The organism is Halomonas halmophila, assembly GCF_006540005.1.
GTDB lineage: Bacteria > Pseudomonadota > Gammaproteobacteria > Pseudomonadales > Halomonadaceae > Halomonas > Halomonas halmophila.
This window is the reverse complement of record NZ_BJOC01000034.1, coordinates 1-46,550: the sequence shown is the minus strand read 5'-3', so window position 1 is coordinate 46,550 and position 46,550 is coordinate 1. Positions and strand designations below refer to the sequence as shown.

At 64.3% G+C, this 46,550-nt stretch carries 43 protein-coding genes and 3 tRNA genes; 19 read left to right on the top strand and 27 right to left on the bottom strand.

The window, feature by feature from the left end; all coding sequences use genetic code 11:
* Window positions 1-35: 35 nt before the first annotated feature.
* From hisF to hisB, 4 genes are all read right to left on the bottom strand, one after another.
* Window positions 36-809: an imidazole glycerol phosphate synthase subunit HisF gene (gene hisF, locus HHA01_RS12160; RefSeq protein WP_141321052.1), complete on the bottom strand. Its 774-nt coding sequence runs from the start codon at window positions 807-809 to the stop codon at window positions 36-38.
* A gap of 3 nt (window positions 810-812) precedes the next feature.
* Window positions 813-1,565: a 1-(5-phosphoribosyl)-5-[(5-phosphoribosylamino)methylideneamino]imidazole-4-carboxamide isomerase gene (gene hisA / locus HHA01_RS12155; RefSeq protein WP_141321050.1), complete on the bottom strand. Its 753-nt coding sequence runs from the start codon at window positions 1,563-1,565 to the stop codon at window positions 813-815.
* A gap of 26 nt (window positions 1,566-1,591) precedes the next feature.
* Window positions 1,592-2,233, bottom strand: coding sequence for an imidazole glycerol phosphate synthase subunit HisH (hisH, locus tag HHA01_RS12150; protein ID WP_141321048.1), 642 nt, complete (start codon window positions 2,231-2,233; stop codon window positions 1,592-1,594).
* A gap of 107 nt (window positions 2,234-2,340) precedes the next feature.
* The gene (gene hisB, locus HHA01_RS12145; protein WP_141321046.1) at window positions 2,341-2,934 is read right to left on the bottom strand and encodes an imidazoleglycerol-phosphate dehydratase HisB; all 594 of its coding nucleotides are present in this window, start codon (window positions 2,932-2,934) and stop codon (window positions 2,341-2,343) included.
* 179 nt (window positions 2,935-3,113) lie between these two features.
* Between hisB and HHA01_RS12140 the strand changes: the two genes are divergently transcribed.
* The 7 genes from HHA01_RS12140 to HHA01_RS12110 all read left to right on the top strand — a co-directional run bounded on the left by HHA01_RS12140 (window position 3,114) and on the right by HHA01_RS12110 (window position 7,794).
* Window positions 3,114-3,569, top strand: a complete 456-nt coding sequence (locus HHA01_RS12140; RefSeq protein ID WP_141321044.1) for an acetyl-CoA sensor PanZ family protein — start codon at window positions 3,114-3,116, stop codon at window positions 3,567-3,569.
* On the top strand, window positions 3,566-5,878 hold the full coding sequence (locus HHA01_RS12135; protein WP_141321043.1) for an AsmA family protein: 2,313 nt from the start codon (window positions 3,566-3,568) through the stop codon (window positions 5,876-5,878). Before HHA01_RS12140 ends, HHA01_RS12135 begins: the two co-directional genes overlap by 4 nt.
* Before the next feature lie 67 nt (window positions 5,879-5,945).
* On the top strand, window positions 5,946-7,052 hold the full coding sequence (mutY, locus tag HHA01_RS12130; RefSeq protein ID WP_141321041.1) for an A/G-specific adenine glycosylase: 1,107 nt from the start codon (window positions 5,946-5,948) through the stop codon (window positions 7,050-7,052).
* 28 nt (window positions 7,053-7,080) lie between these two features.
* Window positions 7,081-7,353, top strand: coding sequence for an oxidative damage protection protein (locus HHA01_RS12125; RefSeq protein ID WP_141321039.1), 273 nt, complete (start codon window positions 7,081-7,083; stop codon window positions 7,351-7,353).
* Between the two features lie 162 nt (window positions 7,354-7,515).
* Window positions 7,516-7,591: transfer RNA gene (locus tag HHA01_RS12120), tRNA-Phe, on the top strand.
* 7 nt (window positions 7,592-7,598) lie between these two features.
* Window positions 7,599-7,673, top strand: a tRNA-Gln gene (locus HHA01_RS12115).
* A 45-nt stretch (window positions 7,674-7,718) separates the two neighbouring features.
* Window positions 7,719-7,794 (top strand) — tRNA-Thr (locus HHA01_RS12110).
* A 303-nt stretch (window positions 7,795-8,097) separates the two neighbouring features.
* Here HHA01_RS12110 and HHA01_RS12105 read toward each other — a convergent pair.
* The 3 genes from HHA01_RS12105 to HHA01_RS12095 are packed head-to-tail and all read right to left on the bottom strand — an operon-like array spanning window position 8,098 to window position 11,098.
* Complete coding sequence (locus HHA01_RS12105) at window positions 8,098-8,793, bottom strand: polysaccharide deacetylase family protein (RefSeq protein WP_218023809.1); 696 nt, start codon at window positions 8,791-8,793, stop codon at window positions 8,098-8,100.
* On the bottom strand, window positions 8,790-9,923 hold the full coding sequence (locus HHA01_RS12100) for a glycosyltransferase (RefSeq protein WP_141321035.1): 1,134 nt from the start codon (window positions 9,921-9,923) through the stop codon (window positions 8,790-8,792). The genes HHA01_RS12105 and HHA01_RS12100 overlap by 4 nt, the downstream gene beginning before the upstream one ends.
* A complete protein-coding gene (locus HHA01_RS12095) occupies window positions 9,920-11,098 on the bottom strand; it encodes a sulfotransferase (protein ID WP_141321033.1) in 1,179 nt (392 codons plus the stop codon). Before HHA01_RS12095 ends, HHA01_RS12100 begins: the two co-directional genes overlap by 4 nt.
* 462 nt (window positions 11,099-11,560) lie before the next feature.
* Here HHA01_RS12095 and HHA01_RS12090 point away from each other — a divergent pair, with 462 nt between their 5' ends.
* Entirely contained in the window at window positions 11,561-13,207 is a 1,647-nt protein-coding gene (locus tag HHA01_RS12090) for a SulP family inorganic anion transporter (RefSeq protein ID WP_141321031.1), read from the top strand.
* 157 nt (window positions 13,208-13,364) lie between these two features.
* Entirely contained in the window at window positions 13,365-15,005 is a 1,641-nt protein-coding gene (locus HHA01_RS12085) for a BCCT family transporter (protein ID WP_246053898.1), read from the top strand.
* Between the two features lie 115 nt (window positions 15,006-15,120).
* On the opposite strand, the gene betC is transcribed toward HHA01_RS12085, so the two are convergent.
* The 4 genes from betC to HHA01_RS12065 form a co-directional block, all read right to left on the bottom strand.
* Complete coding sequence (betC, locus tag HHA01_RS12080) at window positions 15,121-16,635, bottom strand: choline-sulfatase (protein ID WP_141321029.1); 1,515 nt, start codon at window positions 16,633-16,635, stop codon at window positions 15,121-15,123.
* 164 nt (window positions 16,636-16,799) lie between these two features.
* Window positions 16,800-17,915 (bottom strand): potassium channel family protein, encoded by a 1,116-nt coding sequence (locus HHA01_RS12075; protein ID WP_246053897.1) that lies wholly within the window; start codon window positions 17,913-17,915, stop codon window positions 16,800-16,802.
* 17 nt (window positions 17,916-17,932) lie between these two features.
* Window positions 17,933-18,523 carry a YjaG family protein gene (locus tag HHA01_RS12070; protein WP_141321027.1) on the bottom strand — a complete coding sequence of 197 codons (591 nt, stop codon included), beginning with the start codon at window positions 18,521-18,523 and terminating at the stop codon, window positions 17,933-17,935.
* A 24-nt stretch (window positions 18,524-18,547) separates the two neighbouring features.
* Window positions 18,548-18,841, bottom strand: coding sequence for an MGMT family protein (locus tag HHA01_RS12065; RefSeq protein ID WP_141321025.1), 294 nt, complete (start codon window positions 18,839-18,841; stop codon window positions 18,548-18,550).
* Window positions 18,842-18,889: 48 nt separating this feature from the next.
* On the opposite strand from HHA01_RS12065, the gene HHA01_RS12060 reads away from it, so the two are divergent.
* A complete protein-coding gene (locus HHA01_RS12060) occupies window positions 18,890-19,576 on the top strand; it encodes a type 1 glutamine amidotransferase (RefSeq protein ID WP_141321023.1) in 687 nt (228 codons plus the stop codon).
* A gap of 15 nt (window positions 19,577-19,591) precedes the next feature.
* On the opposite strand, the gene mnmH is transcribed toward HHA01_RS12060, so the two are convergent.
* The 4 genes from mnmH to HHA01_RS12040 are packed head-to-tail and all read right to left on the bottom strand — an operon-like array spanning window position 19,592 to window position 23,436.
* Window positions 19,592-20,689: a tRNA 2-selenouridine(34) synthase MnmH gene (mnmH, locus tag HHA01_RS12055; RefSeq protein ID WP_141321022.1), complete on the bottom strand. Its 1,098-nt coding sequence runs from the start codon at window positions 20,687-20,689 to the stop codon at window positions 19,592-19,594.
* Window positions 20,686-21,723, bottom strand: coding sequence for a selenide, water dikinase SelD (selD, locus tag HHA01_RS12050; protein ID WP_141321020.1), 1,038 nt, complete (start codon window positions 21,721-21,723; stop codon window positions 20,686-20,688). Before selD ends, mnmH begins: the two co-directional genes overlap by 4 nt.
* Window positions 21,724-21,778: 55 nt before the next feature.
* Complete coding sequence (locus HHA01_RS12045; protein ID WP_141321018.1) at window positions 21,779-22,153, bottom strand: translation initiation factor Sui1; 375 nt, start codon at window positions 22,151-22,153, stop codon at window positions 21,779-21,781.
* A gap of 56 nt (window positions 22,154-22,209) precedes the next feature.
* Complete coding sequence (locus HHA01_RS12040; RefSeq protein ID WP_246053896.1) at window positions 22,210-23,436, bottom strand: alpha-hydroxy acid oxidase; 1,227 nt, start codon at window positions 23,434-23,436, stop codon at window positions 22,210-22,212.
* Between the two features lie 109 nt (window positions 23,437-23,545).
* On the opposite strand from HHA01_RS12040, the gene HHA01_RS12035 reads away from it, so the two are divergent.
* The 8 genes from HHA01_RS12035 (at window position 23,546) to uxuA (ending at window position 32,184) form a co-directional block, all read left to right on the top strand.
* Window positions 23,546-24,283, top strand: a complete 738-nt coding sequence (locus HHA01_RS12035) for a GntR family transcriptional regulator (RefSeq protein ID WP_141321016.1) — start codon at window positions 23,546-23,548, stop codon at window positions 24,281-24,283.
* Window positions 24,280-25,491, top strand: a complete 1,212-nt coding sequence (gene manD, locus HHA01_RS12030) for a D-mannonate dehydratase ManD (protein ID WP_141321014.1) — start codon at window positions 24,280-24,282, stop codon at window positions 25,489-25,491. The genes HHA01_RS12035 and manD overlap by 4 nt, the downstream gene beginning before the upstream one ends.
* 12 nt (window positions 25,492-25,503) lie before the next feature.
* On the top strand, window positions 25,504-26,526 hold the full coding sequence (locus HHA01_RS12025) for a Zn-dependent oxidoreductase (RefSeq protein WP_141321012.1): 1,023 nt from the start codon (window positions 25,504-25,506) through the stop codon (window positions 26,524-26,526).
* 69 nt (window positions 26,527-26,595) lie between these two features.
* Complete coding sequence (locus tag HHA01_RS12020) at window positions 26,596-27,564, top strand: TRAP transporter substrate-binding protein (RefSeq protein WP_141321010.1); 969 nt, start codon at window positions 26,596-26,598, stop codon at window positions 27,562-27,564.
* A gap of 72 nt (window positions 27,565-27,636) precedes the next feature.
* Window positions 27,637-28,206: a TRAP transporter small permease gene (locus HHA01_RS12015; protein ID WP_141321008.1), complete on the top strand. Its 570-nt coding sequence runs from the start codon at window positions 27,637-27,639 to the stop codon at window positions 28,204-28,206.
* A complete protein-coding gene (locus tag HHA01_RS12010; protein WP_141321006.1) occupies window positions 28,206-29,486 on the top strand; it encodes a TRAP transporter large permease in 1,281 nt (426 codons plus the stop codon). Before HHA01_RS12015 ends, HHA01_RS12010 begins: the two co-directional genes overlap by 1 nt.
* A 6-nt stretch (window positions 29,487-29,492) precedes the next feature.
* Entirely contained in the window at window positions 29,493-30,980 is a 1,488-nt protein-coding gene (locus HHA01_RS12005; protein WP_141321005.1) for a mannitol dehydrogenase family protein, read from the top strand.
* A gap of 16 nt (window positions 30,981-30,996) precedes the next feature.
* On the top strand, window positions 30,997-32,184 hold the full coding sequence (gene uxuA / locus HHA01_RS12000) for a mannonate dehydratase (RefSeq protein WP_141321003.1): 1,188 nt from the start codon (window positions 30,997-30,999) through the stop codon (window positions 32,182-32,184).
* A gap of 61 nt (window positions 32,185-32,245) precedes the next feature.
* Here uxuA and HHA01_RS11995 read toward each other — a convergent pair whose 3' ends face one another.
* From HHA01_RS11995 to HHA01_RS11940, 12 genes are all read right to left on the bottom strand, one after another.
* Entirely contained in the window at window positions 32,246-32,944 is a 699-nt protein-coding gene (locus tag HHA01_RS11995) for an HAD-IA family hydrolase (protein WP_141321001.1), read from the bottom strand.
* Window positions 32,945-33,017: 73 nt separating this feature from the next.
* On the bottom strand, window positions 33,018-34,325 hold the full coding sequence (locus HHA01_RS11990) for a TRAP transporter large permease (protein ID WP_141320999.1): 1,308 nt from the start codon (window positions 34,323-34,325) through the stop codon (window positions 33,018-33,020).
* Window positions 34,322-34,924 carry a TRAP transporter small permease gene (locus HHA01_RS11985; protein WP_141320997.1) on the bottom strand — a complete coding sequence of 201 codons (603 nt, stop codon included), beginning with the start codon at window positions 34,922-34,924 and terminating at the stop codon, window positions 34,322-34,324. Before HHA01_RS11985 ends, HHA01_RS11990 begins: the two co-directional genes overlap by 4 nt.
* A 68-nt stretch (window positions 34,925-34,992) precedes the next feature.
* Window positions 34,993-35,994, bottom strand: coding sequence for a TRAP transporter substrate-binding protein (locus tag HHA01_RS11980; protein ID WP_141320995.1), 1,002 nt, complete (start codon window positions 35,992-35,994; stop codon window positions 34,993-34,995).
* A gap of 105 nt (window positions 35,995-36,099) precedes the next feature.
* Window positions 36,100-37,068, bottom strand: coding sequence for a 2-hydroxyacid dehydrogenase (locus tag HHA01_RS11975; protein ID WP_141320993.1), 969 nt, complete (start codon window positions 37,066-37,068; stop codon window positions 36,100-36,102).
* The gene (locus HHA01_RS11970) at window positions 37,065-38,060 is read right to left on the bottom strand and encodes a sugar kinase (protein ID WP_141320991.1); all 996 of its coding nucleotides are present in this window, start codon (window positions 38,058-38,060) and stop codon (window positions 37,065-37,067) included. The genes HHA01_RS11975 and HHA01_RS11970 overlap by 4 nt, the downstream gene beginning before the upstream one ends.
* The gene (locus HHA01_RS11965; protein WP_141320989.1) at window positions 38,057-39,109 is read right to left on the bottom strand and encodes a LacI family DNA-binding transcriptional regulator; all 1,053 of its coding nucleotides are present in this window, start codon (window positions 39,107-39,109) and stop codon (window positions 38,057-38,059) included. Before HHA01_RS11965 ends, HHA01_RS11970 begins: the two co-directional genes overlap by 4 nt.
* Window positions 39,110-39,398: 289 nt before the next feature.
* Window positions 39,399-40,430 carry a sodium:calcium antiporter gene (locus tag HHA01_RS11960; RefSeq protein WP_141320987.1) on the bottom strand — a complete coding sequence of 344 codons (1,032 nt, stop codon included), beginning with the start codon at window positions 40,428-40,430 and terminating at the stop codon, window positions 39,399-39,401.
* A gap of 278 nt (window positions 40,431-40,708) precedes the next feature.
* Entirely contained in the window at window positions 40,709-41,383 is a 675-nt protein-coding gene (locus HHA01_RS11955) for an HAD family hydrolase (RefSeq protein ID WP_141321054.1), read from the bottom strand.
* A 273-nt stretch (window positions 41,384-41,656) separates the two neighbouring features.
* Window positions 41,657-42,721 carry a class II fructose-bisphosphate aldolase gene (gene fba / locus HHA01_RS11950; protein ID WP_141320985.1) on the bottom strand — a complete coding sequence of 355 codons (1,065 nt, stop codon included), beginning with the start codon at window positions 42,719-42,721 and terminating at the stop codon, window positions 41,657-41,659.
* A gap of 111 nt (window positions 42,722-42,832) precedes the next feature.
* The gene (locus HHA01_RS11945; RefSeq protein ID WP_141320983.1) at window positions 42,833-43,996 is read right to left on the bottom strand and encodes a phosphoglycerate kinase; all 1,164 of its coding nucleotides are present in this window, start codon (window positions 43,994-43,996) and stop codon (window positions 42,833-42,835) included.
* 49 nt (window positions 43,997-44,045) lie between these two features.
* Window positions 44,046-45,065, bottom strand: coding sequence for a type I glyceraldehyde-3-phosphate dehydrogenase (locus tag HHA01_RS11940; RefSeq protein ID WP_141320981.1), 1,020 nt, complete (start codon window positions 45,063-45,065; stop codon window positions 44,046-44,048).
* 193 nt (window positions 45,066-45,258) lie between these two features.
* Here HHA01_RS11940 and HHA01_RS11935 point away from each other — a divergent pair, with 193 nt between their 5' ends.
* Window positions 45,259-46,311: a class I fructose-bisphosphate aldolase gene (locus HHA01_RS11935; RefSeq protein ID WP_141320979.1), complete on the top strand. Its 1,053-nt coding sequence runs from the start codon at window positions 45,259-45,261 to the stop codon at window positions 46,309-46,311.
* Window positions 46,312-46,550 lie beyond the last annotated feature (239 nt).

Below are 46,550 nucleotides of genomic sequence, written 5' to 3'. Positions count from 1 at the left end.
GTTTGTAAACACCCTCTGAGTCGGCCGGGGCAGGCTCAGCGACGCATCTCGATGCCGTTGTCGGTCATGTGACGCTTGGCTTCGGGGATGCTGTATTCACCGAAGTGAAAGATGCTGGCCGCCAGCACCGCGTCGGCACCGCCATCCTTGATGCCCTCCACCAGGTGGTCGAGGGTGCCGACGCCGCCGGAGGCGATCACCGGCACACTGACCGCGTCGCTGATGGCACGCGTCACACCGATGTCGAAGCCCTGACGGGTGCCGTCGCGGTCCATGCTGGTCAGCAGCAGCTCGCCGGCGCCCAGTTCGACCATCTTCTGTGCCCACTCCACGGCGTCGAGGCCGGTGGGGCGGCGTCCGCCATGGGTGAAGATTTCCCAGCGCGGGGTCTCGCCGTCCGCGGAGACTCGCTTGGCGTCGATGGCGACGACGATGCACTGGCTGCCGAAGCGTTCGGCGGCCTCGTACACGAAGTCGGGGTCGTGCACGGCGGCGGTATTGATCGAGACCTTGTCGGCGCCGGCGTTGAGCATGGTGCGGATGTCATCGCAGGTGCGAATGCCGCCGCCCACGGTCAATGGAATGAAGACCTCTCCGGCGATGCGCTCGACCATTTCCACCGTGGTGGCGCGGTCCTCGTGGCTGGCGGTGATGTCGAGGAAGGTGATCTCATCGGCGCCCTGGTGGTTGTAGCGCTGGGCGACTTCCACCGGGTCGCCGGCATCGCGGATACCCACGAAGTTGACGCCCTTGACCACCCGGCCTGCGTCGACGTCCAGGCAGGGAATGATGCGCTTGGCGAGTCCCATGATTCAGCTCCCGGTTCGGTGGCGGGTGAGTTCGTCGCACAGCCGCTGGCCTGCGGCCACGTCCAGGCTGCCTTCGTAGATGGCGCGGCCGGTGATGGCGCCGAGGATACCCGGCTCCTCGGCCTCGATCAGGGCGCGCAGGTCATCCAGGTTGGTGACGCCGCCGGAGGCGATTACCGGCAGGCCGCCCTGGCGGGCCAGTTCGGCGGTGGCTTCGATGTTGACGCCGCCCATCATGCCGTCCCGGGCGATGTCGGTGTAGACGATGGCCGAGACACCGTCGTCGGCGAAGCGCTTGGCCAGCTCGGTGGCCTTGAGCGTCGATACCTCGGCCCAGCCGTCGGTGGCCACGAAACCATCGCGGGCATCCAGGCCGACAGTGATGTGGCCCGGGAAGGCGCGACACATCTGGGTGACGAAGTCCGGCTCCTTGACCGCCTTGGTGCCGATGATGACCTGGGACACGCCGGCGTCCAGGTAGTGCTCGATGGTGGCTGCACTGCGAATGCCGCCGCCGATCTGAATCGGCAGCTTCGGGTAGGCGCGGGCGATCTCGGTGACGGCGTCGCCGTTGATCGGCCGTCCTTCGAAGGCGCCGTTGAGGTCGACCAGGTGCAGGTGCCGGGCACCGGCCTCGACCCAGCGGGCCGCCATGGCCACGGGGTCGTCACCGTAGGTGGTCGCGTCGTCCATGCGCCCCTGCTTGAGGCGAACGCATTGGCCATCCTTGAGGTCGATGGCGGGAATTACCAGCATGTTGAATCCTCCAGCGCGGGCGCCGTTCAGGGCATCCATTGGACGAAGTTTTCGAGCAGCCTGAGGCCGGCCCGGGAGCTCTTTTCCGGATGGAACTGCACCGCAAAGGTGGCATCGCGCCCGGTGGCCACATGGGCGTTGACGCGGCCGTAATCGGTGGCGCCGAACAGCACGCTGTCGTCATCGACCTCGACGTAGTAGCTGTGCACGAAGTAGAAGTGCTCGTTCTGGTCGATGCCTTCCCAGAGCGGATGCTTCTGATGCTGGTGCACCAGGTTCCAGCCCATGTGGGGAACCTTGCAGCGGTTGCCGCTCTCGTCGCTCATGTCGACCGGGAAGCGGCGCACCTCGCCGGGCATGAAGCCCAGGCAGTCGACGCCGCCATTTTCTTCGCTGTGCTCGTGAAGCATCTGTTGACCGACGCAGATGCCCAGCAAGGGCTTTTTCTGAGCAGCCAGCAACTCGTCGACCATGCCGCGCAGTTCGGTGCGCTCGAGCTCGCCGATGCAGTCGCGAATGGCGCCCTGGCCGGGCAGCACCAGCCGCGTGGCACCATGGATGCGCCGCGCGTCACGGGTGATCACGACGTTTTCATGGGTCACGTGCTCCAATGCCTTGGCGACGGAATGCAGGTTGCCCATTCCGTAGTCGATGACGGCAATGGTCATGGGGTCTTCCTCGTATCAGTCGACGGGTTTAGGAAGCACGGCTTGAAGAGCTGGCCGGATGAACCACTCTGTTGCGCGGTGCTTGGCGTTTGTCGTGCTTGCCGGCGTCACAGGCTACCCTTGGTAGACGGCATGCGGCCTGTCATGCGCGGGTCCTCGGCGGCGGCCATGCGCAGGGCGCGGCCGAAGGCCTTGAAGATGGTTTCCGCCTGGTGGTGGGCATTGAAGCCTTTCAGGTTGTCGATATGCAGCGTCACGCCGGCATGATTGACGAAGCCCTGAAAGAACTCCTGGAACAGTTGAGTGTCCATCTGGCCCAGCACGGCACGCGTGAACTCGACATTCATGAACAGGCCGGAGCGACCCGAGAAGTCTATCACGACTCGCGACAGGGCTTCGTCCAGTGGTACATAGGCGTGGCCGTAGCGGTAGATGCCGCGCTTGTCGCCGATGGCCCCGGCGAAGGCCTGGCCGAGCGTGATGCCCAGATCCTCGACGGTGTGGTGAGCGTCGATGTGCAGGTCGCCGCTAACCTGCATGTCGATGTCGATCAAGCCATGACGTGCCACCTGGTCGAGCATATGATCGAGGAAGTGCACGCCGGACTCGCCGCTGAGCTGCCCCTGCCCATCGAGGTCGATGGCGACCGTGATCCGGGTTTCCTTGGTGTCGCGGGTGACCGTGGCAGTACGCTCGGACATGTTGAATCTCCAGCGCCTTGGCGCTTGTCAGAATAAGACCGGCCGCAGGGGCCCGAGTCGCGCCGATGCCGGGGATGTCGACGCAACCTCGCCATTATAGTGAAACGCGACCCCGATCCGCTACAATGCCAGCTATTCCGCCGTCGCGGTATCCGCTGCCTTTAACGGGAGGACTCTGCATGCCGGTCACGCTTCAGCGAGTCGATCAGGCAACCTGGGAGTCGGATGCCCAGGTGCGTACCGACCTGGTGCGCATTTACGTGGATGCTCCCGCCGAGCGCATGCCGCAGGCGCCGGAGGACTTCGTGAGCGAGCATCTGGCCGAGGCGGCACGCTTTTTCTGCTGCGCGCACTTCAATGACCGGCTGCTCGGGGCGGTGGCCGTGACGCCCCACCCCGAGGCCTGGTGGCTCGGCCACCTGTGCGTGCGCAAGTCGACCCGGCGCCGCGGTGTCGGCTCGCGACTGCTCACCCTGACGCACCAGTCGGCCAGCCAGGAAGGGCGTGAGCTGCGCGTGATAAGCTCGCAGCTGGACATGGCCGACCAGCTGCTGCTGAGACGCCTGGGCTATCGCCTGACACAGACGGGTGATTATTTCGAACTCGACCTGCCGCCCAAAGGAGCCGGGCCATGAAGCGAATCTTGCGTACCCTGTTAGCGACCATCGGCATTCTTGGCCTGGTCGCGGTGGCAGCGGTGGTGTTCGTGACCACCTTCTTCGATCCGGAAGATCTCAAACCGCGTCTCATCGAAGTGGTGCGCGAGCACAGCGGCCTGGAGCTGGAGTTGGAAGGGCCGCTCAGCTGGTCCTTCTACCCGCGCCTGGGGGTCAGTGTGGAGTCGGCCGAAGCGCGGCTGCCGGATCAGCCACCCGAGGAGCGGCCCTTTGCCGCCTTCGAGCATGGCGAGGTCAGCCTGGCGTTCGCGCCACTGCTGGGCGGCGAGATTGCCATCGAGGGTCTGACCATTGATGGCCTGCGCCTCAACCTGGTACGCGATGCCGAAGGTCGCGGCAACTGGCAGGTGCTGATGGAGCGTCTGCGTGAACGCGGTGAGCAGGCCGAGCAGGCCCTGGCGCCGGCCAGCGCCGGGCCCAATCCAGAGGCGGATGGCAGTGCCCTGTCAGTTGCACTCAATATCGCCAGCGTTCAGGTGCGCCAGGGGCAGGTCAATTACCGGGACCTGCAGACAGGCCGCGAAATGACTCTGCAGCAGCTCAACGTAACCGGCAGCAACGTCAACCCGGATCAGGCGTTCCCGCTCAATGCCAGCCTGCGCCTGATTCTCGACGACAACAAGGCCAATGAGGCGCCGCTGCTGATCAGTGATGTCACGCTCAAGACACAGGTCGACCTGGGCCTGGCCGAGGGGCGACATGTGCTTCAGGACTTGGCCCTGCAGGCCGAATCGCGCTTCGCGGGCGATGAGTCGGCGCAGAAGGCCAGCCTGAATGCCGCCGAGGCGATCCTCGACCTGGACCAGCAGCAGCTCCAGCTGACCGATGGGCAGCTGGATGTCAGCCTGCTCGACCCGCGGCTCGGCGAGAAGCGTCTGCCACTGGCCATGGGCTTTCAACTGGATGCCGATCTTGAGGAACATAGTGCTCATCTACGCGAGGTCGAGCTGACCGGTCCCGATGGCCTCGAGCTGACCGGTAACCTCAGGTTCAGCGAGCTGCTCTCGGCGCCTGTCTATCGTGGTCAGGCAAGCCTGGCGACTCTCTCGCTGCGTCCCTGGCTGAGCCGGCTGCAGGCCATGCCGACGACCTCCAGTGACGACGCTTTCGGTGAGATAGGGCTGAGCAGCTCGGTGGAGGGGGATCTCGAGCACATCGCCTTGCAGGACCTGACGCTGAAGCTCGATGGCAGCACCTTCAATGGGCAGTTGGCGGGGCGCTTTGATGCCTCGAGCCTGACTCTCGATCTGCAGGGCGACAGCCTGAACCTGGATGATTATCTGCCGCCCCCCGAGACCCAGGACACCGCCGGCCTGAACCTGGTCGAGCGCGCTCATGCCCAGTCGGCCTCGGGTCTGTTGCCGGCTGACTGGCTGGCGCAACTGGATCTCGATGCCAGCCTCGAACTCGGCGAGCTGCAGCTGCTGCAGCAGAACTTCCGGGATGTGGTGCTGCGCCTGGAGGGTGAGCAGGGTCAGCACCGGCTGACACACTTCGAGGCCGGCTTCCATGAAGGCCAACTGGCGGCGACCGGCAGCCTCGATGCGCGGGACACGCCGCTGGCATGGCAGCTGTCGCCGACGGTCAGCAATGTGCGCCTGGGCAGCCTGATGGAGTCGCTGAACGAACAGCCCTCGGCCATCCAGGGGCGGCTGCAGAGCAGCGGTGCGCTCGAGAGCCGCGGCAACACCCTCAATGAATTGAAGCGTGGCTTGAACGGCCAGCTGGATGCCCGACTCGAGAAGGGGCAGCTCAGCGAGGTCAATATCTCCCGCCAGCTGTGCACCACGGTGGCGCGTATCGAGGGCGAGAGCACCAGCCGCGAATGGCAGCCGGGGACGCCGATTCAGCAGGCCGAGGCCAGCTTCCGGATTCGCGATGGCGTGGCGACCAGCGATGACCTTGAGGCGTCGCTGCCGGGGATCGGTGTCAGTGGCCAGGGTCAGCTCGATGTGGCCAGCGAACGTTTCGATCTCACGGCCAAGGCGCGCTTTACCGAGACGGTGGATGCGGCCTGCGAGGTCAGTCCTCGTCTCCAGGGCGTGCCGTTCCCGGTGCATTGCGAGGGGCAACTGAGTGGTGACAGTGCCGAGTGGTGCCGGTTTGATCGCCAGGCGTTGCAGGCCGCCCTGGGCGAGCTGCTGCGTCAGGAAGTGACCGAGCGCGCCGGTGAAGCGGTCAACGAGCGTCTCGACGATGCCATGGATCAACTCGAAAACAAGGCGGGCAGTGAACTTCGTGGCGCCATCGAGAGTCTATTGAATTGAGCAACCAGTAAGCCAGTCCCTGCGCCGGTCCCCGTGATCGGCGCTTTTTTGCGTGTCGAGCCAGAACATGACCGAGACAACGCCCGCCATCCTGCCGCCCGAGACCTTTCAGCGTCGTCTGCTGGAATGGTTTGATGTCCATGGGCGGCATGACCTGCCATGGCAACAACAGCGAACGCCCTACCGGGTCTGGGTCTCGGAGATCATGCTCCAGCAGACCCAGGTGACCACGGTCATCCCCTATTTCGAGCGCTTCATGGCGCGCTTTCCCGATGTCGCCGCGCTGGCCGGGGCCGAGCAGGACGAGGTGCTGCATCTGTGGACCGGCCTTGGCTATTACGCCCGTGGGCGCAACCTGCACAAGGCGGCACGCGTCGTCATGGACGAGCATGATGGGGAATTTCCGGTACACAGTCTCGATGCCATGGCCGGGCTGCCCGGAATTGGCCGTTCCACGGCCGGGGCCATCATCGCCCAGAGCACCGGCCGACGGGCCGTAATCCTGGATGGCAACGTCAAGCGCGTGCTGACCCGGCTGCATGGAGTGGAAGGCTGGCCGGGCCGTCCCGCCGTGGAGCGCCGCCTGTGGGCGCTGGCCGAGCATTACACGCCACATCAGCGGGTGGTCGATTTCACCCAGGCCATGATGGACCTGGGCGCGACCCTGTGTCGTCGTGGCCAGCCCGAATGTGGCCGCTGTCCCTTCGAAGCGGACTGTGTGGCCAATGCCCGGGGCGAGCAGAAGCGCTTCCCGGAGCCCAAGCCCAGGAAGGCCAGCCCCACGCGCCAGACCCTGATGCTGTTGCTGCAGGACGAGCAGGGGCGTGTGCTGCTTCAGCAGCGTCCGTCCAGCGGTCTCTGGGGCGGGCTCTGGAGTCTGCCACAGTTCGACGACATGGCATCGCTGCAGGCCTGGCTCGACCAGCACGCCGGCACGGCCGAGCTTGCCACCGCCTGGGCCACCTTCACCCATGTATTCAGCCACTTTCGTCTGGAAATCACGCCGCAACCGGCGAGGGTGACGCGGCTCGATAGCGTCGCCGAAGGCTGGCACTGGTACGACCCGGCCGAGCCGGCCAGCATTGGCCTGGCCGCGCCGGTGAAAGGCTTGCTGGAGGCGTTGCAACCCTTCACCCTGTCAGCCCCGGCAGGCCACGCTTCTGCCCCGGATTGAGACCCTGCTTCAGCCAAGGAGCCACCCCATGAGTCAAACCGTATTCTGCCGCAAGTATCAGCAAGAGCTCGAGGCGCTGCCGTTTCCGCCGCTGCCCGGCGAGAAAGGCCGCGAAATCCAGGCCAGTGTCTCCAAGCGTGCCTGGGACGAATGGCAGGCACAGCAGACGCGGCTGATCAATGAAAAGCACCTCAACATGCTCGACGCCACCGACCGCGCCTACCTGATGGAGCAGATGGAGCGCTTCTTCGACAACCAGGAGACCGACCAGGCGGAAGGCTATGTGCCGCCTGAAGAGTGATCCGGCGAGGGGCCGCCGCTGGTGAGCGACCGACGGCCGGGAACCGACCCTGTCGGTGCGGCAGTTCGTATCGCGGGACGCTGTCACCTCACTGAAGAGAGAATTGAACAGAAAAGGTTGACGCAAAACAGGGTTTAGGGTTTAATACGCACCGTTGGCGCGGGCCAGATAGCTCAGTCGGTAGAGCAGTGGATTGAAAATCCTCGTGTCGGCGGTTCGATTCCGTCTCTGGCCACCACAACTGCTGGGGTATCGCCAAGTGGTAAGGCACTGGTTTTTGGTATCAGCATGCGCAGGTTCGAATCCTGCTACCCCAGCCACGTCAACGCTTTTACGTTCTGCTTCCCAAGCTGAGATCGTTCCGAGCCGACATAGCTCAGTTGGTAGAGCAACTGACTTGTAATCAGTAGGTCCCGGGTTCGACTCCTGGTGTCGGCACCATCGGAATTTTCCCAGCAGATTAACAGATTGCAGAACGCAAGAAACCGCCCTCGAAGGCGGTTTTTTTGTGTGTGCGTACAATTCGACGCACAGATTCCTTCCTGATCCCCTCCTTCTCCACTCGGCCTCACGGCCGGCGCGCGCTGACAACGCCATGCGCCTTGCCGTCAGTCTCCTCGACGATGTGTGCGACGTTGCTTTTTCTCGCCATAGAGCGGCAGGGATCAGATGCTTTCGGGTCACCCTCTATCTAGCCAGCAACGGTGTGCATGTATCGGTGCCGGGCGCAGGGACTATGTCGGCCTAGCCACGGTGCTGGTCGTAAAGCAGGGCTTGCCAGGGTTCGGCGATGAGGCGTTGCAGGTCCTGTGCCAGGCGCAGTTCGGGGTCGTAGGGGTGAATGCTGAGGCGTAGCGGGCGTTCGCCGCGTCGTGCCTGGCGGATCTGGAGCCGGTTCCAGGTCCGGAGTGCCTGCTCGCGCCAGCGCGTGTCGGCCTCGAAACCGACCAGCGGGAGCTTGTCGAGCTGCCCACTCTGCAGGTCAATAATGCCGCGTGTGACCTCGATGCGTTGATAGGGCAGGGTCATGAGGCGCGATCGCGGAATTGCGCCGAGTGCCCAGGCGGGTGGCACATAGGTGCTGGGGGATGCCAGGCCGTGTTGCGGAAACCAGTCGGCGGCGGCCTGCATGAGCCGGGCGATGGCGTCGCCGTCGAGCGCCAGGTGTTCCCCCGCGTGACGCGAGAGCAGGGCGGCGTGCAGGCGATGCCGGAGCCCCTTGATCCGCCAGGCATGGTGGTGCCAGCCATGGGCGGCGAGCTCCAGTCCCTCCTGCTGCCAGCGGGCGAGGGTGGCGATGTCGCTGGGCTGCCAGTCCTTGCCGGGCACGACCAGCAGCGTCAGGTTCGCGTGACCCTGCGCTCTCAGCGTGTCGATGATCGAGGCGACGCGCGGCAGGGTGTGCGGCATGACATCGTGGATCGAGAGCAGGGCTTTCATGGTCGGGCGGTGGCCTGTGCGGTCAGTACGCCAAGCCATTGCTCGAGCGTGTCGTCATTGAGCTGCAGGGCAGCTTCCCGCGCGCGGGAGGCCACCTCGGTCAGGAAACCGGGCGGGCTGGCCTGTAGACGGCCGATGGCATCGCTCAGGGTTTCGCCGTGATGGATCTTGCAAAGTCCAGTCGCGAGCTGTGGCCAGTCATGAATGCCGATGTTGTCGGACACCAGTGCCGGGCGGCCGCGTGCCATGGCTTCCAGGGCGATGGAACCGAAGGTCTCCTGGTGAGACGGCAGTACCAGCAGGCTGGAGTCGTCGATCAGTTGGCGTAATGCATCACGCGACAGCCAACCCCGGTAGTCGAGGTTGGGCAGTTCGCTGGCGGCGGCTTCGACCCGGGACTTGAGAGGGCCATCGCCGCCGATCACGAAGCGGATGGACGGCCAGTGGCGCGCGGCCTCGAGGATGGTGTCGATGTTCTTTTCCGCCGCCAGTCGGCCCGCGAAGCAGACCTGCTGCAGGCCTTCCGGCAGCGGGGCGGGTGGCGTTTCCGCAAAGTTGCGGGCCAGGGGGGTGCCCATCACATCGCATTGCCTGGCACCCAGGCCCATGACCGTATCGTCCAGCGCCTGATTGTGGATCAGCACCGTGCTGCTGCGTTGGCAGAGAAAGCGGTTGGCGGAGCTCAGGCAGCCGCTGATCAGTTGCCGCTTGAAGGGGCGCCAGTACAGGTCGGCCAGGCCCTCGAAGTGAGTGTGGTAGGCGGAAATGAAGCCGCATTGATGGCGGCGGGCCATCCAGGGGCCGAGCAGGCCGTAAGGGCCGGGTGTCACGCTGACGATGACATGCGGTCGAATCTGCGCCAGGGTACGGCGAATCCTGACGGGGTTGGGCGCCGCGACATGCTGGGTGGCATCGCCCGGCAGGGGGAAGCGGAAAGGGTGGAAGCCGTTCGACGCTTCAGGCTGCAGGATCTCGACACATTCGACGCGGGATCGCAGTTGATCGATCAGGTCGTGGTAGTAGGAGCCGGTGCCATTGCGTTCGGCCAGGGAGTCGGAGAAGAAGGCAATGCGCAACTGGTGCACGGCGATGCCGGACTCGGGCTGTAAGGGGGTGGCTGTCTCGTTCACGTGCTGATCCTGATTCGCTGAGGCAGGGCGAGGAGGCCCAGGTAAGCCGGCTGCATGACGGCTTCCATGGTGTCACGCGGGATCGCCAGTGACTCGGCCGTATGCTGGTGCCGACTCGCGGTACCGGCGGGCAACTGCTGTACATGGTGCGCCAGCTCCGGGCCCATTGGTTCGCCGATCCATGCCATTGCTCGGGTGATGAGGAGTGACGGCTGCTCACGCAGGTCGTCCATGTCGATGACCGCTCCCTGGGACATTGACCCGTCAGCCAGGGTGTCGTTCAGGTGGTCGAGTGTCTCGCCGAACATGGCGAGGAAGTCGTGTTGAAACCGCGCACTGTCTGCTTTGGTGCCGAACAGCTCGGCTGCGCTGCGAACCGAACTGAGTTGGGAACTCAGCGCCGCGACGGGGTCGCGCACACAGACCATGAAGCGGGCCTCGGGAAACTGCTGCCGGAGCCCGTCCAGCCAGGAGCCGAAGGCGGCATTCTTGGAGAGCAGGCGACGTTGCTGCCCATCGGCATACAAGTGGCGTTGCAGGCTGCGCTCGTAAAAGCGTAACAGGCGCCGGCGCCGTCCGGGACTCATCCGGCGGTCGAAGTGGCCCAGCTCGTAGAGGCCGGGGCTGCCCGGAAATACCAGCATGAGGATGAAGCAGCCACCGGCGGGCAACAGCGTCAGGTAGTCTTCTTCGGCGGCGTGTAGACCGACATCATGGATGGCGGCGAAGTCACCGACCGCGCGCCGGATGATGGCGTCCAGGCCGCGCCGCCCCCATCCTCCCAGGGCGTGGTCCAGCTTGCCGAGCCCGCGTAGCAGCTTGCGTTGCGTGATCGAGGGCGCCAGCAGGGCTTCCCAGGTGGTGAGCGTGGTATAGCCTCGACGGTCCATGGCCAGGGTGCGATGCAGGAAGGTGGTGCCACTGCGCGGCAGGCCGGTAATGAACAGGGCTCGACCGACCCTCACGCCGCGATAACGCGGAAACAGCAGCTCATCCAGCAACAGGCAGAGGGTATGAACGCCCTGGACCAGCAGGAAGAGGGGCATGCCGAGTACCAGCAGCAGGGCACGGCGTGGCCTCATGGGGGCACGGGGGCCGCGCCAGGCAACCAGGGCCCGACACCACCAGCGGCAATGCAGGGCCAGGCCTTCCAGCAATGTGATGAGTGTCGTCATGAGGCAGAGGGTATCAACTTGTCGGTGCAGGAACAGCGGGGCATCGCGGCCGAGCCAGTCAAGAGGGGGTGCATCATGGCCATCCGGCCACGGGATCGGCTCCCGGTCCAGCCGTCAGGGTCAAGCCGGTTACTCTGCGCTGTCGCTCATTACTATTTGATGACAGCGCCGCAGCGCCTGCCCGCCGGCTTCGGCACCGAGGCGGCGGCCGCGCATGACGCGCTAGGCTAACCTCTGCTTGGCCTCAGGGTACAAATAAATCATTGGTATGACAGGCTTTACCCCTTCATTGTGAATGCATCGAAACAACGCCGTTGTGAGCGCCACAATGGCTTACCTCGTAGGGTGATTCCTCATGATGCATGCCGTTGACCGAGCCATGAAGCTCATCCGATCCAGATCTGGTTCCGTCCTGCCCCGCTGCTCGGTACTCCCCCGGCGAGCGCTATCGGGGCAGTCCTGATGCGTGGTGCCAGCGGGGACCGCACGGCATCCACCCGGCTGCGCCGGTATCTGCCGTTTCTCGACTGGATGCCCCGGCAGACGCCGCGCTCGCTACGCACGGACGCCATCGCTGGCCTGACCGGTGCCGTGCTGGTGCTGCCGCAGGGCGTCGCCTATGCACTGCTGGCCGGCCTGCCGCCGGAATACGGGCTGTATGCGGCCATCGTGCCGGTCATCCTGGCGGCGCTGTTCGGCTCATCGCGGCAAATGGTCAGTGGCCCGGTAGCGGCCTTGTCGATCGCGCTGTTTTCCACCCTGCAGCCCTTCGCCGAAGCAGGAACCAGCGAGTTCATCACCCTGGCGATGACCCTGACCTTTCTGGCGGGCGTGTTCCAGATTCTGCTGGGGGTGGCGCGCCTGGGCGCTCTGGTCGAACTGGTCTCGCATTCGGTGATCACGGGGTTCACGGCCGGGGCGGCGCTGATCATTGCCGCCAGCCAGCTGCCCCATGCACTGGGCCTCGAGGCAGTCGAAAACGGCAATTTCCTGTCGTTATGGCCTCAGCTGCTGACCCGTCTCGATGCCATTCAGCCCCTAGCGCTGTTGATCACGGCGGCCACCATTCTCATTTGCCTGGCCTTTCAGCGCTGGTTGCCACGCTGGCCGGGCATGATCGTGGCGATTCTGGCGACGACGCTACTGGCGGCCTGGCTCGATCCGCAGGGCCAGAGCATTCAGCGGGTAACCGAGGTGCAGGCAGGACTGCCGCCGCTCTCGGCGCCGGATCTGTCGCTGGAAAACCTGCGCCTCTTGACGCCCGGCGCCATGGCGCTGGGCCTGCTCGGCCTGGTGCAGGCCGTGGCCATCTCGCGCGCCATTGCGGCCAGCACGGGGCAGCGGCTCGACAACAATCAGGAGTTCATCGGCCAGGGGATCGCCAATCTGGGGGGCGCCTTCTTTTCCGGCTATGTCTCCTCGGGGTCGCTGACCCGCTCGGGGCTCAATGCCAGCGCCGGGGCCTGCTCGCCCATGGCAGCCCTGTTCTCGGCCCTGTTTCTGATACCCATTCTGCTGCTGGCGTCGCCCTTGCTGCAGTTCATTCCCATGCCCGCCATTGCCGGACAGCTGCTGCTGGTCGCCTTCAAGCTGGTCGACCGGCAAAGCATTCGCGAGGCCCTGACCCTGAGTCATTCGGAAGCCACGGTGCTGCTGATCACCTTCTTCAGCACCTTGTTGCTGGCGATGGAGTTCGCGATCTATCTGGGCGTGCTGGCGTCCTTGATCTTTTACCTGCGACGCACCACGCGCCCGCCCGTGGTGGAGAGTGACCTGAACCAGGCGCCGCCGACGCTCCAGCAGACCATCGGTGAGGCGGGCTGTCAGGTTCTGCGTATCGATGGCTCGCTGTTTTTCGGTGCCTGCGACTCGGTGGCCAAACGGCTGGAATATGTCGACCAGCCCAACCTGGTGATCCTGGCCGCGGGCATCAACTTCATCGACCTGAGTGGCATTCATCTGCTGCAGCGCCAGGCGCGCCGCTGCCATGCGCGCGGCGGAAAGCTCTACCTGGCCTGGACCAAACCCAGCGTGGTGGCGCGCCTGCAGCGCGTCGGCCTGGTCACCGAGGATCCTCGCGATGAGCAGCCGGTGGTGATCGTCCTCTAGGACTCCGCCAGAACGGAATATATCGGTTTCCCCGCCCGCCATCGCCATCGCCGTCGGCGCTGGCGGGCTCTGCCCTTGGCAGGTGTGACGTGCCTGCCGTCTCTCGAAACTGCAAAACAACAATCACCATGATAACGACGACAAGGAGAAGCCTAATATGAGCTCCTCGAAAGAACCGCTATCGCCGCCTGGCGCGGACGATATGCACACCGACTATGTGGTCGGACAGGATAATATCGAAGGCAGTATCGGTCCTGTCGGCTTCGACATTCACAACCGGGTCTTCATCGTCTCCGCGCTGGCGTCGGTGGTCTTCATCGTACTGACCCTGATGTTTCCCGAGCGCGCCGGCGAATTCTTCCAGTCCATCGTCAGCTTTTCGACCGGCACCCTGGACTGGTACTTCATGATTCTGGTGGATTTCTTCATCCTGTTCTGCCTGACCCTGGTGGTGCTGCCGCATGGCAAGGTGCGCCTGGGTGGCCCGGATGCCCGGCCGGAATACGGCTATCTGTCCTGGTTCGCGCTGCTGTTCACGGCGGGTATCGGGATCGCCCTGCTGTTCTTCAGCGTGCTGGAGCCGGTGTATCACGCCAATGTGTCGCTGCCGCTGGGCATAACGTCGCCCTTCGGTGAAGAAGGTGGCCTGGATACCTCGGCAATTCCCGAAGCCACGGCCATGGGCCTGGCGGGTACCTTCCTGCATTGGGGACTGCATGGCTGGGCCGTGTATGCGGTGATGGCCCTGGCGCTGGCCATCTTCACCTACAACAAGGGATTGCCGTTTTCCATCCGCTCGGTCTTTTTCCCGATCCTGGGTGATCGTGTCTGGGGCTGGTGGGGCCACGCCATCGATATTCTGGCGGTGTTCTCCACGCTGTTCGGCCTGGCCACGGCACTCGGCCTGGGTGCCCAGCAGGCCAATGCGGGCATGAATTTCGTCTTTGGTATCGAGGTCAACACCACCACTCAGGTGATCGTCATCGCACTGGTCACGGCCGTGGCGCTGGTGTCGGTATGGCGTGGCCTGGACGGTGGCGTGAAGCGACTCTCCGAGCTCAACATGGGCGCGTCGCTATTCTTCTTCATTTTCGTGTTGCTGGCCGGTCCCACCCTGATTGCCGTCAGCGGCATGTGGTCAGGCATTCAGCATTATGTCACGGAGTTCATTCCGCTCTCGGCGCCGTTCGGCCGTGAGGATGATGCCTATCGTCAGGCCTGGTCGGTGTTCTACTGGGCATGGTGGGTCAGCTGGGCGCCCTTCGTCGGCATGTTCGTGGCTCGGGTATCGCGTGGCCGCACCGTGCGTGAATTCGTGCTCTGTGTGCTGCTGGTACCCAGCCTGTTCATTTTCGTCTGGATGGGCGTGTTCGGCAGCACCGCACTGGAGCAGCTGTATGCCGACCCTGCCGCGAGCCTGGTCAAGGACTACGTGATCGACAGCTACCAGCCAGAGCTGGCTCTGTTCGGCATGCTCAATGAGCTGCCGCTGACCGGTGTGATGTCGACACTGGGCATCATCCTGGCGCTGGTCTTCTTCGTGACCTCCTCGGACTCCGGCTCATTGGTGATCGATACCATCACGGCCGGCGGCAAGATCGATGCGCCGCGGCCTCAGCGCATGTTCTGGGCCACGGTGGAAGGGCTGATTGCCATCGTGTTGCTGATCGGTGGTGGCTTGTCGGCGCTGCAGGCCGGTGTCACGGCAACGGCGATTCCGTTTTCCATCGTGATGCTGCTGATGTGTTACTCGATCATCCGCGGCCTGAACGGTGAGCTTCGCCATATCCGCGGCTGACAGCCTCTGCTGCCAACGTCAATAAAAGCGCCCGTACCAGCTGGTACGGGCGCTTTTGTATGCCGGTCTGGCCGACGTTTCAAGGCAGGGCTTGGCACCCTGCCCGGTTCACTGGTTACTCACCCCGCGGGTAGCGCTGGGCTTCCTCGACCTCGTTCAAGTCCATGTGATTGCGCATGTAGCGCTCGGAAGCATCCTGCAGCGGCTGATAGTCCCAGGGATAGTAATGGCCGTTGCGCAGCGCCTCGTAGACGATCAGGCGCTGGGCCTGGGAAGCGCGCACCTCGGCATCGAAGCGGGCCATGTCCCAGCGCTCGTGCACCTTGGCCTGATACTCGGCCAGCACCTCGGCGTAGTCGGGGTCTTCCGCGAGGTTGCGGGTTTCCAATGGGTCGGCTTCCAGGTCGAAGAGCTGCGGCGGATCGATCTCGCAGTGGTTGAACTTCCACTTGCCCTCGCGGATGGTCACGATCGGGGAGTAACTGCCTTCGGCGGCGTATTCCATGTAGACCGGCGCCTCGCGTTTCTCGCCGCGCGCCAGGGGCAGCAGCGACTGGCCGTCGGTGTAGGGCGCGATCGAGGACAGGTCGATCCCGACGAGGTCGGCAATGGTGGTATTGATGTCGACGATCGACACCGGATCCTCGACGTTGCGCGGCTCCAGGCCCGGTGCGGCCAGCATCAACGGCACGCGCGAAGAGCCTTCATAGGGACTCATCTTGAACCACAGGCCCTTCTCGCCAAGCATGTCGCCGTGGTCGGCACACACCACGATGATGGTGTTGTCGAGCATGCGGGTGCGTTCGAGCACATCCAGGACACCGCCGATCTTGTCGTCGATGTAGGAGATGTTGGCGAAATAGCCCTGGCGAGCGTTGCGCACATCCTGCGGCTGGATGTCGAACTTGGTGTAGTCGTTGGCCTCGAAGACGCGCTGGGAATGCGGGTCGAGCTCATCGAACGGCACGGCGCCCTGTTGCGGCTCGAGGTGCTCGCAGTCGTTGTACAGGTCCCAGTACTTGCGGCGCGCCACATAGGGGTCGTGCGGGTGGGTGAAGCTGACGCAGAGGGCCCAGGGGCGGTCGTCATGACCGCGCGACAGGTCGAAGAGCTTCTGCTCGGCGTGGAAGGCGACTTCGTCGTCGTATTCCATCTGGTTGGAAATCTCGGCGACCCCGGCGCCGGTCACCGAGCCCAGATTGTGGTACCACCAGTCGATGCGCTCGCCCGGCCGGGTGTAGTCCGGCGTCCAGCCGAAGTCGGCCGGGTAGACATCGGTGGTCAGGCGTGTCTCGAAGCCGTGGAGCTGATCGGGGCCGACGAAGTGCATCTTGCCCGACAGGCAGGTGGAGTAGCCGGCACGGCGCAGATGGTGGGCCCAGGTCGGAACACTGGAGGGAAACTCCGCCGCATTGTCATAGACGCCGGTGCGGCTCGGCAACTGGCTCGACATGAAGGCGGCACGCCCCGGTGCGCACAGGTAGCTCGGCGTGTAGGCGTTGTTGAAGTTGACCGCGCGCTTGGCCAGTTTCTTGAGATTGGGCGCGTGCAGAAAGTCGGCAGGACCATTCTCGAACAGCGTGCCATTGAGCTGGTCGGCCATCAGGACCAATACGTTGGGTTGCGTCATGGGGCAATCTCCCTGGCGAATATTGTTGGCGTCGGAGCCGGATACGAGGCCGTCTCCGATGTCTCAACAATGACGTCTGCAGGGCTCGTCGACCAACGATTTATTTGCCCCCTGAGGCCAAACTCAATTTGGGCTCGAGTGCCCGCCCTTGAGGGCCTCGTGCATCATGTCCGGGTGCCGTCCAGCGCCCAGTTGAAGTCATTGATGCGTTCATCGGCGATGTAATACAGCACGGCCCCGGGCGCGACCGACATGGCGAGCGAGGGATTGATGGAGATGGGGTCGCGGTGGCTGGCGGCGACGCCGATCAGGGTGGCGTCATAGCGCTCCTTGAAGAGGTGGAAGAGCGTTTTCAGCTCGACGCTGTGCTGGCCGGCATACTCGATGGAATATTGCGTCATGCCCTGATCGACACTCAGCAGTTCGTGCTGCACGCGGCTGGAGCCCGGGTCCATGGCGGCCTTGGCCAGCATTTCGGTGGCCACGGACGGCATGGGCTCGATATTGGGCAGGTGGCGCTTGAGCAGCTGGCCCATGTGCTGGTCGTGGAAGTAGGTGATGACGTGGGCGTCGGGATTGGCGTTGCAGACGAAGAGGGCGGCCGAGGAGGTGGCGTCGTCGTCCTGGCAGTCGATGATGATCCGCGCCGCGCGCTCGACGCCGGTCCGCCGCATGCCTTCTTCGTCGGTGAAGCTCGAGACCCGCACGAAGCCGATACGATCGGGGATGGGGTTCTCCATCTCGGTGCGCACGCACAAGGCCAGCGGGCGCTTGTCGGCATGATACTCGAGCTCGCGCAGCAGCAGCCTCAGCAGTTGCAGCGTATGCTCCTCGTTCCAGCCAATCACCAGGATGTGCTGGTCGTAATCAAGCGTATCCAGACCCATCACGCCTTTTCTCCACAGAAAGGAAATATGTGCCGCCAGGCGGCCGATGAGGATACCGAAGAGCCCGAGCCCCAGCGGAATGACGAACAGGCTGGTCACCCATCTGCCTGCCGAGGTGACCGGGGAGAAGTCGCCATAGCCGACGGTCGATGCCGTGACCACGATCCAGTAAAAGAAGTGATCGGGTGACGCAATCTCGCGCTCGCCGGAAAGCCACATCAGGACCCAGCTCGCCAGGAGGTAGAACAGCAGGGCCAGCAGCAGGTTATACCATTTGAACTCGATGAAATGGCGTACCACCAGCTGTTTGACTTTGTACAGGATATGCATGCTGAGCGGGGTTCCCGTCGTCTTGTCCGTGTTGCCGGGGCTGCCGAATGGCAGGGGCGCCATGCGTTGAATCCTGCGCCTCAGGTGTCGGCACTCAGGCCCAGGTTGCTGACGCCTTCATTGCGCCCGAGCTTTCGCATTGCCTTGATGGCGTCCTTGTCGAGTCTGGCCTGGGCGGCTTCGAGCGCGGCGTCCTGAAAGTCGTTCTCCTCGGCCATCAAGGGGTGTTCCCGCGTCAGTTGGGCGAGCTTGTCATCATCGTCCTCACCCTCGGTCAGTTCGATGAAGGCGCGCACGCCGCCGCGCGAAGTGCGGCTGACCTCGAGGATCGAGCCCGGTGACTCGCCACGCAACGCATCGAGCAGGGCGGAGAGGGCGACCACGGCCTCCAGGGCGCGCCGGGCGCCGAAGCTGTCGTCCTCGGCGGGCGGCTCCAGCTCGGCCAGTTTGTCGGCCTGGCGGTCGAAGTCGATGCGGGCATCCTTGACGCTCAGCTGTTCCCAGACCAATGCCAGGACGGCGCGCAGGGCCTGGGGGTCGCCGTGGCCGGTGGTCTCGGCATACAGCGCGTAGTTGGGTACCAGGCGTTCGCACAGCGTCGCCATGAAGGCCTGCTGGCCGGCGGGTGTGAGGGCCTGCAGCTGATCAAAGAAGCCGGTGGATGACGACATGCATTCTCCTTGGTGAAATGGGGCTCAGGGCCAGAGGCGTTCCGCGGCGACCCGGCCGCGACTGTCGAAGGCCACGCCCTCATCGAGCAGACGGCGCCGCTGTTCGTCGGCACCGCCGTGATCGGCCAGTCGGCGCGACGCGGTGATGACGCGGAACCAGGGCAGGCCGTGGCCCGCCGGCAACTCGCGCAACGCCCTGGCGACCAGGCGTGGGGTGGCGCCCTCGGTCATGGCGGCGATGCGCCCGTAGGTGGTGACCCGGCCGGGCGGGATCTCGGCCAGGATGGTGAGGATCTGTTCCTTGAGTGCTGGCTTCATGTAACCTGCTTTCCCGGTCTGTCACTCATGCCATCGTCGAGGTCTGCCATGCATTTTCATCTGCTGCAGCATAGCCCGCACCAGGGCCCCGCTCGAATCGCCGACTGGCTGGATAGCATGGGGCATAGCCATACCGTTTTCCATCTGCATGACGGCGAGTTGACGCCCCGCCTGGCGGATGCCGACGGGCTTATCGTGCTGGATGGCCCGGACGAAGGGCAAGTCGACCCCCAAGCGACCTGGCCGCACCACGAGAACAAGCTGATTGACCGGGCGCTGGACGGCCGTAAACCCCTGCTGGGAGTCGGCTACGGGGCGCGCCGCATCGCCGAGGCCCTGGGTGCGGTGGTATCGCGCGGCACCCATGCCGCGAGCGGCTGGCACAGCGTCCGGCTGGCGCCGCAGAGCCCCTTCGACCTGCCGGAGACCTTCGAGGCGTTCATGTGGCATCGCGATATCTTTGCGCTGCCCGATGACGCCTTGCCACTGGGCGGCAGCGAGGCCGGCCCCATGCAGGGATTCAGCTGGGATGCGCAGCGCGTGATCGGCCTGCTGTTTCACATCGAAGCCACGCCCGCCAGCGCCGCGGCGATGCTGGACCACCTGCCGGCGCTGGGCAGTGGCCCCTATGTGCAGTCGCGCCGGGCCATGCTGGCGGATACGCGCCGTTTCGATCGCCAGGCGCCGTTGCTGGATCGCCTGCTCGCCCAGTGGCTGGCCAGCGTGCGTCGCTGACGCGATGCGTCGGGGTCACGCGGGCGTGGCGCTGGCCGCCCAGTCCCGTGCCGCGGCCAGGCAGCTGTCCCAGTCGCCGACGTGGAGGAAGTGCTGGTCGCTGTGCTTTTCCAGCTGATAGCGATACATGGGGTCGTAGTACTCGGTCAGCAGGGGCGCCAGCCAGGCCTCGTGGGCCTTGGGGTTGCCACGCTCGTGCTCGCGGAAGGCGAGCTCCTGCAGGCGCTGCAGGCGGGCCAGTCGGGCACTGCCCAGCCGCTTGCGCAGGCGCAGCAGGGCACTGGAAAGCTGCTTGCGCATCAGGCTCCAGCCCAGCCAGTCGCCGAACTGTCCCTGATAGACCGTCCACAGGTCGGCGATGTAGTCCTTGTGGATCTGTTCCAGTCGCCAGTCCAGCGGCATCTCCACGCGTATGCGCGGGGCACGCTGCATGCCGCGCCAGAAGGTCAACGGGATATTGGCGACGCCGATATGGCGGGACTCGTCCTCCAGGGCCAGCGGCCCGGGGAGCTCCAGCAAGCGCCGGCCCATGTCATGCTCGAAGTCGATCTGTGACGGCGCCTCCAGGGGATGTCGACCAAAGGCCGAGCCCTTGTGGCGGGCGCAGGCCTCGAGATCCAGCCCGCACTCGAGGGACTGAATCAGGCTGGTCTTGGCACAGCCGGTGAGGCCGCCGACCACCAGCTGTGGCTGCTCGGCGGCGGCATCGATGCGCGCACACAGGGCCTGGCGCATGGCCTTCCAGCCGCCGCGGATGCGCGGCCGCGGCATACCCGCCTCGGCCAGCCACTGCTGCGCGACCCGGGAGCGAAGCCCGCCGCGAAAGCAGTAGATGATGGCATCCGGGTGGCGTTCGAGCAGTGCCTGCCAGGCGGCGATCCGCTCGCGGCGCACATCGCCCGCTACCAGGCGCTCGCCCAGCTCGATGGCCGCCTGCTGACCGGCCTGCTTGTACTCGATGCCGATCCGGTGACGTTCTTCGTCGTTCATCAGCGGCAGGTTGACGGCACCGGGCAGCGAGCCCTGGCGAAATTCCACCGGGGCCCGCACATCGATCAGCACCTTGCCTGCCTGCAGTAACGCCAGATCGGGCTCGATCAGCTCGTGGCTCATCCACGTACCTCGATACGTGCCTCGCCATGGGCCGTGACGACTTCCCCGAAGGGTTCGAGCTCCAGGCCATATTCCCGCCCGAGGCGTTCGATATCGTCTTCCCAGGACGGGTGCACCGAGAGCAACAGTCCGCCGGAGGTCTGGGGATCGCACAACCACTGCCAGTGCGCCTCGTCCATGGCCGGCAGGGCCTTGCCGAGGGCCTCGCGGTTGCGTCCCGAGCCGCCGGGCACCGCCCCCTGGCGCCGATAGGCCTCGGCCTCGGCCAGGCGCGGCAGACGGCGAAAGTCGATGCGTGCCGCCACGCCACTGGCCTCGCACATCTCGGCCAGGTGGCCGGCCAGGCCGAAGCCGGTGACGTCGGTCATGGCATGCACGCCCTGGATGCGTGCCAGCGCCATGCCGATGCGGTTGGTCTCGAGCATGGTGCGGCGGGCCAGGCCCTGATGACCGGGCTCCAGGCGGCCCTGCTTCTCCGCCGTGGTCAGCATGCCCACGCCGAGCGGCTTGGTCAGATAGAGCAGGTCGCCGGGCTTGGCCCCTTTGTTGAGCTTGAGATGCTCGAGGTCGACCAGGCCGTTGACCGCCAGGCCGAAGATCGGCTCCGGGGCATCGATGGAATGCCCGCCGGCCAGTGCCAGCCCCAGCTCCCGGCACACGGCCTGGGCGCCGCCGACCACGTCCCCGGCGATATCCGCCCCGAGCTTGTCCAGCGGCCAGCCCAGGATACCCAGCGCCATGACCGGCGAGCCGCCCATGGCGAAGACATCACTGATGGCATTGGTCGCGGCGATGCGGCCGAAATCGAAGGGGTCATCGACGATCGGCATGAAAAAATCGGTAGTGGCAATCATGCCGCGGCCGTCACCCAGGTCGTAGACCGCCGCGTCCTCGCGCCCCTGGTTGCCGACGATCAGTTGCGAGCTCGAGGCGCCGGGGCCGGCCTTGGCCAGAATGCCGTCCAGCACGTCGGGGGCGATCTTGCAGCCGCAGCCGGCGCCGTGACTGTATTGGGTCAAGCGGATCGCACTCATTGGGGGTCTCCTTGGCAGATGGGGCGTGATGTATCGCACGTGGAAGCCCGGGGGATTAGCCGCCGGCGCGCTTGACCTTGAAGCCACGCTTCTCGAGCTCTTCCTGCAGGGCATCGCGCTGATCCCCCTGGATCTCGATCACGCCCTCCTTGAGTGCGCCGCCGGTGCCACAGCGCTTCTTGAGGGCCTTGGCCAGGGTCTTGAGCTCCTCGGTCTTGAGCGGCACCCCTTCCACCAGGGTCACGCCCTTGCCCTTGCGGCCCTTGGTTTCACGCCGCAGGCGCACGATGCCATCCAGTGCCGACAAGCGTTCATCCTCGGCGGCGTCGGCACAGCGGCACTCCTCCACCGGCTGCCGACAATCCGGACAGGTATCGCCGTGCTCGGTCGAGTACACCAGCCCGCTCAGTTGGTCGCGGAGAGATGCCATCTCGGGCTCCTGTTAGGGACGAATTTCACAGACCATGATACCCCGGTTTCAGGAGGTCAATCGAGGCTGTGTGCTCGTGGAGTGTGCGCCCTGTGAGCAAGCATATTGGCCTTAAGGTCGGCGATCCGGCTTACCCCCAGTAATCCAATGGCCCGGTCGAGCTCCCTTTCCAGTATTGTCAGGGCGTGCAGGACGCCAGGCTGGCCACCGGCGGCCAACCCGTAAAGGGTTGCTCGCCCAAGCCATACTGCATCCGCACCCAGTGCGAGCGCCTTGACGATATCCGTTCCGCGTCGAAAGCCGCTGTCGATGAAGAGCTGGCAGCGTTTGCCCGTTCGGCGCCTGGCCTCGGGCAACACATCCAGCGGAGAGAGGGCGTGGTCGAGCTGTCGTCCGCCATGGTTGGAGAGCACCACGCCGTCGACGCCGAGCTCGGCGGCATGCTCGGCTTCGGCAGGTGCCAGGATGCCCTTGATGATCAATCGTCCCGGCCAGAGGTCACGCAGCCAGGCGATGTCGTCCCAGTTGAGCGTCGGGTCCAGCTGCTGGCCGATGATGGCCGATGCGCCCTGCACGGATTGTTTTCCAGGCGGTAGAAGATCCCCCAGGTTCTTGAAGGTCGGCATGCCGTCGGGAACCAGCACATCGGCGGTCCAGCGCAGGCGTGACAGGAGGTGGATGAGATTGCGCAGGGTCGGCTGCATGGGTTTACGGAAGTTGCGCAGATCCCACTCACGGTTGCCGTAGATGGCACTGTCGGTGGTGACCACGAGGGTCCCGTAACCGGCATGGCGGCAGCGTTCGACCAGTTTTCGGACGTAGTCACGATCACGGTAGAAGTAGATCTGCATCCAGGCATCGAGCCCCTCAAGGGCGGCGATATCTTCCAGCGAAGTCGTGGCGACATTGCTCAGCACGAAGGGGATATCTTTACGCGAGGCGGCCGTGGCCAGCTTGACGTCGCCGTTGCGGGTCAGCATGCCGTTGTAGCCAGTCGGGCCGATCACCAGGGGCAAGGCATGGAGCGTGCCCTGCAAGGTGGTGGAAAGGTCCCGAGGACCGACCCGGGTCAATGTTCTGGGTTCAAACAAGTAGTCATCGAAGGTGTCGCGATTGTGCCGCAACGTGCGTTCGTCATCGGCGCCGCCCTGCAGATATTCATACACGAGGTGGGGGAGCCGGCGCTGAGCGATCCGCTCCAGGTCGGCGATGTTGAGGGCTCGACGGTAGTCGGTACCGGCATAAGGGCGGCGTTTCAAGGGGGCCTCCGTCTTGGGTGTCATACCAAGGTCTAGGTCGTGAGTCCTTTCGCTTCTTTCACCATACTACCATACTAGTTATATCAGATAGGCGACGACCAGCGTGCGCGCCGACGGAACCGGGATGAAACGCATGAATACGACACTACAAGCTCTATGGCTGGAAACCCGCGATAGCGATTCGGTTCGTCAGCGCCTTCACGAGGTATTGCGTCAGTCGATCATTCGCATGGAGCTGGCTCCGGGTCAGGCGCTGTCGGAAAAGGAACTCGCCGAGACCTTCACGGTAAGCCGCCAACCGGTCCGTGAAGCCTTCATTCGGCTATCGGAGGCTGGGCTCGTCGAGGTGCGACCGCAGCGTGGCACCTTTGTGGTCAAGATCTCTCAGCAGGCGGTGCTCGAGGCACGCTTCGTGCGTGAGGCGGTAGAAGTGGCCGTGGCACGCGAGGCCGCGAACCGCGGGTTGGCGCCCCCGGTACTTGCCGAGTTGCGCGATTTGATCGAGCGGCAGCGTCGCTGCAGCGAGCCGGCCGATCACGATCGTTTCTTCCTGCTCGACGAGAGTTTCCATCGCACCCTTTCGTTGGGCATCGGCCAGCAGGCCGCCTGGAAGGTGACCGAAGAGGTCAAGGCACAGCTTGATCGGGTGCGCTATTTGAGCGTTCCCGAGAGCACGCCACTCGACAAGCTGATCGCTCAGCACGAGGCCATCGTCGACGCCATCGAACGACAGGATACTGAAGCCGCAGTAGAGACGATGCGCATTCATCAGAGAGAGATTCTGGAGTCGCTTCCCGATCTGGTGCGCCGCTTTCCCGAGATGTTCCAGTCCGCCCAGACACCATCGCTCGCCGAGGAGATCCAGGCATGAAGATCGAACGGGCCTATACCATTGTCACTGCGCCGGGACGCAACTTCGTTACCCTCAAGATCGTGACCGACGAAGGCGTCTACGGTATCGGCGATGCCACTCTCAATGGTCGCGAGCAGGCGGTGGTCGCCTATCTCGAGGAACACGTGATTCCTGCCTTGATTGGCCGCGACCCTCAGCGCATCGAGGACATCTGGCACTACCTCTATCGCGGAGCCTACTGGCGGCGGGGGCCGGTGACCATGAGCGCCATCGGCGCCGTGGACATGGCACTGTGGGACATCAAGGCCAAGGTCGCGGGCATGCCGCTGTACCAGTTGCTGGGCGGCAAGAGCCGCGAGCGGGTCATGGCCTATGGTCATGCCACGGGGAAGGATATCGAGGCCTGTCTCGATGAGGTCGCCCGGCATGTCGAGGAAGGCTATCGGGCGGTGCGGGTGCAAGCCGGGGTGCCGGGCATCGCCAGCATCTACGGCGTGGCCAAGACCCCCGGGGAGCGCTATGAACCTGCTGATGCCGACCTGCCGGCCGAACACGTCTGGAACACTGCCAAGTACCTCAACCATGCGCCCAAGTTGTTCGCCGCCGTGCGCGAACGCTTCGGGGACGATCTGCATGTGCTCCACGACGTGCACCACCGGCTGACTCCCATTGAGGCAGCGCGACTGGGCAAGGAAGTCGAGCCATTTAATCTGTTCTGGCTGGAAGACTGCGTGCCGGCAGAAAATCAGGAGAGCTTTGGCTTGATTCGGCAGCATACGACGACGCCACTGGCAGTGGGTGAAGTCTTCAATAGCCTCTATGACGCCAAGGCGCTGATCGAGAACCAGTGGATCGACTACATCCGCGCTACCCTGACCCACGCTGGCGGCATCACCCACATGCGGCGCTTGGCCGACCTGGCCGGGCTCTACCACGTGCGGACCGGTTTTCATGGTCCTACCGACCTGTCTCCGGTGTGCCTGGGGGCGGCGATCCACTTCGATACTTGGGTGCCCAATTTCGGCATTCAGGAGTACATGCCCCACGAAGACGTCACCAATGAAGTCTTCCCCCACGACTACCGCTTCGAGGACGGTCACTTCCTGGTCGGGGAGGCGCCGGGACACGGCGTCGACATCGACGAGCAGGCGGCCGCCAGGTATCCCTATCGTCGTGCCAGCCTGCCGGTCAACCGGCTCGAGGATGGCACCCTGTGGCACTGGTAACGAGGTAAGCCGATGAAAGCCTTTCAGGTAAACGCGCCCCAGGACTATCACCTGGTCGATACCGAGACTCCCGAGGCCGCACCGGGTGAGGTGGTGGTGAAAGTGGGCTTCGCCGGGATCTGTGGCTCCGATATGCACATCATCCACGGTGACAACGCCTTCGTACGCTTTCCACGCATTACCGGCCACGAGTTTGCCGGCCTGGTCGAGGCCGTAGGGGAGGGCATCGAGGATGTGAGCGTCGGTGACCAGGTGTGCATCGACCCGGTGATCAATTGCGGCCACTGCTACCCCTGCCGTATTGGTCGCCCCAACGTCTGCACTTCGCTGGAGGTGATCGGCGTGCACCGCAACGGCGGCTTCGAGGAGCGGGTCAATGTACCGGCCGCCAATGTGCACAGGCTGCCCGAGAGCCTGGGCCTGGATGCTGCGGCCCTGGTCGAACCCTACACCATCGCCGCCAACGTACTGGGACGCATGCAGCCGCATCCCGGCGATCGCCTGTTGATTCTCGGCGCCGGCGTGATCGGGCTGACCATCCTGCAGGTGGCTTGCGCTCAGGGGATCGAAGACATCACCGTCAGCGACGTCATTGATGCCCGTCTGGACACTGCCCGAGAGCTGGGGGCCACCCGCACGCTCAACGGGGCGGAGCAGGACGTCGAGGCCGAGGCCGCGGCGCTGACCGGCGGCGAGGGCATGCCGTTGATCGCCGATGCTGCCTGCGTGCCGGCCCTGCTGCCGCAAATGCTGCGGATGGCTTCCCCGGCGGGACGCATCGGCCTGCTCGGCTTCGACCCCACCCCCAGCGACCTGGTGCAACTGGAAGTGATCAAGAAAGAGTTGACCCTGGTCGGCTCGCGTCTCAACAACCGCAAGTTTCCGGAAGTGATCGACCTGATGGCATCCGGGCGGCTCGATCCGCTGGCGCTGGTCAGTCATCGCCTGCCCTTCGACGACATGCCCGATGCCATCCAGATGATCGATCATCATCCTGAAAGGGTCCGCAAGGTACTGATCCAGATCGGTGCCTGACGGCCCACTAGGCTCTCAAGCCGCACTCCAAGCAACAATCCACAACCGCAAGTGCCAGGAGACAACGCCATGTTCAAGCGACTCGTCACCACCGCCGTCCTCGGCGCCGCCCTGCTTGGCAGCCAGGCCGGTCTGGCTGCCGACTACACCCTCAAATTCGGCCATCTGGCCAACGAGGAACACATCTGGAACAAGGCCGCCGAGCGCTTCCAGCAGATCGTAGAGAAGGAGTCGGATGGCCGCATCGATGTGCAGATCTTTCCCAACGAGCAGTTGGGCAGCGAGATGAACGTCATCAACAGCATCCAGCTCGGCACCGCCGACATGACCATTACCGGCGAGAGCCTGCAGAACTGGGCGCCCAAGGCGGCGATGATGGCCGTGCCCTACGCGTTTCGCGATTCCGAGCACATGCGCAAGGCCGTCGAGGGCGAAATCGGCGATGAGATCGAAGCCCAGATCGAGGCTCAGACCGGCCTGGTGCCGATCGCCTGGTTCGAACGCGGCCCGCGCGAACTGACCTCCAACCGGCCGATCAAGAAGCCTTCAGATCTCAACGGCCTGCGCCTCCGCGTGCCCAACGTGCCGCTGTTCGTCGACACCTGGCAGGCACTCGGCGCCAAGCCGACGCCGATGGCCTTCAGTGAGGTCTTCACGGCGCTGCAGCAGGGTACCATCGATGCTCAAGAGAACCCGTTGTCGCTGATCGAAAGCGCCAGCTTCGACGAGGTCCAGGACTACGTGAACATGACCGACCATGTGCGTAGCTGGATCTACGTGGTGATCGGCAAGGACAAGCTAGAGTCGATGCCAGAAGACCTGCAGAAGATCGTTCTCGACGCTGCCGACAAGATGCAAAGCTACGAAGAGAAGCTTTTCGCCGAGGATCAGAAAAGGCTACGCAAAGCGCTCAAGGATGCCGGTATGAATTTCGTCGAGGTTGATCAGGAAGCCTTCGCCAAGAAGGCCACAGCGGCCGTCAAGGCATCGCTCACCGACGAGCAGCAGAAGCTCTACGAGGCGATTCAGAACCTCTGACGGGATCATAGTCCCCACCGGGCCCGTCTGGTCGGGCCCGGCCTTTCATTGATTCGCCGAGGGAAAGTCCTGATGAGCGATTTCGACTCCGAACCAAGCGATCCGCTGCATGGCATCACCGAGATCCCCCCGCTGGGCGGTGTTTTCGGTCGGCTGGTGAAAGGCCTCGATCGCCTGTTTGCCTTGCTCGCTTCGCTGGCACTGCTAGGCATCGCTGCGGTGGTGCTTCTGCAGGTCGTCGCCCGCGTGGCGCTCCCCTTTGTTCCAGCCTGGACCGAAGAGCTGTCGCGTTACCTTTTCATTTACCTGGTAGCGCTATCATCCGGCCTGGTGTTGCGCCGCAACCGCCACGTCAATGTCGAGCTTTTCCAGCATCTTTTGAGTCGGCGTGGCCAGTTGTTGTATCGGGCGCTATGTTGCTTGGCGGTGGGTCTTTTCGCTGCGTGGATGGTTCCTTATGCCATGCAGTATGCCCAGGTCGGCGCCTTTCAGACCTCGCCGACGCTCAAGGTCCCTATGAACTACATCTTCTTCTCGACCGTCGCGCTGCTCGGGCTCTCCGCCCTGTATGCAGCGATCGGTCTGATCGAAGCCTGCGTGGCGCTCGCTGATGGTGAACAACACGTCCAGGAGACGCCATAATGGAAATCGCCGTCCTGTTCAGCGTATTCATCGTCCTGTTGTTGATCGGCATCCCCATTGCCTTCTCGCTGGGCATCGCCTCGCTGTCCTACCTGCTGCTTGCCGACATCTCGCTGACCATCGTTCCACAGCGCATGTATGCCGGCCTCGATTCCTTCGTACTGCTGTGCATTCCGGGTTTCGTGCTGGCTGGCAACCTTATGAACGTCGGCAACATCACCCATCACATCGTGCGTTTCTCGAATGCCCTGGTCGGCCATATTCGTGGCGGCCTGGGGCTGGCCAACGTGGGTGGCTCGATGATCTTTGGCGGCATTTCCGGCACTGCCGTAGCCGATGCCGCCAGCATCGGCTCTGTGATGATCCCGGGCATGGCCCGCGCCGGCTACGACAAGCCCTTCGCTGCCGCGGTGACAGCCGCCTCGTCGACGGTAGGACCGATCATTCCGCCCAGCGTGCCGATGATCATTGCTGGTTCGTTGTCCGGCGTCTCGGTGGGCAAGATGTTCCTCGCCGGCGCCATTCCGGGTTTGCTGATGGGGCTGGCGATGATGATCACCGTCTACATCTTGGCGGTGAAACGCGGCTATCCTCGGGAGAAACGTTCCACCTTCCGAGAGCTGGTGCAGGAAGGTCGCAGCGCCTTCTGGGCGCTGCTGATGACCTTCATCATCCTCTACGGCATCATCGGCGGTTTTTTCACTCCCACCGAAGCTTCGATCGTCGCCAGTCTCTACGCTCTGGTGATCGGGATGTTTGTCTACAAGGGTATCAACTGGCGCAATCTGCCGCAGATCGTCGTCGACACGGTGCTGACTTCGGGGTCTCTGATGCTGCTCGTGGGGCTGGCCAACCTCTTCGGCTGGATCCTGACCAGCGAGCAGATCCCTCAAATGGTCGCAGGCCTGATCCTGAACATCAGCGAGAACCCGCTGGTGGTGATCCTGATTCTCAACCTGATCCTGCTGTTCGTCGGCACCTTCATGGAGACCATTGCCGCGCTGATCATCCTTTTCCCGGCGCTGATGGGCGTGGCCACTGGAATCGGCATGGACCCGATTCACTTTGGCCTGATGGCGGTGCTCAACCTGATGATCGGCCTGACAACACCGCCGCTCGGGGTCTGTCTGTTCGTGGTCTCGGGTATCGGAAAGTTGCCGATGCTGCAGGTGGCTCGCGCCATCGTGCCCTTCCTGATCTGCAACCTGGTGGTTTTGTTGCTGGTGTCCTATGTCCCGGCTCTCTCGCTATGGTTGCCCAACCTGCTGATGGGGGACTGACCGACCATGGTTCCAATGTACATCCCTGAAGAACGGGCCTGTATCGAGATCGGCATCGTTCATCTGGGCCTCGGTGCCTTTCACCGCGCCCACCAGGCAGTCTACCTGGAGCGTTATCGTCAGCGCACAGGAGACACCGGCTGGGGCGTGAGCAGCGTCAACCTGCGTGCCAATGTGGCATTGGTGGATGCTCTGCACGAGGCGGGTCATCGTTACCATGTGGCCGAGTACGCGGATAGCGAGCATGTCACCGTCCGCGAGGTCGGCGTGATCAAGGAGACGTTGTTCACCGGCAAGAAAGAGGTCGGCGATTGCGACGGCCAGGGCTCCTGGGGACGCGACCGCGAGACGCTGCTGGCGCGTCTCGCCTCGCCCGAGACGCGTATCGTGACGCTGACGGTGACCGAGAAGGGGTATTTCCTGAGCCCGGCCAGTGGCGAGTTACTTGTTGACGACCCGCTGATCGCCGCGGATATCGCCGATCCTGAGTCCCCGTGCACGGCCCCGGGGCTGCTGGTCGAGGGCCTGGAGCGCCGTCGGGCGGCGGGGCTGGCGCCATTCACGGTGCTCAGCTGCGACAACATGCCCGACAACGGCAAGCGCACCCGCAATGCCGTGATTCAGTTGGCTGAGCGACGCGATGCCACGCTGGTGACCTGGATCAAGCGGGAGGTGGCCTTTCCGTGCAGCATGGTCGATCGCATCGTGCCGGCCATGACTGAGGCCGACTTTGCCCGCCTGGCCGAGCTCGGCATCGAGGACGCCAACGCCGTGGTTGGTGAAGCCTTCAGCCAGTGGGTGATCGAGGACGACTTCCCAGAGGGACGGCCGGCCTGGGAGGCGGAGGGTGTGGAGATGGTCGCCGACGTGGCGCCCTTCGAGACCATGAAACTGCGCATGCTCAACGGCAGCCACTCGTTGCTCGCCTATCTGGGCGTTCTGGACGGCATCGAGACGGTGGCCGAGGCGGTCAGCCGCGACGACCTGGTGGCCCTGCTGCGGCGTTACATGCTCGAGGAGGCCGCCCCGACTCTGGCCATGCCCGAGGATACCGATCTCGCCGCCTATGCCGAGCAGTTGCTCGAGCGCTTCGCCAATGACAGCCTGCGTCATCGACTGCAGCAGATCGCCATGGACGGCTCTCAGAAATTACCCCAGCGTTGGCTGCATGGTGCCCAGGCACGCCTGGCGGCTGGTGGCGAAGTGCCCTGCACCGCGCTCGGCGTGGCGGCCTGGATTCGCTACACGGCTGGCGACGACCTGGCCGGCCAATCCCACCCGGTGGACGATCCGCTGGCCAGTCACCTGGCGGGCCTCCACGCGCGCCACGGCGGCGAGGCCAACGTCCTGGTGCCAGCTTTCCTGGCCGTCGAGGATGTCATCCCGCCGACGCTGGCGGCCGAGCCGGGCTTCGCCGAGGCGGTCGTCACTGCCTACACCACCCTGACACGACACGGGCTTGCCGGAGCGCTGGCCGCTCTCGCGCGGGCCTGACCGAGAGGATCCTCCCATGGAACATACCTGGCGCTGGTTCGGCCCCGCCGACCCCATCACCCTCGACGAGATCCGCCAGACCGGGGCCACCGGCATCGTCACCGCGCTGCACGAGATTCCCAATGGCGAGGTCTGGCCGGTCGAGGCCATCGAGGCGCGCAAGCGCATGATCGAGGCGGCCGGACTCTCATGGTCGGTGGTGGAGAGTGTGCCGGTGCACGAGGCCATCAAGCAGGGCCTGCCGGGACGCGACGCTTATATTGCCGCTTACCAGCAGACGCTGCGCAACCTGGCGGCCTGCGGCATCGATACCGTCTGTTACAACTTCATGCCGGTGCTCGACTGGACGCGTACCGACCTGGCCTGGCGCCTGCCAGACGGCGGTCTGGCGCTACGCTTCGAGCAAACAGCCTTCGCCGCCTTCGACCTCTATCTGCTGGCTCGCCCTGGCGCCGAAGGTGAGTACAGCGATGCTGAGAAGGCCAAGGCCAGGGACTATCTTGATGGCCTTGACGAAGTCGGCCGCGAGCGGTTGGTGAATACCGTCATCGCAGGGCTGCCCGGCGCCGAGGAACACTACACCCTGGAGCAGTTCCGCGGAGTGCTGGCTGAATATGCCGAGACCGACGCCGAGCGGCTGCGCGAGCACCTGGGGGATTTCCTGGCCGCTATCGTCCCGGTGGCCGAGGAGGTGGGTGTGCGTCTGGCGATCCATCCCGACGACCCGCCCTGTCCGCTGCTCGGCCTGCCGCGGGTGGTGTCCGGCCCCGAGGATGTCCAGTGGATCCTCGATGCCGCGCCCAGCCCGGCCAACGGCCTGACGCTGTGCACCGGTTCCTACGGTGTTAGTGCCGATATCGATCTGGTGGCGATGGCCGAACGCTTCGGTCCGCATATTTACTTCGCCCATCTGCGTTCGACCCGGCGCGAGGCCTCGGACCCGCGCTCCTTCCACGAGGCCCATCATCTGGACGGTGATGTGGACATGGTCGGTGTCATCCGGGCGCTGGTCGCCGAGGAGTGCCGCCGCGAGCGCGAAGGTGGTCCGCGGTTACCGCTGCGTCCCGACCACGGCCACCACATCCTCGACGACCAGCACCGCAACACCGCACCGGGCTACCCGCTCTACGGCCGTCTCAAGGGCCTGGCCGAGCTGCGCGGCGTGGAGCTGACGGTGCGGTACCTCGATGCGTTGACACGCTGAATTCTGCTCGCCATCTGCCCTTTCATCCACAGTCATGGTGTGCGCCAGGGCTGTGGATGAATCAGGCGGTCGTGGTTTTGACCACGTCCCGTGCCAGTCGCGCGATGATCGCGGGTAACTCCCGGGCATGCTCGATGGCGATGGCACTGTCCGGGGTGGCTTCCTCGTCGGGGAAGTGGTTGAGGTGAATGACCTGCATGCCGGCGGCCAGCCCGGCTTCCACCCCGACCGCGGCATCGTCGATCACCACGCAGCGTTCGGGTGGATACTCCATGGCCTCGGCCGCCTTGAGGTAGAGGCCGGGATCGGGTTTCCAGACTCCCAGGGTATAGGCGCTGAACAGGTGCTCGCCGAAGTGATGTGCCAGACCGGTGCTGGTCATGGCGCAGCGAATCTTGTGATCCGGACCGTTCGAGACCACAGCCTTGGGGTAGTCGGTCAGCGAGTCGAGGGCCTCGGGCATGCCGTCGATGGCGAGCAACTCGGCTTCCATGCGCGCCTGCATGCGAGTGCGCATGACGGCCTCAATGTGAGTCAGGTTGTCCTCGGACAAGGTCCCGTGCAGGCGCTGCTGGGTATCGACAATGTCGTAGAAGCGCATGCCCCGAAACTCCTCCATATACTGACGCGCGGTAAAGGGCAGTCCATATTCGGTCAGGACATCGGCCATGACCTCGGCCAGCAGGATCTCGCTGTCGACCAGGGTGCCATCGGAGTCGAACAGCAGGCAGAGAGGAGCTGGGGATGGTGTCTCGGGCATGTGGGCCTCGTGGGTCGGTCATGAATGGGGGCGCCGCCGTCCAGTGTACCCGGCCGGTCGGCGCGATGCAGGCTCACACGAAATCGGGGGCGATCAGGCGGGGCAGCATCAGAATCAGGTCTGGATAGAAAATCAGCAGCAGGATCACGCCGAGCATGATGGCCAGGTACAGCAGGGTCGTACCGAGCGCCTGGAGCAGCGGAATCCCGCCGATCTTCGCCGAGATCATCAGGCATAGCCCATAAGGTGGAGTGATCAGCCCCAGACCCAGTGCCATGACGCCGATGACGCCGAATTGCACCGGATGGACCCCGGCCTGCATGGCTAGGGGCTGGAAGATCGGCGCCATGATGGCCATGGCCGGCAGGGAATCCATGAAGGTGCCGATGACCAGCATGACAACGGTCATGACCAGCAGGAGCACCACGGGATCGCTGATATCGACGCCGGCCATCAGCTTGGGCGGGATCTGATAGAAGCTGATCAGATATCCGAAAATCGCCGCGCCGACCAGGCTGAACAGCGACAGGGAACAGAGGCGTACGGTGTCGGTAGAGGCATTGAGTACTTTGGAGGGGCTGAGCTCCCTGTAGACAATGGTGCCCAGTGCCAGGGCATAGAGGACGGCGATCACGGCCGCCTCGGTGGGGGTGACCAGCCCCAGGGTGATGCCGCCGATGATGACCACCGGGATGCCGGCGGCCAACAGGCCATCCTTGCTCGAGTGCGCTAGTTCGGACAGCGAAGCCCGGCGACGGACCGGTACTTGGTAGCGTCGCACATAGCCGATGTTGAGGGCCAGCTGGGCCACACCGATCATCACGCCGGGCAGGATACCACCGAGGAACAAGCCGGCGATGGAGGTGTTGGTAAGGGCGCCCCAGACGATCATGTTGATGGAGGGCGGAATGATGATCCCCATGACCGATGAAGCGGCGGTCACGGCCACCGAGAAGTGGCTCGGGTATCCTTCGCGCTGCATGGCCGGTATCAGCACGGTACCGACCCCGGCGCTGTCGGCCGTCGAGGAACCGGAGACCCCGGCGAACAGCATGCTGACCATCACGTTGACGTGTGCCAGGGCACCCTTGAAGTGGCCTACCAGGCGCATGCACAGGGTGATCAGTCGATCGGTGATTCGAGCGGCGTTCATCAGGTTGCCGGCCAGCAGGAACAGCGGCACGGCGAGCAGTACGAACGAGTCCATGCCGTTGTACATGCGCTGGAACATGATCCAATAGGTCAGGCGCGGGTCGAGCAGGATCATGCCGGCGGCGGTGAGTACCAGGGCCATGGCGATCGGTACCCCGGCGATGATCAGCACGCCGAGCAGGCCGAACAGCAGCCAGGGCAGAATGAAGACGGCGTCCATGGGCATCATGGCGTTCTCCCGTCGGTAGAGGTGAGAGATGTATCCAGTTCGCTGCCGTGTTCGCCTTGCGCGTCGAGGGCCTCCTCGACAGCGTCGGGCGTATCGAGATCGGTTTCCATGCGGGACATGCCGTCGAGCAGGGCGTACAGAAGCCGCTGGGCGCTGAACAGGATGATGAGCAGACCGCTGACACTGAAGGCCGAATAGACGTAGATCATCGACAGTCCCGAAGCAGTGGCTTCGCGTCGCAGGCCGGACAGAGCGAAATCCTTGCCGTGGACGACGAAGAGCAGGCCGATGGCCAGACAGGCAAGATCGCGGATCCAACGTGTCACCAGGCTGGCTCGCGAGCCGCGGGGGAATACCTCAAGGACGAAGTGATCGGCATGCAGCACGCCGATGGCGGTGCCGAGCATGATCATCCACTGAAAGGCGAAACGACTGAACTCTTCGGTCCAGTACAGGCGAGGCATCAGGGGCAAGTTGCGGCTGACAATCTGGTAGACAATCAGAGCGATGAAGCCGAACAGCAAGGCCAGCAATAGCCAGTGAAGGCAGCGCTCCAGCCCGCGATTGAGATAAGTCAGGCCTTGCAACAGGCGTCTCATGGTGGCGTCCTCCCGAAGTCGAGATTCGGAGGCCGGGGCGCGTGATGCCCCGGCCGGCAGGCTTTCTGTCACTGAACGTTGGCGATCTTCTGTCGCAGCTCGGCCAGCCCCATTTCCTCGACGACTTCGGCGAGCGGCTCACGGACGATCTCCTGCATGCGCTGGCGGTCCAGTTCATGCAGGGTGGCACCTTCCTCGACGAGCAGGTCCAAAGCCTCGGCGTCCTGTTCCAGCTGGACTTGGCGTGCGTAGCTCGCGGCCTCGCGGGCGGCTTCCATCACGGCCTGCTGCTGGCTCTCGTCGAGGCGATCCCAGGACATCTGCGACATGGTTAGCAGGCGCACGGTGATGTCGTGTTTGGAAAGGCCGATGTGCGGGGCGACTTCGTGGAACCGCATGCGATGGATCCACTCGGCCTCGTTGAGCAACCCGTCTATGGCGCCGAGCTGAAGGCCCGTGTAGATCTCCTTCCAGGCCATGACCGTGGGCTCGGTACCCAGGGCCGACCAGGCGGCAATTAAGGGCTCGGTCGGGTTGGTGCGCAGTTTCATACCCTTCAGGTCGTCGAGGCTCTCGAGCGGACGGCTGCTGACAATCTGCCGCTTGCCGCCACCGAAGAAGGCCAATACCTTGACGCCGGTCTCGTCCGTGATTCGATCTGCAATCTCGCGGCCCACTTCGCCATCGAGCACGGCCTGCCAATGCTCCTGGTCGCGATACAGGAAGGGGATGGAGAAGACATTGGCGGTGGACGAGAAGTCGGTGATCAGGCCAGGGTTGATGATCGACAAGTCCAGCGCTCCAGCCATCTGCTGCTCGAACATTTCGGTTTCATGGCCAAGCACCGAGTTGCCCATGATCTGGACGCTGATATCGCCGCCGCTCTTGTCCTCTACCAGCTCCTTGAAGCGGGTCGCGCCGAGGTGGTAGGCGGTGTCTTCGGTACCACCGTGGCCGAAGCGCAACTCGACTGCCTGGGCGAGGCCTGTCGTGCCGAGAGTGGCGAGCAGAGTGGCACCGGTGATGAGGTGCTTGAGAAAGTGCTTGGGTTTTGTACGTGTCGTGAGCATGTTGCTACCTCTTGATTGTTATGGGGTCTCGCCGGGACGGAGTGGGATATAGAGGCCCTGGTGCCCGGCTCGGCCAGGGCCTCATGCGTCGATGTAACAGGGTCTTCAAGTCGATGCGTTGACCGGGCTGGGCGGTCGTTCGCCGTTAAGAGCGGCAAGGATATTGGCGACCGCGAGGTCCGCCATGGCGGTGCGCGTCTCTTGGGTCGCCGAGCCGATGTGGGGCAGAGCCACAACATTGGTCATGTGCGGCAGCGGCGAGTCCGTCGGCAGTGGTTCGCGCTCGAAGACGTCGAGGCCGGCGGCGTGCGGTATGCCCTTGCGAAGTGCCTCGATCAGCGCTGTTTCATCGACCACCTTGCCGCGAGCGACGTTGATGAAGATCGCCGAGGATTTCATCAGGGCGAACTCGCGGGCGCCAAACAGATGTTGTGTGTCTGGGGTAAGGGGTACGGTGACGCAAACGATGTCGGCCTCGGCAAGCAGGTCATTAAAGTCGCGGCGCTGCGCTCCCAGCTCGTCTTCCAACGCCGGCTTGGGGGATGAATTGGAGTAAAGAATGGACATGCCGAAGCCCAGGGCACCGCGTCGCGCGATGGCGGCGCCGATGCGCCCGAAGCCGACCATGCCGAGTGTCTTGCCGTGCACATCGGTGCCGAACGATTCCCTGCCGATACTCTCGCGCCATTCGCCGCGCTGGACCATCCCGGCCAGTTCCACGGCCCGGCGTGCCGTGGCCATGATCAGCAAAAAACCGGTGTCGGCGGTGGTTTCGGTCAGCACGTCGGGGGTATTGCACAGGAGTATGCAGCGTCGGGTCAGTTCGTCCACCGGATAGTTGTCGTAGCCCACCGAGATGCTGGCGATGGCCTCGAGATGCGGAGCCCGATCGAGCAGCTTCGGGGTGATCGGCAGGCTGGCGCCGACCAGACCATGAGCCTGGGTCAGGGCGTCAAGGAAGGCCGGGTCCTCGGCGCGGCTGACCTCCGGCAGATAGTCGACATGAAAGTCGCGCTCCAGTCGTGCGAGCTGACCCTCGTCGAGGGGGCGGTATACCAGGATGCGTTTGGTCATTGGGCACTCCTCCGAGAGGTGTCGTCGAGGGCGGCCTCGAGACGCTCCAGGGTGTCGCGATGCGGCAGGCCTTCCATGTCGCCGGAGACCTGCACGGCCTCGGCGCCGATCAGGCAGCCGCGCTGCAGGGCCTGATTAGGCGAGCCGCCATCCAGCAGGGCGCTGATCACGCCGACCGCGAAGCCGTCGCCGGCGCCGACGGTATCGACCACCTCGGCTACCGGGACGCCGGGTACGCTGACGGCTCGCTCCTCGCCGTCGAGGCGACCTCGGTAGTAGCCGCCTTCGGGGCCGAGCTTGAGGAAGACCGCTTCGGCACCCTGATCGAGATAGAAACCGGCGATGTCGTGGGGCGTTTCCTGGCCCGTCAGCAACTGGCCCTCGGCGAGCCCCGGCATCACCCAGTCGGTATGGGCGGCCAGGTCGTTGAGGGTCTCGCGCATCTCACGCTCGCTGGACCAGAGGCTGGGGCGCAGATTGGGGTCGAATGACAGGCTGGCGCCATGGTGGCGTGCCTCGCCGAGCAGGCGCCGGGAGAGTTCGCTACAGCCGGGCGAGAGTGCCGGCGGGATGCCGGTGGCGTGCAGGTGGCGCAAGGCCGAGAAGTCGACATCGTCGGCATCGGCAGGAGAAAGCTGGCTGGCGGCGCTGTCCTGTCGGCGATACTCGACATGCGGGTCGGCGCCATGCTGTGCGCGTTCCTTGAAGACCAGTCCCGTCGCGTGGTGGTCATCGGTCTGGAGGTGTCGACAGTCCAGTCCTTCCTGTTCGAGCGTGTGGCGCAGAAAGCGACCGAAGCTGTCGTCACCGACGCGGCTCAGCCAGCCGACATGAAAGCCCAGGCGTGCCAGGCCGATGGCCACATTGGTGTCGGCACCGGCAATGCGGCGTTGAAAGTGAGCCACTTCCGCCAGGTCACCGGGCGTATCGGCCATGAAGAGGTTCATGGCCTCGCCAAAGGCAAGAATTTCCGGAGAGGAGGCGTATGTCATGGGGATGTCTCGTCGGTAGTGGAGGCACTTTGTTCACGGCGGGTCGAGCCGCGCGGGATCAGTTGGGGGGTAAAGCGCAGATGTCGCGGTGCCGGAGCAATGGGCTGTGCCTGACGGTCACGCAGTTGCTCGACGGCAGCCTGGCCGATGGCATCAGTGGGTTGGGCCAGTGTGGTGACGCCGGGGGTGACCAGCTGGCACCAGTCGAGCTCGTCGATTCCCATCAGGCCGGTGTCGCCGAGCGGTATCCGGCGAGCCTGGAGGGCACGGGTTACCGCCAGGGTGACCTGGCCGTTGCCGCACAGAATGGCGGCGGGATGCCCGTCCGGGGTATCGAGAAAGGCGCTCAATTCATGATCGAGGCAGGTCGTGTCGTCGAGGTCGAGGCTCAGTACCTTTCCTGCGAGTTGACGTTCGGGGCATTCCGACTCGAAGCGCGCCACCCGGGTCTGACGTGAGCTGGCGCGCGTTGGAAGTTCGGTCACGAACAATACTCGCCGATATCCCTGTTCGGTCAGGTGGTCGAGCGCCATGTCGATGGCCAGGTTATTGTCCAGCCCGACCTCATCGGCAGCGATGCCCTCCAGCGAGCGGTCCAGTAGTACCAGTGGCAGGCCGTCGCTAGCGAGTTCAGCAAGGGGCTCGCTGTGTCGTCCAGCGGCATTCACGATCAACCCCTCGATACGATAGGAGGTCAGCAAGGCCAGATGTTGGCGCTCCAGAACCGGATCGTTATCCGTATTGCAGACCATCAATGACAGCCCCTGAGCGCGACATGCCTGCTCGACGCCGTGCATCACCGCCACCGAAAAAGGGTTGCGGATATCGGCGACCAACATGCCGACCAGTCCCGAGGGTCCGCCCTTGAGGCCGCGTGCCATGGGGTTGGGCTGATATCCGAGTCGTTCTGCGGCCTCGGCAATGCGTTGCTGCATATGCTGGGATAGCCGATCTCGCTCGCCGCTGTAGAAACGGGAAACACTGGTTTTTGAGACACCAGCATCGCGAGCGACTTCCAGAATAGTGGCAGGTCGAGGTGTGGCTGACATGGAGGCTCGATATCAAATGGGAACGTTCCCATAGTAGGCAGCGGGCTGACCGTGCAGCAAGGCTGTCGACACTAGACATAGGTCGAAAGCACATTGACTGGACTTGATGTCCAGTGAGGGAGCCACGTTGGCGATTTCTGGCCACGGAGCCGCAGGGTCGATGCCTTTGCAGCGCTATCGGCAGTTCGCTTTAGGGGGAACACTGCCTATTAGTGGGAGAATAAGGTGGCAGTGCTCCTGACTGAGCACTGCCTGACAGCGAACTTCAGCTTGGGGAAGGTGAGTGACTTCAACCGGATGTGAACAACAGGGACAGCACACCGACCAGGTAGCAGGTGGCCATGGCCAGACTCTCGAACCCGATGCGGCCAGGGCCGAGGCGCTCGCGGTGAATCATGCCGACCATCAGGATGGCGGTCATCAGCAGCGACAGGGCGACCCACAGCGCCACCGGGTCGGAGATGGCGTGATAGATCGAACCGCCGCGGTAGGCGATATCCGAGGCGGCGACGAAGAGCGTATCGAAGGCGTTGCCGCCGATGATGCCGGCCACGGCCAGGGTCAGGGCGCCACGCCGCACGGCGGCCACCGAGGTGACTAGCTCGGGCAGTGAGGTCACCACCGCGGTCATCAGGACACCGACCACCGATTGGCCAAGGCCGGTTGCCGAGGCGAGCACCGTGGCGGCGCGTTCCAGCAGCCAGCCGCTGATGCCGAGCAGTAGAGCCAGGCCTAGAAAGCTCAGCCACAGATTCAGGGCCGAGCGCGTCATGGCCTGCTCATCGGGGACGTCGGGTTGTGTCTCGCGGGTATGGGCCGGTCGCCACATCGGCCTGTCCTTGGTGCGGTCTGCCAGGCGTAGCCCGAACAGGTAGCCAATAAACAGCAACGGCGTGATCGGGTGAACCTGCCACAGGGTCCATTCCGGGGAGAAGTGTCCTACCAGCACCAGCGACAGCAGGCACAGCAGTAGCCCGCCCTGCATGAGATTGCCGATGGAGGCAGCGGCATGTTCCAGATTGGCGCGCCGGTGGACCAGGTCCGCGATGGTCAGGAAAAGGGTCTGTACCGCGATGCCGCCCAGCGCATTGCTCATGGCCAGTGTCGGATGATCGGACAGTGCCGCGGATATCGAGAGCACCAGTCCGGACAGGGAAGTCGCCATGCCCAGCAGTACGGCGCCGGCGATGGCTTCGCCCAGCCCGGTACGATCCGCCAGGTCGTCGACGATGTGCGTCAGCTTGGTGCCGGCCACGCCGATCACCAGCGTGCAGCCGATGAAGAGGGCAATGGCGGAGCCCAGATCGAGGTCTGTCAGCAAGGGAGCCTCCCCGTCAACGGCAGTGGGCGAGGGGGGTGTCGACCGGGACTTGTGGCCCGGCCGCTGGGGGAATCGGACATCTCGGCTCCTGCTCTGGGGCACTGAACGCTGGTGAAGCCGCCCTGTCATGATGCTGAAACAGGGCGATACAGGAGCGTCAGTTCACAGCCTTCATGCGGAGGCCGTCAAGCCATGAAGCGCCGTATACGCTGGTCAGTGGGTAGTGAGTCGGCTTGGGTGCTGCCCTGGAGACCACGACTGCCGGTTTCGCCCGGCGCTCAGTTGACCATTACCCGAGGCTGGGAGAGGCGTGCGATCACGGTTGGCAGCTGGAACATGCTGGTAATGCCGATGGCGCCTTCCGGCGTCTCCTCGGCATCCGGGAAGCGGTTGAGGTGGATGACCGTCATGCCGGCGGCGAGTGCCGCCTGAATACCGACCAGGGAGTCGTCGATGGCAACGCAATCGGCAGCGGCAAACCCCATGATGCTGGCGGCATGCAGATAGATGCAGGGGTCAGGTTTCCAGCACTGTGCGTCGTAGGCGCTGAACAGACAGTCGCCGAAGAGCTCATCCAGGCCGGTGGCCTGGAGGGACGTGCGGATCTTGGTTTCCGGGCCGTTGGAAACCACGCCCATGGGGATGTTCGACAGGGTGGCCAGGGCTTCGGTGGCGCCTTCGATGGGCTTGAGGTCGGTCGCCAGGCGGCGGTTGAGGTTGGCGCGCATCTCGCGTTCCAGTGGCTCGAGGCGGGAGGCGTCGACCGCGCCGTGGCGGCGTTCCAGTTCGGCGACGATATGCCGGAAGCGTGCGCCGCGGAACTCTCCGATATAGTCGCCGGCGTCGAAGGGCAGGCCCACGGCGTTGAGGCTGCTGGCCATCTCGTCGGCCAACAGCGGTTCGCTGTCGACCAGGGTGCCGTCACAATCGAAGAGCAGGCAGAGAGGGCGCATTGTCACTGAGCCTCGTTGAAGATGTTGATAAGCGAACACGATGCGTTGACCAGATGATGCTTTATGGTAATTAAAGACCATGTCGCGCGTTTTGTGAACAGTGTTTTTCAACAGTTCATCATCGCTGCAACGCTTGCGCCCCGAAATGGCCGGGCAGGATGCGGTCTTGCAGGCGTTCGCACCTGAACATTGGCGTGCCCTCGAGGAGCCGAGGGCGCTCACGCAAAGGGCGGCAATGAGCCGCCCTTGTCATGGCGCAGGCGTTGCCTGCGATCAGGTGACGCGCGGGTCCAGCTCGCCACGCGCATAGCGCTGGAACATCTCCTCGAGGTTGATCGGCTTGATCTTCGCCGCGTTGCCGGCAGCGCCGAAGGCTTCGTAGCGGGCCTTGCAGACGCCCTTCATGGCCGCGGTGCTGGCCTTGAGGAACTTGCGCGGATCGAACTCGGCCGGGTTCTCGGCCAGGAAGCGGCGCACCGCGGCGGTGGAGGCCAGGCGCAGGTCGGTGTCGACATTGACCTTGCGCACCCCGTGCCGGATGCCCTCGACGATTTCCTCGACCGGCACGCCATAGGTTTCCGGGATCTCGCCGCCGTGCTCGTTGATCATCTCGAGCCATTCCTGCGGCACGGAGGATGAACCGTGCATCACCAGGTGCGTTTCCGGGATGCGGGCGTGGATCTCCTTGATGCGCTGGATGGAGAGGGTGTCGCCGGTGGGCGGGCGCGTGAACTTGTAGGCGCCGTGGCTGGTGCCGATGGCGATGGCCAGGGCGTCCACATGGGTTGCCTTGACGAACTCGGCCGCCTCTTCCGGATCGGTGAGCAGCTGGTCGTGATCGAGCTTGCCGGCGGCGCCGACGCCGTCTTCCTCGCCGGCCATGCCGGTTTCCAGGCTGCCCAGGCAGCCCAGCTCGCCCTCGACGGAGACGCCACAGGCATGCGCCATCTCGACGGTACGGCGCGTCACCTCGACGTTGTAGTCATAGCTGGCCGGGGTCTTGCCGTCCTCGCCCAGCGAGCCGTCCATCATCACCGACGAGAAGCCGAGCTGGATGGAGCGCTGGCACACGCCGGGGCTGGTGCCGTGATCCTGGTGCATGGCCACCGGGATGTGCGGGAACTCTTCCACGGCCGCCAGGATGAGGTGGCGGAGGAAGGGAGCGCCGGCGTACTTGCGGGCCCCGGCGGAGGCCTGAATGATCACCGGCGAGTCGGTCTCGTCGGCGGCCTCCATGATGGCGCGCATCTGCTCGAGGTTGTTGACGTTGAATGCGGGGATGCCGTAGCCGTGTTCGGCGGCGTGGTCCAGCATCTGGCGCATGCTGATGAGTGCCATGAAGCTTCCTCTGGGGTCGATAGCGGGTCTTGAGAGTGTGGCGCCCCGGGTGGCGCCAGCAGTTGCATCGGATTGGCCCGGGCGTGCGTGCCCGGGCCGCAGGCGTGAGCCTTATTGTGCGGCGGCTTCCAGGGCCGCGACAGCGGGCAGGACCTTGCCTTCGACGTACTCGAGGAAGGCGCCGCCGCCGGTGGAAATGTAGGAAACGCGCTCGGCAATGCCGTACTTGTCGATGGCCGCCAGGGTGTCGCCGCCACCGGCAATGGAAAAGGCGTCGCTTTCGGCGATGGCCTTCGCGAGAGCTTCGGTGCCACGACCGAACTGGTCGATCTCGAAGACGCCGACCGGGCCATTCCACAGGATGGTGCCGTCGGCCTTGAGTTGCTCGCCGAAGCGCGCGGCGGTGTCGGGGCCGATGTCGAGGATCATCTCGTCATCGCCCACCTGGTCGACCGGCTTGGTCACGGCGCTGGCGCTTTCGGAAAACTCGGTGGCGACCACCACGTCGCTGGGCAGCGGGATCTCGACCTTGGCCATCAGCGCCTTGGCCTGGTCGATCAGGTCGGCCTCGTGCAGCGACTTGCCGACGTTGTAGCCGGCGGCGGCGATGAAGGTGTTGGCGATTCCGCCGCCGACGATGATGCGGTCGCACTTTTCGGACAGCGCGGTGAGTACTTCCAGCTTGGTGGAGACTTTGGAGCCGCCGACTATGGCGGTCATGGGGCGCGCCGGGGTGGCCAGGGCCTTCTCCAGGGCGGCCAGCTCGTTGGCCAGCAGCGGGCCGGCGCAGGCTTCGGGGGCAAAGCGGGCGACGCCATGGGTCGAGGCCTGGGCACGGTGTGCCGTACCGAAGGCATCCATGACGAAGACATCGCACAGCGCGGCGTACTGCCGCGACAGGGCCTCGTCGTCCTTTTTCTCACCGCGGTTGTAACGCACGTTCTCGAGCAGTGCCACTTCGCCGTCCGCCAGCCCGACCTGGGTGTCGAAGTAGTCCTTGACCAGGCGCACCGGGCGCTCGAGCAGTTCGCTCAGGTGGTCGGCCACCGGCGCCAGGGAAAATTCCTCGGCGGGATCGCCTTCGGTGGGCCGGCCCAGGTGGCTCATCAGCATCACCCGGGCGCCGCCGTCGAGGGCAGCCTGGATGGTCGGCAGGCATGCCCGCAGGCGGGCATCACTGGTCACCTTGCCGTGCTTGACGGGCACGTTCAGGTCCTCGCGGATCAGCACACGCTTGCCGCTGAGGTCGAGATCGGTCATCTTGCGCACGTTCATGAAGCAGAATCCTCGTCTGGAGAGCCGAAAATGATCCGGTGTGGGAGGGTCATGCGTTACCCAGCCTGGCGATCCGGGCGGCGACATCGAGCATGCGGTTGGCGAACCCCCACTCGTTGTCGAACCAGCACATCATCTTGATCAGGCGGCCGCCGGCGACCCGGGTTTGCGTGGCATCCACGATACCGGAGCGCGGGTCGTGGTTGAAGTCGATCGAGGCCATGGGCTCCTCGGTGTAGCCGAGCAGCCCGGCCAGCCGATTGTCGCTGGCATCACGCAGCAACTGGTTGACGGCGGCCGCCGTGGTCTCGGTGCGCACGCAGAGTGACAGGTCCATGGCCGAGACATTGATGGTCGGCACGCGCACGTGCAGGCACTCGAAACGCTCGGCCAGGTGTGGCATCAGGCGATTGATGCCGCGTGCCAGGCCGGTATCGACGGGCACGATGGACTGCATGGCCGAGCGCGTCAGGCGCAGATCGGTCTGGTGGTAGGCATCGATCACCGGCTGATCGTTCATCGCCGAGTGAATGGTGGTGGTGACGCCATGTTCCAGGCCCAGCGCCTCGTCGAGTACGGTCAGTACCGGCACCAGGCAGTTGGTGGTGCACGATGCCGCCGAAATGATGTGGCAGTCTGCGGTCAGCTCGGCGTCATTGATGCCGCTGACAATGGTGGCGTCGACATCGCTTTCGGCCGGCTGGGAGAACAGCAGGCGCCGGGCCCCGGCATGCAGGTGATGCTCCGCGGTGGCGCGATCCTTGAAGCTGCCCGAGCATTCGAGGACCAGGTCGATATTCAACTCGGCCCAGGGCAGTGCCGCCGCATCGGGTTCCGATAGTACCCGGATGGCGTGACCGTCGATCACCAGCCGGTCGCCATCGACGCTCACGTCCCCGGGAAAACGGCCATGAGTGGTGTCATAGCGGGTCAGATAGGCGATAGTATCCAGCCCCGACAGCTCATTGATGGCTACCACCTCGATATGAGGTTCGCTGCGCTCGATGAGCGCGCGTAATACGCACTGGCCGATACGGCCGTAACCATTGATGGCGATGCGAAGTGCCATGATGAGCCTCGATATGCTGGCGCCGGAAATCGCAGATCGGCGATTCTAGCGCAAATCGCTGTTTACGTCCCGGGGTGGCTGGACGCGCCCGAGCGGTTTCGGCAGTCTGTGGACATCATGCCCTGGCTCATCCGCGCATGACGCTGCAGGGCTGCATCCGGTCAACCGTCAAACCACCATGGAGAGGAACCACATGACTGACATGACACAGCTGCTCGGTGATGAAGCCGACAGCCTGCTCAATCACGTATGCCGGGGGCTGCCGGCCGAGTCGATCCACAAGCCGGGGCCGGATTTCATCGACCGCGTGATGGCCGACAGCGACCGTAGCCCCCAGGTGTTGCGCAACCTGCAGTCCATCTATAACCATGGCCGCCTGGGCGGTACCGGTTATGTCAGCATCCTGCCGGTCGACCAGGGCATCGAGCACTCCGCCGGGGCTTCCTTTGCCCCCAATCCGCTGTACTTCGATCCGGCCAATATCGTCGAGCTGGCCATCGAGGGCGGCTGCAACTGCGTGGCCTCGACACTCGGCGGGCTGGCCTCGGTGGCGCGTCGTTACGCTCACAAGATCCCGATGATGGTGAAGCTCAACCACAACGAGACGCTGACCTATCCGGCGGTCTACGACCAGACGCTGTTCGGTCAGGTCGAGCAGGCCCATGCCATGGGCTGTGTCGCGGTGGGGGCGACCATCTACTTCGGCTCCCCGGAAAGCCGTCGTCAGATCCAGGAAGTCAGCGAGGCCTTCGAGCGGGCGCACCAGCTGGGCATGGTCACGGTCCTCTGGGCCTATCTGCGCAACCCCGAGTTCAAGAAGGATGGTACGGACTACCACGTGGCCTCGGACCTGACCGGTCAGGCGATCCACCTTGCCGCGACCATCAAGGCCGATATCGTCAAGCAGAAGCTGGCCGAGAACAATGGTGGCTATCGCGCCGTCGGCTTCGGCCATACCCACGACAAGGTCTACGACGAGCTGACCTCCGACAACCCCATCGATCTGGCGCGTTACCAGGTGGCCAACTGCTACATGGGACGCACCGGCCTGATCAATTCCGGCGGCGGTTCGAAAGGCCACTCCGATCTGGGCGAGGCGGTACGCACCGCGGTGATCAACAAGCGCGCCGGTGGCATGGGCCTGATCTCCGGTCGCAAGGCCTTCCAGAAGCCGATGGCCGAGGGCGTCGAGCTACTCAACGCTATTCAGGATGTGTACCTGGACGACAGCATTACCATCGCCTGAGAACAGGTCGATCCATTGCTGCGCTCGCGGCATGGATCGACGCTTTCATGGGCTGATCGAATGAGTCTCGTGAGACATGAAAGGGGCGCGGCCGGTAGGTCGCGCCCCTTTTGTCGCCCGGGGCTGATCCGTCGACAGGTCTCCGAGGGGGCGCTGTGAACCCTTCCCTGGGCGCTACCGATGCCGTTCATGGCATCGGACCCCCGCTTCGACCTGTCGCCGGCGCCCCTCTGTTGCTT

Bases quoted from the DNA above. Each gene is read 5' to 3' on its own strand.
- hisF (WP_141321052.1), bottom strand. From the start codon at position 809: ATGGGACTCGCCAAGCGCATCATTCCCTGCCTGGACGTCGACGCAGGC.
- hisA (WP_141321050.1), bottom strand. From the start codon at position 1,565: ATGCTGGTAATTCCCGCCATCGACCTCAAGGATGGCCAATGCGTTCGC.
- hisH (WP_141321048.1), bottom strand. From the start codon at position 2,233: ATGACCATTGCCGTCATCGACTACGGAATGGGCAACCTGCATTCCGTC.
- hisB (WP_141321046.1), bottom strand. From the start codon at position 2,934: ATGTCCGAGCGTACTGCCACGGTCACCCGCGACACCAAGGAAACCCGG.
- HHA01_RS12140 (WP_141321044.1), top strand. From the start codon at position 3,114: ATGCCGGTCACGCTTCAGCGAGTCGATCAGGCAACCTGGGAGTCGGAT.
- HHA01_RS12135 (WP_141321043.1), top strand. From the start codon at position 3,566: ATGAAGCGAATCTTGCGTACCCTGTTAGCGACCATCGGCATTCTTGGC.
- mutY (WP_141321041.1), top strand. From the start codon at position 5,946: ATGACCGAGACAACGCCCGCCATCCTGCCGCCCGAGACCTTTCAGCGT.
- HHA01_RS12125 (WP_141321039.1), top strand. From the start codon at position 7,081: ATGAGTCAAACCGTATTCTGCCGCAAGTATCAGCAAGAGCTCGAGGCG.
- HHA01_RS12105 (WP_218023809.1), bottom strand. From the start codon at position 8,793: ATGAAAGCCCTGCTCTCGATCCACGATGTCATGCCGCACACCCTGCCG.
- HHA01_RS12095 (WP_141321033.1), bottom strand. From the start codon at position 11,098: ATGACGACACTCATCACATTGCTGGAAGGCCTGGCCCTGCATTGCCGC.
- HHA01_RS12090 (WP_141321031.1), top strand. From the start codon at position 11,561: ATGCGTGGTGCCAGCGGGGACCGCACGGCATCCACCCGGCTGCGCCGG.
- HHA01_RS12085 (WP_246053898.1), top strand. From the start codon at position 13,365: ATGAGCTCCTCGAAAGAACCGCTATCGCCGCCTGGCGCGGACGATATG.
- betC (WP_141321029.1), bottom strand. From the start codon at position 16,635: ATGACGCAACCCAACGTATTGGTCCTGATGGCCGACCAGCTCAATGGC.
- HHA01_RS12075 (WP_246053897.1), bottom strand. From the start codon at position 17,915: ATGGCGCCCCTGCCATTCGGCAGCCCCGGCAACACGGACAAGACGACG.
- HHA01_RS12070 (WP_141321027.1), bottom strand. From the start codon at position 18,523: ATGTCGTCATCCACCGGCTTCTTTGATCAGCTGCAGGCCCTCACACCC.
- HHA01_RS12065 (WP_141321025.1), bottom strand. From the start codon at position 18,841: ATGAAGCCAGCACTCAAGGAACAGATCCTCACCATCCTGGCCGAGATC.
- HHA01_RS12060 (WP_141321023.1), top strand. From the start codon at position 18,890: ATGCATTTTCATCTGCTGCAGCATAGCCCGCACCAGGGCCCCGCTCGA.
- mnmH (WP_141321022.1), bottom strand. From the start codon at position 20,689: ATGAGCCACGAGCTGATCGAGCCCGATCTGGCGTTACTGCAGGCAGGC.
- selD (WP_141321020.1), bottom strand. From the start codon at position 21,723: ATGAGTGCGATCCGCTTGACCCAATACAGTCACGGCGCCGGCTGCGGC.
- HHA01_RS12045 (WP_141321018.1), bottom strand. From the start codon at position 22,153: ATGGCATCTCTCCGCGACCAACTGAGCGGGCTGGTGTACTCGACCGAG.
- HHA01_RS12040 (WP_246053896.1), bottom strand. From the start codon at position 23,436: ATGACACCCAAGACGGAGGCCCCCTTGAAACGCCGCCCTTATGCCGGT.
- HHA01_RS12035 (WP_141321016.1), top strand. From the start codon at position 23,546: ATGAATACGACACTACAAGCTCTATGGCTGGAAACCCGCGATAGCGAT.
- manD (WP_141321014.1), top strand. From the start codon at position 24,280: ATGAAGATCGAACGGGCCTATACCATTGTCACTGCGCCGGGACGCAAC.
- HHA01_RS12025 (WP_141321012.1), top strand. From the start codon at position 25,504: ATGAAAGCCTTTCAGGTAAACGCGCCCCAGGACTATCACCTGGTCGAT.
- HHA01_RS12020 (WP_141321010.1), top strand. From the start codon at position 26,596: ATGTTCAAGCGACTCGTCACCACCGCCGTCCTCGGCGCCGCCCTGCTT.
- HHA01_RS12015 (WP_141321008.1), top strand. From the start codon at position 27,637: ATGAGCGATTTCGACTCCGAACCAAGCGATCCGCTGCATGGCATCACC.
- HHA01_RS12010 (WP_141321006.1), top strand. From the start codon at position 28,206: ATGGAAATCGCCGTCCTGTTCAGCGTATTCATCGTCCTGTTGTTGATC.
- HHA01_RS12005 (WP_141321005.1), top strand. From the start codon at position 29,493: ATGGTTCCAATGTACATCCCTGAAGAACGGGCCTGTATCGAGATCGGC.
- uxuA (WP_141321003.1), top strand. From the start codon at position 30,997: ATGGAACATACCTGGCGCTGGTTCGGCCCCGCCGACCCCATCACCCTC.
- HHA01_RS11995 (WP_141321001.1), bottom strand. From the start codon at position 32,944: ATGCCCGAGACACCATCCCCAGCTCCTCTCTGCCTGCTGTTCGACTCC.
- HHA01_RS11990 (WP_141320999.1), bottom strand. From the start codon at position 34,325: ATGATGCCCATGGACGCCGTCTTCATTCTGCCCTGGCTGCTGTTCGGC.
- HHA01_RS11985 (WP_141320997.1), bottom strand. From the start codon at position 34,924: ATGAGACGCCTGTTGCAAGGCCTGACTTATCTCAATCGCGGGCTGGAG.
- HHA01_RS11980 (WP_141320995.1), bottom strand. From the start codon at position 35,994: ATGCTCACGACACGTACAAAACCCAAGCACTTTCTCAAGCACCTCATC.
- HHA01_RS11975 (WP_141320993.1), bottom strand. From the start codon at position 37,068: ATGACCAAACGCATCCTGGTATACCGCCCCCTCGACGAGGGTCAGCTC.
- HHA01_RS11970 (WP_141320991.1), bottom strand. From the start codon at position 38,060: ATGACATACGCCTCCTCTCCGGAAATTCTTGCCTTTGGCGAGGCCATG.
- HHA01_RS11965 (WP_141320989.1), bottom strand. From the start codon at position 39,109: ATGTCAGCCACACCTCGACCTGCCACTATTCTGGAAGTCGCTCGCGAT.
- HHA01_RS11955 (WP_141321054.1), bottom strand. From the start codon at position 41,383: ATGCGCCCTCTCTGCCTGCTCTTCGATTGTGACGGCACCCTGGTCGAC.
- fba (WP_141320985.1), bottom strand. From the start codon at position 42,721: ATGGCACTCATCAGCATGCGCCAGATGCTGGACCACGCCGCCGAACAC.
- HHA01_RS11945 (WP_141320983.1), bottom strand. From the start codon at position 43,996: ATGAACGTGCGCAAGATGACCGATCTCGACCTCAGCGGCAAGCGTGTG.
- HHA01_RS11940 (WP_141320981.1), bottom strand. From the start codon at position 45,065: ATGGCACTTCGCATCGCCATCAATGGTTACGGCCGTATCGGCCAGTGC.
- HHA01_RS11935 (WP_141320979.1), top strand. From the start codon at position 45,259: ATGACTGACATGACACAGCTGCTCGGTGATGAAGCCGACAGCCTGCTC.